Below are 55,614 nucleotides of genomic sequence, written 5' to 3'. Positions count from 1 at the left end.
GCCGCCGAACCGCTGCGCGCCGGACTGAACCCGGCCAACGCCGCGAAGGCCGCCCGTCACCTGCGCAGCCTGGTCGGTGCGGAAGGGCTGGCCCTGACCGACACCGAGGACCTGCTGGCCCTGGACGGCCTGGGCACGCACCACGGCCGACAACTCTTGGCGGCGGCGCAGCGGGTGATCGACGCAGAGCGTTCCACCGTGCTCGGCGAGGCCGAACTGTTCTGCGACCGGCTCGACTGCCTGGTACGCGGCGCGGTGGTGGCGCCCCTGGCCGGCGCCGAGGGGCGGGTGGTCGGCGCGCTGGTCGCGGTCACCGACGGGGTACCCGCGCCAGGTCTGGTGCAGGCCAGCCTGGAGACCGCACACTGGGCCGGCAGCCAGCTGGCCCTGGCCGAGCTGGACTCCTCCCGCGAACGGTTGGCCCGAGCGGAGGTCCGGGCGCTGCGGGCGCAGATCAGCCCGCACTTCATCTACAACGCGCTGACCGCGATCGGCTCCTTCGTCCGCACCGACCCGGAGCGGGCCCGGGAGCTGATCCTGGAATTCGCCGAGTTCACCCGATACTCCTTTCGGGCGCACGGTGAGTTCACCACGTTGGCCGAGGAGTTGCGCTCGATCGATCGCTACCTGACGATCGAACGGGCCCGGTTCGGTGACCGGCTTCAGGTGCGCCTCCAGATCGCCCCGGAGGTGCTGCCGGTGACCCTGCCGTTCCTGTGCCTGCAACCGCTGGTGGAGAACGCCGTCCGGCACGGATTGTCCCGCAAACCCGGCATGGGCATGGTCAGCATCGAGGCTCAGGACGCGGGCGCCGAATGCCACATCACCGTGGAGGACGACGGAGTGGGGATGGACCCGGGCACCCTGACCGCGGGAATCGCCGAGTTGGCCGGGAGCGGCGGCGACCCGGGAGACGACCCGGGCCAGCACGTCGGGCTGTCGAATGTCGACGAGCGACTCCGGTCGGTCTTCGGAGACGGCTTCGGCCTGGTCGTGGAGACGGACCTGGGAACGGGTACGAAGGTGAGTATGCGAGTGCCGAAGTTCCACCCCGGCGTACGGGCCAACGCGTGAGCGGCAACGGCGGGGTCGCCGGTTTCCTGCGGGTACTCGCGGTGGACGACGAACCCCCGGCGCTGGACGAGTTGGCGTACCACCTGCGGGCCGACCCCCGGGTGGCCCGGCTGCGCACGGCCGGGGACGCCACCGAGGCGCTGCGGGTGCTCCGCGACGACGAGGTGGACGTGATCTTCCTGGACATCCGGATGCCCGGCCTGGACGGCATGGAACTGGCCCGGGTGTTGCGCCAGTTCGCCCGGCCCCCGGCGATCGTCTTCGTCACCGCGTACGACGACGGCGCGGCGGACGCCTTCGACCTGGGTGCCACCGACTACGTCCGCAAGCCGGTACGCGCCGAACGGCTGGCCGAGGCGCTGCGCCGGGTGGTCGGCTCCCGGGTGGTGCCGTCGCATCCGGCCGCGTTGGCCCGTACCGAGGAGGATCCGACCATCCCGGTGGAGCTGGCCGGCAGCACCCGGATGCTGCCCCGCTCGGCGGTGCGCTGGGTGGAGGCGCAGGGCGACTACGCCCGGTTGCACACCGCCGAGGGCTCACACCTGGTCCGGGTGTCGCTCGCCACCCTCGCCGACCGCTGGGCCGACGGCGGCTTCGTCCGGATCCACCGCTCGTACCTGGTCCAACTACGCCTGATCGCCGAACTCCGCTTGGTCAACTCCGGCTACGTAGTGGTAATCGACGACACCGAACTCCCAGTAAGCCGCCGCCACACCCGAGAACTGAAGGACAAACTAGTCCGAGCCGCTAAACAAGCCTGGACCCGCTAACCCCACTCCCCACCCCCACCCCCAACCCCCCACCCCCACCCCACCTAGCCCTGACCCTCGCCCCGTTGATCATGAGGTTGACGGCGAAGTTGGTCTCCCTGACGCCGCTAACCTCATGATCAACGGGGTCAGGGTGGGTTGCGGGGCTGCCTGGGTGGGGGTTTTCCACGGGGTTTTCCACAGGGTTGGAGGGTTATCCACAGGTTGCCCACAGGGCTCTTGACAATCTCGGTGAGCGGACCAGACTCCCGTGAATGGCCGCCGAGGATCCCGTGCCGGCACCCCGCCGAACCGAGCCGGACCGGCAGGCACCTGAGCAGCGCCCGGCCGGCGGGGAGCAAGGGTCGGCTGAACAGCCGGCATCCTCGCCGCCGAGGCGTACGCGGGTGGTGTTGGCCGAGGTGTCCCGGCGGCGGCAGCGCAGCGGGGGTGCCCGTACCGAGTTGACCCAGCAGACCCGGGTCGGCGAGGCGCTGATCCACGGTCTGGTCCGCGCCCAGTTGGCCCTGGCGCTGCAACTGTCGGCGGTGGTCATGGTGGGGCTGGGCGGGTTGCCGCTGCTCTTCGCCGTCGCCCCCTCGGTCGGCGGGACGACCGTGCTGGGGATCAACCTGCCGTGGCTGCTGCTCGGGGTGCTCTCCTTCCCATTCCTGATGGCGGTCGGCTGGACCTATGTGCGGTTGGCCGAACGCAACGAGCAGGACTTCGCCGACCTGGTCCAGCGGCCGGAGCGCTGAGGTGGGCAACGGACTCGTCGTACCGGCGATCGTGGCGGTCACCCTGATCACCGTCGGGATCGGCTTCTACGGGCTGCGGTTGGCCCGCACCACCTCCGATTTCCTGGTCGCCTCCCGGGTGGTCAGCCCTACCTGGAACGCGGCGGCCATCGGCGGGGAGTACCTGTCGGCGGCCAGCTTCCTCGGGGTGGCCGGGCTGATCCTCAAGTACGGCGTGGACGTGCTCTGGTACCCGGTCGGCTTCGCGGCCGGCTATCTGGCCCTGCTGCTGTTCGTCGCCGCACCACTGCGCCGCTCCGGCGCCTTCACCCTGCCCGACTTCTGCGAACTGCGGCTGGGCTCCCGCCGGCTGCGCACCCTGGCCACCGTATTCGTGATCTTCATCGGCTGGCTCTATCTGGTGCCCCAGTTGCAGGGGGCCGGGCTGACGTTGGCCACCCTGGCCGGTTCCCCGTACCCGGTGGGGGCTCTGGTGGTCGCCCTGGTGGTCACCGCCAATGTCGCGCTCGGCGGGATGCGGGCGATCACCTTCGTGCAGGCGTTCCAGTACTGGCTGAAGCTGACCGCGCTGGCCGTACCCGCGATCTTCCTGGCGTTGCAGTGGCAGGCCGACGGGCGGCCGGCGGTGACCCCACCCGACGGGCCGACCTTCCGGACCGCGACCACCGTCGTGGTCGAGCACCGCGCGGTGCTCACCCTGCCGGACGGGCAGACCCGGGAGGTACGCCCCGGCGACGAGTTGACCTTCGCGGCGGGCGAGCCGGTACCGGAGGTCTCCGGGGTGGCCACCAGCGCGACCGACTGGTTGCTGCCCAGCACGGCCGGTTCGGACGACCGGGGACTGTTCGCCACGTACTCCCTGATCCTGGCCACCTTCCTGGGCACCATGGGGCTGCCGCACGTACTGGTGCGCTTCTACACCAACCCGGACGGCGCCGCAGCCCGCCGGACGACCCTCGTGGTGCTGGCCCTGGTCGGGGTCTTCTATCTGCTGCCCACCATCTACGGGGTGCTGGGTCGGATCTACACCCCACAACTGCTCGTCAGCGGTCAGACCGACGCGGTGGTGGTGCTGCTGCCCGAGGCGGCCCTCGGCGCCGGGACCACCGGTCGGCTGCTGGCCGCCCTGGTCGCCGCCGGGGCCTTCGCGGCCTTCCTGTCCACCTCCTCCGGGCTGCTGACCAGCGTCGCCGGAGTGATCTCCACGGATGTGCTCGGCCGGGGTTCGGTGCGTGGCTTCCGGCTGGCCACCCTGATCGCCGGCGGGGTGCCCCTGATCCTCGCCCTGAACGTCTCCGGGCTGGACGTCTCCCAGGTGGTCGGGCTGGCCTTCGCCGTCGCCGCCTCCAGTTTCTGCCCGCTGCTGGTGCTCGGCATCTGGTGGCGCGGGCTCACCGACGCGGGGGCCGCCGCCGGGATCCTGGTCGGCGGCGGGGCGGCGGTGTCGGCGGTGCTGATCACCGTGCTCGGGCCGCCGTTGAGCGGCTGGCCGGCCACCCTGACCGGGCAGCCGGCCGCCTGGACGGTGCCGCTGGCCTTCACGGTGATGGTCGCGGTCTCCCTGGCCACCCGTGGCCGTACCCCCACCGACGTCGGCCGCACCATGCTCCGCCTGCACGCCCCGGACAGCCTCCGGCTGTAAGGAGGGGCACCTTGTTAACGCCTCGTGTAGAGCAAGGTGCCCTTATTAACGCTCGCAGCGGATGACGCCTACGACTGTGGGATGAGTCAAGCTCAGCCTGGTGGCTCAGGGAGCGCTGGCCGCCACCGGATACGGTCTGTCACATGACTGGCGAGTACCCTGCGTTGGCGCTCCGTGGCCTGGCCAAACGATTCGACGGCAAGGTCGCCGTGGCCGGGGTGAATCTGGACGTACCGGCCGGTTCGTTCTACGGGCTACTCGGCCCCAACGGCGCGGGAAAAACCACCACCCTGTCGATGGCCGTCGGGCTGCTGCGGCCGGACCACGGCAGCGCCTGGGTGCTCGGGCGCGACGTGTGGGCCGATCCGGTCGAGGCGAAGCGGCTGTTCGGTGTGATGCCCGACGGCGTACGGCTGTTCGACCGGCTCAGCGGTGCCGAACTGCTGGCGTACCACGGGTTGCTGCGGGGGATGGACCCGGCGGTGGTCGACCAGCGCGCCGCAGAGCTGCTCGACGTGCTCGCCCTGGCCGACGCCGGCCGCACCCTGGTGGTGGACTACTCGGCCGGCATGAAGAAGAAGATCGGCCTGGCCTGCGCCCTGTTGCACGGGCCCCGGCTGCTGGTGCTGGACGAACCCTTCGAGGCGGTCGACCCGGTCTCCGCGGCGCTGATCCGCGACATCCTCCAGCGGTACGTCACCGGGGGCGGGACGGTGATCTTCTCCAGTCATGTCATGGAGGTCGTGGAGCGCCTCTGCTCGCACGTGGCGATCCTCGCCGAGGGCACCATCAAGCGGGTAGGGACCCTGGAGGAGGTACGCGGACAGCGCTCGCTGGAGGAGGTCTTCGTCGAGGTGGTCGGCGGGCGTACGGCGACCGGTGAGGAGCTGTCGTGGCTGTCCCGGTGACCGAACCGGCCAGCCGGGCACGCCCGATCAAGGCGCGGCACTTCGTCCGGCTCAAGCTGCGGGTGATGGCCAACAACTTCCGGGGCCAAGCCTGGCGGGCCGTGCTGTTCGTGATCGGTGCCCTGGTCGGGTTCTGGATCGCGGTCGGCGCCTTCTTCGGTCTGGCGACACCCGCGTTCGCCGGTGACGACCGGTACGCCCTGCTGGTCGCCGCCTTCGCCGGTGGCCTGACGGTGCTCGGCTGGCTGCTGCTGCCCCTGGTCTTCTTCGGTGTCGACGAGACCCTGGACCCGGCCCGGTTCGCGTTGTTGCCGCTGCCCAGACGGACCCTGGTCACCGGCTTGTTCACGGCGGCCCTGGTGAGCGTGCCCACCATCGCCGTACTGCTGGCCCTCAGTGCTCTGGTGGTCAACGCCGGGGTGTTCGGTGGCTGGTCCGCCGCCGTGGTGGCCGCCCTGGGAGTGATCCTGGGGATGCTGCTCTGTGTGGCCGCCGCCCGGGCGGTGACGAGTGCCTTCGCCACCATGCTGCGCTCCCGCCGGGTACGCGACCTGGCCGCGGTCCTGCTCGCGGTGGCCGCCGCCCTGCTCGGTCCGTTGCAGCTCGCCGGGCTGGCCGCGCTCCGGGACACCGACTGGGACCGACTTACCGGTGTGGCGACCGTGGTCGGCTGGACCCCCCTCGGCGCACCCTGGACGGTCGGCATCGATGTCGCCCAGGGCCGGGTCTGGGCGGCCCCGGTGAAGCTCCTGATCACCGCCGTGACCATCGCCGCGCTGCTGGTCTGGTGGTCGCGGTCGTTGGAGTCGGCGATGGTGGGGGCCGCGAGCAGCGGCCCGGCCAGAAGCAAGCCGGAGGTCAGCGGCGGCGCGGTGGCAGCACTGTTCCCACGGATCACCGGCTGGCTGCCCCGGGACCGCTTCGGCGCACTGGTCGCCCGGGAGGCCCGCTACTGGTGGCGCGATGCCCGGCGACGGGCCAACCTGATCACCATCGCGGTGGTCGGCCTCTTCGTGCCGTTGATGGTCAACGTGGGTGGGCAGGGCTTCACCATCGACAGTGAGCAGGGCTTCGACTTCACCACCGACACCTCACCGGTGCTGGTCAGCCTCTCCATGCTCTTCGTCGGGCTGCTGGCCGCGATGACCCTGGCCAACCAGTTCGGCTTCGACGGCAGCGCGTACGCGGCCAATGTGATCGCCGGCATCCCCGGCCGCCTGGAGTTGCGGGCCCGGATGGCCGCCTTCTCGCTCTACGTACTGCCCATGCTGGCGTTCGTGGCCGTGGTGATGGCGTTGGTCCTGGGCGAGCCGACCTGGATGGGGTTCATGGCCGGCACCCTGTTCGCCACCTTCGGCGCCGGGCTGGCGGTCAACTCGTTCGTCTCCGTGCTCGCCGCGTACTCGCTGCCGGAGACGAGTAACCCCTTCGCGATGAACAGCGGCGCCGGGGTGACCAAGAGTCTGCTGGCCCTGCTGGCCATGGTCGCCACCGCCGCGACCGGCGTACCCACCGTGATCGCCGCCGCCCTGCTCGGCGACGCCTGGCTCTGGCTGGGCCTGCCGCTGGGCATCCTCTACGGCGTCGGCGCGGCCCTGCTCGGCGCCTACCTGGCCGGCGACGCTCTCGACCGCCGCCTGCCCGAACTGCTGTCGGCGGTCACCCCACGCCGCTGACGGTCTACGGGCGGTGGCCACGGGAGCGCAGGGCGGCCCGCACCTCGGCGAGGAAGCCGTCGAAGTCCTCGCGGAGGCGCTTCGCCGTCAGGTGCACGACGATCCAGTCGCTGCCGACCAGCCGGTTTAGCCTTCGGCGATCCGCGTCGAACTGCCCCGGGTCGTCATGCCAGCGGCCGTCGTACTCGACCGCCACCCGATACTCCGGCCAGGCAAGATCTAGACGGGCGAGGAACCGCCCGTGGGCCGACACCACCCCATTGGGTACGCGGTCGCGGCAGCCCGACCAGCACGAGCCGTACCCGGGTACGGGACTCCTGCGGCGATTCGGCACCGGCATCCGCCAGATCGACCGCCCGCAGCATCGCCCGCCAGCCCCGACGGCCCACCCGAGCGAGCGCGTACCCCCGCAGGGTCGACACCTCGGTGAGCCCGCTGGCCAGCAGAGCGTCGATGACCACCACCGCCTCCACCAGGTCGAGCCAGCTGGCCACATCCCAGCAGGTGCGCTCGGGGGAGGTGACCGGGGTGCCCGCCCGGTCGACTATGTCCCCGTCGTCGACCGGCCCGCGATGCACCCGCAGCCCAGCGGCGGGACCAGCGGACCTGCCCCGTGGGACGAGGACCTCGACGGTGTCGTCGAAGGTGGTGTGGGCGCACCCGTGGAGCACCGCGGCGGATCGACCGGCGATCGCGGCACCCGTCGGGATGAGCCACCTGCCTGCGGCCGTGCACCGGGTGCGGTGGGTGACCGGCAACTGAGCGTCGGCGTACACGTCGCGGAAGAGGGGCCGCCAGGCGGCACTACGAAGATCGTTGCGGGTGAGCAGGCCACGCGAGATCGCGTGTGAACCACGGAAGACGCGCCCCCGCAACTGCGGCGACCGACGAGGAGATCGGGACATGACCAGACGGTGACAGCTCAACCACCCCCCGCGCTGCCCCTGTGGATAACCCCCAATGTTGCGCTGACGCCCCTGCGAGATCACCCCCACTCCAAGCCCGCCCCTGCCCGAACCTGCTCGTTCGTGCGCATTCATGCCCCATCGTGCCCGCTTGTGCTCGCACAGGACCGTAACCCCGCCGCAAGATCACGCTCGATCTAGGATCGAGTGGCTTTCTGCTAAGACGAGACCACTCGATCCCACATCGAGCGTGATCTTGCGAGTGACAGACGCCGCACTGGAGCAGCAGACCGCGCTGAGCGGCAGACGCCGCCCTGGACAGCGGGCCGCGCCGAGCGGGAGGCGCCGCGCTGAGCGGCGGGTCGCGCTGCCTGACTCGGCGGGGCGGGAGCAATGTCCTCGCGAGTCAGGAACTGGGGGTCAGCGGGGGGATGCTTCGCGGGCCAGGGTGAGGAATGAGCGCCAGGCGGTCGGGGTGAAGGTCAACGCCGGTCCGGGTCGGTCCTTGCTGTCACGCACCAGCACCATCCCCGGAAGGTTGTCCGCCACTTCCACGCAGTTGCCACCGGTGTCGCCCGAACGGGTTGCCGTGCGCCAGCGGGGTTCGGCAGCAGTCATGACGTCACCTTCAGCTTTCGGAGCAGGTCAAGCGAGGCGTTTGTGGACAGTGCTTCGCCGAGCAGGCTATCCCACTTCCGGCCGATCAGACGGATCACCTCCGGGTCGTTCATCACGTGTCCCCGGGCGGCATTCTCCAGGTAGATCGCCTCCTCACCGTCGGAGAGTTCTACCAGCACGAACCCACCGGTGAGTCCGACGTGCGAGCCGACGCTTAGGGGGACGACATGCAGCCGGACGTACGGCAGTTCGGTGACCTCCAGCAGGCGGCCGAGTTGGGCGTCGAGCACCTCGGGCCCACCGACCGGTCGGCGTACCGCGGTCTCGTCGACCAGGAACACACACTGGGGTGGATCAGCCCGGTGCAGCAGATGTTGGCGTTCCATTCGGACGGCCACCAACTCCTCGACCATGGCGGGCTGGTGCAGTCCACCGGCGGAGATCACGGCTCGGGCGTACTCCTCGGTTTGTAGCAGTCCGGGCACCAGGCAGGGTTCGAAGGCGCGCAACCGGGTCGCCTCCTGCTCGTAGCCGCGCCAGGCGGCGAACCAGGAAGGTCCGCGTTCCCGGTCGGCCTCCTTGAGCAGTTCGGCGAGGAGGCCGTCGGTGTGCAGGGCCTGGTCGGAGGCGACCGCGAACTCCATGGTCGGTCGACGGCGGCCGGTCTCGATGGCGGCGATCAGCGAGGGGCTCCACTTGATCAGGGCCGCGAGCCCCTCCTGGGAGACGCCGGCAGCGGCCCGCGCCGCCTTCAACGCCTTGATCCACATCTCGAAGTTCATGCTCACCCATTCGGTAAGTACGCGAATGCGCTGGGTAGTAACCGCTGGCATCCTCCCCTGAACCCGGCGGGGAGTCCAGGGTGGAAACACGCGGCCCGGCTGGTGGAGGCGACGATCCCGGCGGCCGGTCCTGCGTCGGGCCGCCTCGGTCACTCCCCCGACCGGGGCGGCCCTCGAAGCTAAGGAGGCACCAGTGCTGTTTCACCGACTCGCCGCCCCCGCCACCTCCCGGGCGGGTCGGCACGGCGGCCCCACCGCCTCCCGGGCGGGTCGGCGTGGGGTGCCGGAACGTCGGCGCGGCACGGTCGGGCGGTACGGCTGCTGCTCGGCGGCTACGCGGTGACCCGGCGGGTGTCGCATCTGCCGATGCGTCCGCTCTGGCGCTGTCAGGGGTGTGGGGCCCTCTGGCCCTGCCAGCCGGCCCGGCTGCGGCTGCTGATCGAGTATCGCGAGGACCGCACCTCGCTGCTGGTGTACCTCGGCTCCCTCATGGTGGAGGCCGCTGACCAGCTGGCCCAGCTTGGCGGTCAGGGCCGCCGACCCGAGCTGTACGAGCGGTTCGTGGGCTGGGCACGGGCTCGCGGAGCAGCCGAGCGGGTCACAATGTTTCACGTGAATCCAGAGCCGGGTGCCCAGATCCACCACTCCGACCCCTTCGCCGTGCCGGCCGGCCAGCGTTCGCCCGTACGCCAGTTGCGGGGTCGGCTGCCCGCGCCGGTGACCCTGTGGACGGCGCCCGGACCGGCCGGTCTGACGGTCTCCTCGACGCTGGTGGCCGACGGTGAGCCGGGCCGGTTGCTCGGCCTGATCGACGCGGAGTCGGACCTCTGGGCGGCGGTCGAGGAGGCCGGGCGGTTCGCGGTGGCGCCGCTTCGGCCGACCCACCGGCAGTTGGCCGACCGGTTCGCGGGCCTGTTCCCGTCCCCCGGCGGCCTGTTCGCCCTCGACTCCTGGACCGAGACGCCGTACGGGCCGGTGCCCGTCGGCGGCGGCTGGGCCGGGTGCCGGCTGGACGACGCCCGGGAGTACGGCTGGAGCCTGCTGGTCGAGGCGACCATCGAACGGGTGGAGCTGACCGAGGATGGCGGCGAGCCGCTGCTGCACCACCGAGGCCGCTATCGCGAGCTGAGCTGAGCTGCCCGCCGGGCCGATCGGCAGCGCCGAGCCGCTACCGGTCAGCGGAGTGACCCCGGTCACTGGGCGCAGCAGTGGAGCCGTTCGGCGCAGTCGTCGACCGGTACGCATATCGCCCCTTTTCGAGCGGGGAGTGCGCTTTCTAGCGTGCGCGAAACTCCTGACGCCTGTGAAGGTGGTGATCAAATGTCCACGGACACACCCGCTACCGCGCCGACCGACTCGGATCCGCAGCGATACCTCGCGGTCCAACGGTCGGACGAATTCGCCGGGTTACGCCGTGCCCTGCGGGGCTTCGTCTTCCCGATGACGATCGCGTTCTTCCTGTGGTACGCGCTCTACGTGATCCTCTCCGCGTACGCGCGAGACTTCATGGGCACGCGACTGTTCGGCAGCAACATCAACGTGGCGCTGGTCTTCGGCCTGCTCCAGTTCGTCTCCACCTTCCTCATCGCCTGGCTCTACTCCCGGTACGCCGACCGGAAGATCGACCCGGTGGCCGACAAGATCCGCGACGAAATCACCGGGGGTGACTCGTGACGACGACGATCCTCGCGGCCGAGGCGGGCAGCACGACCGCCCGCAACCTGACCATCGTGCTGTTCCTGGCCTTCGTGGCCGCCACCCTGGCCATCACGATCTGGGCCAGCCGGCAGACCAAGACCGCTACCGACTTCTACGCCGGCGGCCGGTCCTTCTCCGGTTTCCAGAACGGCATGGCGATCGGCGGCGACTACATGTCCGCCGCGTCCTTCCTGGGCATCGCCGGCATCATCGCCCTGTACGGGTACGACGGTTTCCTCTACTCCATCGGCTTCCTGGTGGCCTGGCTGGTGGCCCTGCTGCTGGTCGCGGAGCTGCTGCGCAACTCCGGCCGGTACACGATGGCCGATGTGCTGGCCTTCCGGATGCGGCAGCGTCCGGTGCGTACGGCCGCGGCGGTCTCCACCATCACGGTGTCGATCTTCTACCTGCTGGCCCAGATGGTCGGCGCGGGGGCCCTGGTGGCGCTGCTGCTCGGCATCCGGCCGGGCACCACCTTCCTGGGCATGGACGCGGACACCGCCAAGGTGGCGACCATCATCATGGTCGGCGCCCTCATGATCATTTACGTCACGGTGGGTGGCATGAAGGGCACCACCTACGTACAGATCGTCAAGGCGTTCCTGCTCATGGGTGGCGCGCTGTTGATGACCCTGCTGGTGCTGGCGAAGTACAAGTTCAACCTCTCCTCGCTGCTCGGTGACGCGGCGGCGAGTTCCGGGCAGGGCACCGCCTTCCTGGAACCCGGTCTGCGGTACGGGGTCGAGGTCGCCGGCAACGCCACCCAGACCTTCTACAACAAGGTGGACCTGCTCTCCCTAGGTATCGCCCTGGTGCTCGGCACCGCCGGTCTGCCGCACATCCTGATCCGCTTCTACACCGTCCCGACGGCCAAGGCGGCCCGCAAGAGCGTGCTCTGGGCGATCGGCATCATCGGCTCGTTCTACCTGCTCACCCTGGCGCTGGGCTTCGGCGCGGCGGCGCTGGTCGGCCAGGAGGCGATCCGGGAGCAGGACCGGGCCGGCAACACGGCCGCACCACAGTTGGCCGAGGCGCTCGGCATCGAGTTCTTCGGCGGTGATCTGGGTGGGGCCGCACTGCTGGCGATCATCGCGGCGGTCGCCTTCGCCACCATCCTGGCGGTGGTCGCGGGGTTGACCCTCGCCTCGTCGTCGAGCCTGGCGCACGACTTCTACGCCAACGTGATCAAGCGGGGCACCGCCTCGGAGCGGCAGGAGGTACGGGTCGCCCGGATCTCCGCCCTGGTGATCGGCGCGGTCTCCATCGCCCTGTCGATCTACGCGCAGAACCTCAACGTGGCCTTCCTGGTGGCGCTGGCCTTCGCGGTGGCCGCCTCCGGCAACCTGCCCGCGATCCTCTACAGCCTGTTCTGGAAGCGCTTCAACACCTCCGGGGCGGTCTGGGCGATCTACGGTGGTCTGCTGGCGGCCGTGGTGCTGGTGTTCTTCTCGCCGGTGGTCTCCGGTGCCCCCACGGCGATGTTCCCGGACCACGACTGGCAGTGGTTCCCGCTGTCCAACCCGGGCATCCTGTCGATCCCGTTCGGCTTCCTCTGCGGCTGGATCGGCACGGTGATCTCCAAGGAGAGCGACGAGGAGAAGTACGCCGAACTGGAGGTGCGCTCCCTGACCGGAGCCGGTGCACACTGACGCGCACCTGTTAAAAGGGGCCCCCTGTACCACGCGAGGCGTTAACAGGGGGCCCCTCCTTTAGGCTCTTGGTATGAAGGTTGAGCAGCGTTTCGGTCCCGGTCACCGGGTTTTGGTCACCGGCGGTGCCGGCTTCGTGCCCTCGCATCTGGTGGACGCGTTGGTCGCTCGGGGCTGCACGGTGGTCGCGGTGGACAACTTCGTCACCGGCTCCAAGGACAACGTGGCCCATCTGCTCGACACGCCGACCTTCACCCTGGTCGAGGCGGACGTCTCCGACGGGTTGCCGGATCAACCCGCTCTGGCGGAGCGGTTCGACGCGATCCTGCACATGGCCTCACCGGCCAGCCCTACCGACTTCGAGAAGCTGCCGGTGGAGATCCTGCGGGTGGGCTCGGTGGCCACCCTGCACCTGCTGGACCGGGCGGTGGCCGACGGCGCCCGGTTCCTGCTGGCCTCCACCTCCGAGGCGTACGGCGACCCCAAGGAGCACCCGCAGCGGGAGACCTACTGGGGCAACGTCAACCCGATCGGCATCCGCAGCGTGTACGACGAGGCCAAACGCTTCTCCGAGGCCGCCACCTCGGCGTACCGGCGCAGCCGTGGGCTGGACACCGCGATCGTACGGATCTTCAACACCTACGGTCCCCGGATGCGGCCGGACGACGGGCGGGCCATCCCGACCTTCATCTCGCAGGCGCTGCGGAATGAGCCGATCACGGTGCACGGCACCGGCAACCAGACCCGCTCCATCTGCTACGTGGCGGATCTGGTCCGGGGCATCCTGCTGTTGCTCGACTCGACCGAGAGCGGGCCGGTGAACTGCGGCACCGAGCACGAGATGAGCATGCGGGAGCTGGCCGAGACGATCGTGTCGCTCTGTGACAGCAGGTCCGAGGTGACCTACGTCACCCGCAGCTCGGACGATCCGGAGATGCGCAGACCCGATCTCACCCTCGCCCGGGAGCTGCTCGGCTACGAGCCGACCATCACCCCGGAGGTGGGTCTGCGCCGCACGATCGACCACTTCCGGCAGCAGTTGGGCTGATCGCGCCGACCCGACGCGAGGTTCGACGCAGGGCGACACTGGCTAGGGCTGCGTACCCTGAGTTACATGTCAGCGACCAGCCTCGCCGTTCTCCGGCTCCCGTACCTGCACCGCAGCGCCGGGCGCGCGGCGGTGCCCGGCCCTGGTCGAGGTGGGCGTACCGCCCGGGTGGCCGACACCACCAGGTGGCGCCCCGGCTACGACGAGGAGCCGGTGTTGTCGGGCGGTCCGGGAGGCCCAGGTGGGCCCGGTGGGCCCGGTGGGCCGAACGGACCGGGCGGACCGGGCGGACCGGGGGGTGGTCGGCCCCGCAGGCGCCGGCCGCACTGGCGGCGCATCGCCCTGGTGGCCGGCATCGCCGTGCTGGTGCTGGCCCTGATCGGTGGCACCGGGGCCTGGTTCTACGCCCGCAGCCTGGACAACAACATGGCCCGGACCGACCCCTTCTCGGAGCTCACCGCCGGTCGGCCGGCGAAGGCCGTGGACGGTGCGCTGAACATCCTGATGGTGGGCACGGACTCGCGGGATCCGGACGCCCCGATGGATCAGGCCGGTGAGTGGCGGGCCGACACCGTCATCGTCATGCACATCCCCTCCGACCATCAGAAGGCGTACCTGGTCTCCATCCCCCGGGACCTGTACGTGCCGATTCCGGAGAGCGCCGGGGCGGACTGCGGCACCGGCCAGCGCCGCAAGATCAATGCCGCCTTCGCCTTCGGCGGGTTGCCGCTGGCGGTACGCACGGTCGAGTGCTTCACCGACGTGCACATCGATCACGTCATGGCGATCGACTTCGGTGGCTTCAAGCAGGTCACCGACGCTCTGGGCGGAGTGGAGCTGGAGGTGGAGCAGACCATCACCTCGATCCACAAGCCGTACCGGAAGTTCACCAAGGGCACCAACCACATGAACGGCACCGAGGCCCTGGACTGGATCCGTCAGCGCAAGCAGTTCCCGGACGGCGACTTCGCCCGGATGCGCCACCAGCAGGAGTTCCTGCGCGCCCTGATGGACAAGGCCGCTAGCACGGGCACCTTGACCAACCCGAAGAAGCTCAACGCCTTCCTCCGGTCGGTGACCGACGCGGTGACGGTCGACAACGGCTTCTCCCTGACCGACATGGCCCTTCAGTTCCGTAACCTGCGGGGAGAGAACCTCACCTTCGTCACCAGCCCGCACCTGGGCAGCCAGAACATCAACGGTGAGTCCGTGGTGGTCTCCGACCGGGAGAAGGCCCTGACCATGTACCGTGCGATGTCCGCCGACACGATGGCCGACTGGATGCGGGCCAACAAGCCGTCGACCAGCGGCAACGGCTGACGGGATCGCTGAGCACTTCCTGAGAGCCAACCGCTGATCGTCCATTTGAATCTGGCCGTTCGGCTATTTCGCGAGGATGACGCGGCGGAGAACGGTAGCTGGCCGTCACAAGGACTCGCATCGGCGGGTATGCGTACGTAAAGTGTCTCCGCCCCCTTTGCTACACAAAAGCTGGAGCGTGCATGTCGGTTCACGGTTCCGCCTTGCTCGAACCACCTCATGCGGCTGCCACCCCACGGCCGCCGTCCGGGGGTAAGAAGAGCCGGTCAGGTAAGGCCGGGAAGAAGGGGCGTCCACGGCGCAAGGATCCCCTCTGGGCCCGACTGACCGTGGTGGCCGGAGCCGCGTTGATGATGACCAGCGGTGTCGCCATCGTCGGCAGCAAGGCGATGATCAGCCAGGCCACCGGCAACATCACCCAGCGCAACCTGGTCGGCGGCGCGGGGAAGACCCTGGCGGAGGGCGGGTCCGACCTCAAGGGCCCGATCGACATGCTCCTGCTCGGCGTGGACGCCCGGGAGCGCTGGGCCGCCGACGACGTGCGGGCGGACAGCATCATCGTGCTGCACATCCCGGCCAGCCATGACCAGGCGTACCTGATCTCCATTCCCCGGGACACCGAGGCGCGGATCCCCGCCTTTGCCAAGACCGGCTACCCGGGTGGGGTCGGCAAGATCAACGGGGCGTTCCAGGCCGGTGCCAGCAACGGCGGCGGCTGGGAGGGCGGCGCCCAGTTGATGGCCCAGACGATCAAGAACATGACCGGCGTCAGTTTCGACGGGGCGGCGATCATCAACTTCGGCGGCTTCAAGAACATCATCGACGCCCTGGGCTCGGTGCGGATCTGCCCCAAGCAGGACATCGAGTCGATCCACATGTCGTACGTCGACGGCAAGCCGATGTGGAACGCGGACGCCAAGAAGACCGGTAAGCCGCGTACTCCGGTGGTGCACAAGAAGGGCTGCCAGGAGATGGAGGGCTGGGCCGCGCTGGACTTCTCCCGGCAGCGCTACGGCCTGGCCAACAGCGACTACGACCGCCAGCAGAACCAGCAGCAGCTGATCAAGGCGATGGCCAAGAAGGCCAGCCAGAACGGCACCCTGACCAACCCGATCAAGCTGAACGAGCTGATCAAGGCGGCGGGCAAGGCCTTCATCCTCGACACCGGCGGCGTCTCCGTGGAGGACTTCGTCTTCACCATGCGGGGGGTCACCGGCAACGAGCTGATCATGCTGAAGACCAACGGCGGCACCTACAACGCCACGGGCAGCGGCAACGAGACCCTGGACGAGCAGACCCTGGCCATGTTCCGGGCGATCCGGCAGGACAAGCTGGCGGAGTTCGTGTTCTACAACCCCGAGGTGATCTCCAACCGGAAGTGACCGGTCGGCAGCGGATGTCCGGAAACCCCGGTCACCCTGCGTGATCCTCCCCTAGCCTGACATGAGAAGGGTTCATGTTGGGCTGAGGGGAGGGGCGTCACGGCCAGGCGGACGGGCGACGGCGGGACCCGGTCACCGGGGCAGGCGCCCCGGCACCCGCGGTGGGCCCGGGTACTGCTCGGTGTCGGGCTGGTGGCGGTGCTGGTGGCGGCGGTCGCCGTGGTCGGCCTGCGGGTGCTCACCGACCGGTACACCCGCGCCATCGCCCACGAGCAGTTGCTGGACCCCTCCGCCCGCACCGACCGCACCGACCTGGACGGGCCCCTGAACTACCTGCTGGTCGGATCGGACCGGCGGCCCGGGGACACCGGTCCGGAGCAACGCACGGACACCATCCTGATCGTGCACATCCCCGCCGGGCTGCGGGAGGGCTACCTCGTCTCCGTGCCGCGCGATCTGCTGGTCACCATCCCGCCCGGCACCGGCTGGCCGGGGGGCGAAGACAAGATCAACAGCGCTTACGAGTACGGCGGAGGCGGGACCTCCGGGGCCCGACTGCTCTCCACCACCCTGAACCGGCTCACCGGCATCCGCTTCGACGGTGCCGCCGTGGTCGACTTCGCCGGGCTGCGCCGCGTCATCGACCTGCTGGACGGGGTGGAGATGTGCGTACGCACCGAGGTGCGCTCGATCCACACCGACCGGGTCTTCTCGCCCGGCTGCCAGCGGATGGACGGCGCCCAGGCCCTCGACTACGTACGCCAGCGCTACGACCTGCCCGGTGGCGACTACGACCGGCAGACCCACCAGCAGCAACTCCTGGGGGCGATGCTGGAACGGGCCGGGCAGACCCGGATCCGCAGCAACCCCCTCCAGGTGCACCAGCTCATTCAGGCGGTCGGGGAGTCGTTGACGGTGGACACCAACGGGGTTCCGGTGGAGGATCTGCTGCTCGCGCTGCGCGGGCTGTCCACCGACGGGCTGCGCGGGGTGCAGGTGCCCTCGTACCCGCAGACCATCGACCAGGTCTCCTACGTCACGCTCGACAACGGGGGCGAAGGGCTGTTCGAGGCGGTACGCGGCACCCGGATGCCGCAGTGGGCCGGCGACCATCCGCGCTGGGTGACCACCCTCTGAGGACCGTTCGGCGGCGTCCGGTCCGCCGGGGATCTACCCTTGGTACCCGTGTTCGGATCCCAGATACCCACAGTGACCGCTGCCGAGATCACCGACGACACCTACCTGCTCGACGTACGCGAGGACGACGAGTGGGCCGCCGGCCACGCGCCGCAGGCGCATCACCTGCCGATGATGGAGTTGCCGGCCCGCATCGCCGAGGTGCCGACCGACCGCGAGGTGGCGGTCATCTGCCGCTCCGGCGGACGTTCCGCCCAGGTGGTGACCTACCTGATGCGCAACGGGTGGGACCACGTGCGCAACGTGGCCGGTGGAATGGGCGACTGGGCCGGCGCCGGGCGGCCGGTGGTGGCCAGCGATGGACAGCCGGGCCGGGTCCTGTAGGCGGAACCCCGATGGGCGCACCCCTCGTATTCGCGCACCGCGGCGCCTCCTACGACCTGCCGGAGCACACCCTCGCCGCCTACCTGCGGGCGCTGGAGGAGGGCGCCGACGGGCTGGAGTGCGATGTCCGGCTGACCCGTGACGGGCACCTGGTCTGCGTACACGACCGCCGGTTGGACCGGACCAGCAACGGCCGGGGACCGGTCAGCACCCGTACCCTCGCCGAGTTGGAGGCGTTGGACTTCGGCTCCTGGCACCCGGGCTGCGTACCGCCGGACGGCACGGAGATGCTCGACGCCTCGCACACCCGGCTGCTCACCCTGGAACGGCTGCTGGAGGCGGTCCTCTCCGCCGGTCGACCGGTACGGCTGCTGGTGGAGACCAAGCACCCATCCCGCCACGGCGGGGAGGTCGAACGTCGACTGGTCGACCTGCTGCGCCGGTACGGCCTGGCCGAACCGCGCCCGCACACCCCGGTACAGGTGACGGTGATGTCCTTCTCCCCGCTGGCCGTACGCCGGATCCGGGCGCTGGCCCCCGCCCTGCCGACCGTGCTGCTGCTGGAGGTGCTGCCGCGCTGGCTGCGGCTGGGTCGCCTGCCCTTCGGCGCCGGCATCGCCGGTCCGGGCATCGGGCTGGTGCGGGCCCGCCCGATGCTGGTGCCGGCCCTGCGGGCGGCCGGCAACCAGGTCTACGTCTGGACGGTCAACGAGCCGGACGATCTCGACCTGGTGCTGGCGGCCGGGGTGGACGGGGTGATCACCGATCGTCCGGCCCACACCCTGGCCCGACTGACCCGGTGAGCCACTCGGGGGTGCCCAGGAGGGCTGGGGGCGGTGCACACTCGGGGTCATGCCGGACTCCACCGACTACTCCGCCCTCATCGCCGGACACACCGCCATCATCGAAATGATCAACTCCGGTGACGCCGGCCTGCCGGTTCTGACCCGCCTGCTGCGGATGGCCGAGCCGACACTCGGGGCCGCAGGCATGGCGTTCGTGGAGTTCGCGCCGAACGGCGGGCGGGTGATCGCCGCCACCGGCGCCGCCGAGTGGACCCTGGGCTGGCCCCTGCCGGCCAACGACCCGGCCACCGCCTGCCTGCTGGCCGGGCCCCGGGTGCGGTGCGTACGCACCGACCATCTGACCAACGATCTGGCCCGGCAACTGGCCGACCGGGGCCTGCGGCGGATGGTGGTGTCCCGGGCGGAGCTCGGCGGGCACACCGTCGGCAGCCTGCACGCCCTCTACCAGGCCGGTCGCGAGGAGCCCAGCACGGAACAACGCGGGGTCATCGCCTATCTCGGCAGCTGCATCGCCCACCTGTACGGCGATCAGAACGGCCTGCCGGTGCACGGTGACGCCCCTGCGGTCACGGACGGCCCCGCCGTCGATGATCCCGACGACCAGGAGGACCCCGAGAAGGAACGTGACCTCTTCGTCGCGGTCACCAGTCACGAGCTGCGTACCCCGGTCACCGTCATCAAGGGGTACGCCGACACCCTCAGCGACCACTGGGATTCGCTGAGCGAGGCCGACCGGCGCCAGGCCGCCCGGGTCATCCGGCAGCGGGCCAACGAGCTGGCCCGACTGCTGGACCGGCTGCTCTCCTCCGCCGCGGAGGTGTGGCCGGGGGACGGCCCGCCGACGCCCTTCGACTTCGGCGAGACCCTCCGGGCGGCGATCGCCGACCTGCCCACCGACCTGCGCCGCCGCGCCAGCGTGGAGGTGCCGACCGAGCTGCCCCGGGCGGTCGGGCACCGGCAGAGCCTGGCCACCGTGCTCACCGAACTGGTCACCAACGCCGGAAAGTACTCACCCCCCGGCTCGCCGATCGAAATCAGCGCCTCGGCCGACGCCCGTACGGTCAATCTCCGGGTCAGCGACCGTGGCATCGGCGTACGCCCTGAGCACGTCGAACGCGCCTTCGACCGGTTCTGGCAGGGCGAATCCGGGGACCGGCGCCGCTATCCCGGCACCGGTCTGGGGCTCTATCTCGTCCGCCGGATCGTTGAACAACAGAATGGCTGGGTATTCCTTCAACCGAGAACAGGTGGGGGTACGGTCGCGGAAGTGCGACTGCCCCGCAGGTGAACGGCGGGATTCAGGGCTCGGAAGAGGGGCAGAGGTGTCGACGGCAGCGGTCGAACGAGCATGGTGTGTGGTGGTGCCCCACCACGCCACCGGGGCACGGATCGCCCGGCAACGACTCGCCACCGAGTTGGCCGAGGTGGTGACTCCGGCGGTCCTGGCCGACCTGGTGGCGGTCCTGGCCGAGTTGGTGGGCAACGCCGTCCGACATGCCGACCCCCTGCCCGGCGGGGTGGTCCGGGTGTCCTGGCGGCTGCGCGGCACGACCGAGGGGAACCAGGTCCGGCTTCAGGTCACCGACGGCGGGGCCGCCTGCGGTCCGCAGCTCCGCCCCGCCGACCTGGGCGCGGCCGACGGTCGTGGGCTGCACATCGTCTCCGGACTGTCCAGCCGGTGGGGGGTGGAACGGGACGGCCTGGGGCAGAGCGTCTGGGCCGACTTCGATCCCGCGCCGACGCGTACCCCTCTGGTCGCCGCCGGCTGAGGGGCCCGCCGGGGTGGCGGGGTGGGTCCGGCCCACGCCGGGCCGCTCGGGCCTCTAGGCTGTCTCGCCGTGAGCAAGCGTCGAAAGAACCAGCGGGCAGCCACTCCGAGCGTCAAGCGGGAGCGGGTACGCGACGTCTTCGTCCCCCGTCCCTTCGAGGGGCTGACCGACGAGCCGGAGTGGATCGCCCTGCGCGAGCTGGTGCCCGCGGCCTCCGCGCCGCTGCGCCTCACTCCGGAGGTGGCCGAGGAGTACGGCGATCGTCCGGTCACCCTGGCCACCGTGCTGCCGATGGCCGCACCGGCGATGAGCCGGCAGGACGGGCGGGTCTTCATCGGGCTCCAGCGGCACCAGCAGTCCGGTGACGTGTCCCGGGATCTGGCCGAGTCGCTGCTCTGCGCGCTGCGGACGGAACCGGGTGCCCCGGTCACCGTGCCGCCCCTGCCCGGTCCCGGGCCCCGCCTGCAGGACATCCTGGTCGACGGCCCGCTGGAGATCACCCTGCACGAGGGTTTCGAGTTCTGGCTGGTTCCGGAGGCCGTCGACGACCCGACCGTGCAGGCCTCGCTGGAGCGGGCCAACGCGGCGATCTACCCGACCGTACGCCTGGCCGCCGCGCCGGCCGCGTACTGGTGCCGGGTGCCGGAGAAGGCGCATGTGCGCTGGGTGCTGCCGGAGGACGAGGAGGCCGCCCTGGACGCTCTGGCGCGGCTGAGTGCGGCCGGCTCGCTGACCCTGGGTGAGTCGACCAAGTTCGCGGGCATGTTCCGGGCGCACGGGCGACTCGTACCGGTCTGGGACCTGCCCGACACTGCCCCGGCCGAGGAGTGGGAGGAGCCGGTCGCCGAGTTCGCCAAGCGGTACGCCGCGGCGCTCGCCGAGGCCGGGCCCCTGGACGCGGCGGCCCGCCGGTCCCGGCAGGGACTGCTCGGGCGTCAGCTCACCCTGCGCTGAGGTGTTGCGCGGGGCCCCTGCGGCCCCGCTCACCCCCGCAGCAGGGGGCACGACATGCAGCGGGGGCCACCCCGGCCGGAGCCCAGTTCGGAGCCGGCGATCGGAATCAACTCGATGCCGGCCCGTTCCAACTGCGCGTTCGTCTCGATGTTGCGTTCGTAGCCGACGCAGAGCCGGGGGGCCAGGGCCAGGGTGTTGTTGCCGTCGTCCCACTGTTCCCGCTCGGCGGTGACCGGGTCCAGACCGGTGTCGATCACCCGAAGTTGGTCCAGGTCCATCGCGTCGGCCGCCGCCCGCAGGAAGGGCGCCGGGCCGTCGACCCGCGGGGGGTCGCCGTCGGCGCCGGCGATCACGGTGTACGCCGACAGCGAGGCGGCGACGTTCGGGTACATCAGCACCGCGTCCACGTCGACCATCGTGCAGATGGTGTCCAGATGCATGGTCGCCCGTTCCTGAGCGATCGGGACGACGAGGATGGTGTGGGCCAGGTCGGCGGCGAAGACCTGTCGGGCCAGCCGTTCGGCACCCGCCGGGGTGGTCCGCTCGCCGACTCCGACGGCCAGCACCCCGGGGGCCAGCAGCAGGACGTCGCCGCCCTCCAGATGCTCCAGATCGGGCCGGTAGACGAACTCCGTGTTGGCGAACCGGGGATGGTGCCGGTAGATCGCGTCCGTCAGGGTGGTCTCCCGCCGCCGGGCCGGCATGGCCAGGCTGGTCACCCCTACCCGGTCGCGGATCCACAGCGAGGAGTCCCGGGTGAACAGCAGGTTGGGCAGCGGGTCGATGACGAAGTCGTGCCGGTCCATCAGGGTGTAGACCAGCCCGCCCGGACGGTCCCGGCCGATCTTCAACTCCTCGTGGGCCAGCCCGGCCACGAGGACCCCGGCCAGGGCGGCCGGATCGAGGTAGGACAGGTGGGCGGCGACCCGGGCCCGCAGGGTGTCACCGAGCCGGGGCGAGGCGAGCACCTGTTCGGTGAGTTCGTCCCGGGCGTCCGCCACCGCCAAGGTCTCGGTTAGCAGATCGGTGAGATAGAGCACCTCCACGCCGCGCAGGCGCAGGGCGTCGGCGAAGGCGTCGTGCTCCTCCTGGGCCCGCCCCACCCACGGGATCGCGTCGAACAACAGGGAGTCGTTGTTGCGCGGGGTCAGCCGGGCGAGTTCCGGCCCCGGACGGTGCAACAGCACCGTGCTCAGTCGACCGACCTCACTGTCCACGTAGTGGGTCACAATCGCAGCGTAGGACAGGGTTTGGCGGCATCCGGGAAAAAGGCTGTGAGTGAATACGGCATTCATCCGCAGTCATTCCGGCGCTCCGGCTTGCCGACCACCCGGACCGGCAACGTAGGGTAGTGAGAACGTAACTTCGAGGGACCTTTTGCCGGAGGTCGCGATGACTGTGTTTCCCGCTCGTCGAGCCGTACCCTCCCCCCGGGCACTGCCGCCCGTGGCGGTACCGCATCCCCGGACGGAACCGTCAGGGGTGACCGCGGCCCCCCGTCCGTCCCCCTTGGAGTGGGCCCGGCGTCGCCGGGCCGAGCGGGGAGCCCGACGGCTGGAAGCCGCCGGTGCCCGCGCGCTGGGCCAACTGGGCCACCTCGGGCCGGCCTGGCACGTCGTCGACTGGCCAAGGGTGGATCCCACCGATGTTCTGCTGGACGGCAGTGACGACAACCGGGCCGGGTTCCTCGCCATCGGGCCCAGCGGCCTCTTCGCGGTCACCATCGCCGACCACGGCCGGGCCCGGGTACTGGTCGCCGGTGACGTGGTGCAGATCAACGGCAAGCGTCCGCCGTACGTGACCGAGGCCCGCCGGGACGCCAGACGGGCCAGCAAGGCCCTCACCTCGGCGGTCGGGCATCCGATCCCGGTCACCCCGGTACTCACCTTCGTGGGTTCCGGGGTGATCAGTGTCTACGGCCTGCCGAAGGACTGCCTGATGGCCACCCACCGGGAACTCGACCGGCTGCTCGTCGCCGGTGGCAACCGGATCAGCCCGGCCACCGCGGAGAAGCTGTCCCGGGTAGCCCAGCATCCCAGCACCTGGACCACCGGTGGTCATCAACCGGTGGCGGACTACCGGTGGTATGAGGACGGCCGAACGGCCGCTGACAAGGCGGCCACCCACCGGTAACGTCTGCGGCGACGCCACGCGGCCGGGTCGTCCCGGTTCGGTACTCCACCAGGCCCGCGCCGTTGCCGCCCGGGGCACCGATCCCATCGACGATCCGATGCGCGACGCAACGGTCAGCGGCCACTGCGGCGACCGGCTAGCGTGGACGTACCGTCGGTGTACATAGGAGGCGCGGTGGCCCACGTCGAACTCTCGCTCTCGGAAGTGTTCGCGCCCACGACGGGGACACCGACAGAGCTGGAGTACGACAACATCGGTCGCTGGTCAGCCACGGTGTCCAGCGCCGATGAGCCGTGTCTGCTGATCGACGCCCAGACCCGGGTGGTGGCCGTCTCCGCCGCCGGCTGCGACCTGCTCTGCCTGGGCGCCCCGGAGGACCTGATCGGCCTGCCCCTGCTCGACGGTGGGTTGCGGCTGCTGGACTTCACCGCCAACCGGGGTGAGCTGACCGAGCCGGAGATCGACAAGATCCCACCGCTGCTGGCGCTCACCTCGGGTCGCCTGGCCCGAGGGTTGCTGCGCATCGAGTACGCCGCCGGTGGGTCCGACGCCACGGTCGACGCGGTCTCCACACCGGTACTGGCCGCCGGGGCCGTGGCCGGCTCGCTGACCTTCTTCTCCGAGGTCTGAGCCACCCCGCACCGACCGGCGGGCCGGCCGCTGCCCTTCCGCCCCGGCAGCGGCTGCTCCTACGATGGGCTCGGCCCCCGGCCACCCCAGCACACCCCGCCTGCCGCAAGGACCCCTCCTGTGCCGCCCAGCCCTCTCCGTCGCGCCGCCGTAGGCCGGCGCCCGTATCGGCTCACCGGGCGGTTCTGCGGTGCCCTGGCGCTGGCCGGTCTCCTGCTGGCCGGCTGCGGCGAGCCTCCGGAGTTGCGCGACGGCGGCACCTCCCGGCTGCCGACCGGCGCGCCGAGTCCGACCATGGGTGGGCCCAGCACCCCGCCACCCTCGGTCGCCGTACCACCGGTCGTGGGCACGGTCGCGCCCTCGACGGACACCGGTCGGGTGGCGGTGGCCTGTCGGGGGGAACCCTCCGCGCAGCAGGTCATCAACCTGGTCCGTGGCCGCCAGGGCCTGCTGCCCCGCAACGCGAAGGTCAAGGTCAGCAGTGGCCCGTCCTGTGCCGCGGACTGGCACTTCACCGCCCTGGAGGTGACCGGGTACGAGCCGTTGCACGTGGTCACCCGCCGGCAGGCGGGCAATCTGCGCCTGGTCACCGCCGGCACGGACGTGTGCGCGGTCGAGGTACGGGTCACCGCACCCCCCGGCATCCGTACCCTGGCCTGCGGTGACGACTCCGGGGTCACGGCCCCTCTGCCGACGACGCCCGCTGCGACGCCTTCGGTCTCTGCGTCCACCCCGGGTGCGTAGGCTGGAGACCATGCCGGGAACACCGCCGACACGCTTCGCCTTCCTCGGTCCCGAGGGCACCTTCGCGGAACAGGCCCTGCGCACTCTGCCCGCAGCCGAACGGGGCACCCGGACACCGGCCCGCAGCGTCGGTGAGGCGCTGGACGCGGTACGCGCCGGGGAGGTCGACGCCGCCCTGGTCCCCCTGGAGAACTCGATCGGCGGCGCCGTCGGGGTGACCCTCGACGAGTTCGCCGAGGGGGAACCGCTGGTGATCACCCGCGAGGTGATCCTGCCGGTGGAGTTCGTCCTGGGTGCGCGTCCGGGCACCCTGCTGTCGACGGTTCGCAGCGTCGCCGCTCATCCCCAGGCCTCCACCCAGTGCCGCGACTGGCTGCGGGCCTACCTGCCGGACGCGACCGTGATCGACGTACTCTCCAACGGAGCGGCGGCGGCCGGAGCGGCCACGGGCGAGTTCGACGCGGCGATCTGCGCTCCGATCGGCGCCACCCGGCACCGGCTGGCCGTACTCGCTGACAAGATCGCCGATCATCCGGACGCGGTGACCCGGTTCGCCCTGGTGGCCCGGCCCGGTCCACCTCCCCCGCCCACCGGCGACGATGTGACCTCGCTGGCGGTGTACATCGCACACGACCGGGTCGGTGCCCTGCTGTCCGTCCTGATGGAGCTGGCGGTCCGGGGGGTGAACCTCAGCCGGATCGAGTCCCGGCCCACCGGCAAGGCCCTCGGCGAGTACGTCTTCTTCCTCGACTGCACCGGTCACGTCGCCGACGTCCGGCTGGGTGAGGCACTTCAGGGCCTCCGCCGGGTCTGCTCGGACGTACGCTTCCTCGGCTCCTATCCGCGGCACCGGTGGAGCGGGAGCACGGGGGGGCACCCGGTCCCCGCCCCCGCCGGTCTCTCGGACGCCGACTACGCCGACGCCGCCGCCTGGCTCGCCCGACTCAGAGCCGGCGAACTGAGCTGACTGCCCGGCCCGCCAGGTCGGTCGCCGTCAGGTCGGTGGCCCTCGCGTGGGTGGCCGCCGCGCTGGTCCTCCAGAGTCGGCTCAGCGGAACAGGCCGCCGAGCACCCCACCCTGATCCTGCTGGCCGCTGCCCATGATCGGCGGCTCCTCGGACGGCTGGACGACGACGAAGCCCTGCCCCGCGAAGCTCATCGTGTACGCCTCGCCGGTGGTACGGCCCAGCAGGGTGCCGAGTCCGAGCTGGTCGGCCCGGTGGTAGCCGGTCTGCAACCCGGCCGACCAGCAGACCGCCGCCTGGGGATCCACAAAGGTGGGCGCGTCGACCGCCAGCACCACCGGGGTGCCCCGGGTGGTCACCGCGATCCGGCCCTGCCCGGTGAAGACGCAGTTGAACAGGCCGGTAGAGGCCATCCCGGCCCCGCCGACCATCTTGATGTCGTACTGGAGACCGGGGTCGAAGGCCAGGACGCTGGAACCGTTGATCGACAGGGCGTCGCCCGGTTCGAGGTCGATGATGTGTACGTCCTTGGCGAAGTCGGCCAGGAAGACGTCACCCCGGCCGGTGAGCTTCATCAGCGGGACGCCTTCTCCGGTGAGCTTCTGCTTGAGGAAGTTGCCCAGCCCGCCGGAGCCCAGCGCCTGGAACTGCACCTGCCCCTGGTACGCGACCATCGAGCCGACCCGGGCCAACATCTCACCATTGAGCTCGATCTTGAGCATCTTGGCGTTCTGGAGCCGCATGCCGGGTTGCGCGGACTCCCGCTCCAGGTTCGCCGCTGAGAACAGTTCGCTGCGCATCTCTTCCTCCGTACTCGCCGTGCCTGGTCGAGACGGTAGGGCAGCGACGCAACCGTCAGCCCCAGCCGAGGTCGTGCAGGCGCTCGTCGTCGATGCCGAAGTGATGGGCGATCTCGTGCACCACGGTCACCGCCACCTCCTCGACGACATCGTCCTCGGTCTCACAGATCCGCAGGATCGGGTTGCGGTAGATCAGGATGCGGTCCGGCAGCACCCCCGCGTAGTCCCACCCTCGGTCAGTCAACGCGTGTCCCTCATAGAGGCCGAGCAGATCCTCCCCCGGCGGGGGGTCGTCCTCCACGAGAATCACCACGTTGCTCATCAACGTCAGCAGTTCCTCGGGAACCTCATCGAGGGCCTCCCCCACGAGTTCCTCGAACCGCTCCCGATCCATCTCCACCGCCACCCGCCCATTCTCACCCACCCCCACCCCACCCCCACACCGCGATCTTGCACTTTCGGTCGCCGATACGCGGCTTTTACACCGTTATGCGTCGACCAAAAGTGCAAGATCGGCGGGGATTGGGGGGTGGGTTCGGGGTCAGGAGGTCAGGCGGGTGGTGAGGGTGATGGTGGCGGCGGGGGAGAGTAGGCGGGAGATGGGGCAGTTCTGCTTGGCGGTCTCCGCCAGCTCGGCGAAGCGCGCCTCGTCGATGCCGGGTACGACACCGACGGTCTCCAGCTCGATACGGGTCACCGTGAAGCCCGCCTCGGTCTTGTCCAGGTGCACCTTCGCGGTGGTCTCCACCGAGGTCGGCGTCGCGCCGGCGTCGGCCAGGGCCTTGGAGAAGGCCATCGAGAAGCAGCCGGCGTGCGCGGCCCCGATCAGCTCCTCGGGGTTGGTGCCCTCACCCTCCTCGAAGCGGGACTTGAAGGAGTAGTTGCCCTCCAGCCCACCCTTGCCGGTGCGGATGGTGCCGGACCCTTCGGGAAGGTTGCCCTGCCAGCGTGCGGAAGCGGTACGAATAGGCATGGAGCTGACGCTAGCCGAATCCGCGTCCGTCGGCCGACCGACCGGGCAGCTGCCTGCACCTTCCATGACGTAGCTGGCCTGCTGTGCCATGATGCGGGGCAGACCTCGCCCTGGGCACTCGGTCCGGCCACAAGGAGGCGCAGCGGTGACCCACGACCTCCCCGTCCCCCGGCAGGACGACCGCTCCGACGGCGCCAGCGTCCTCGAGTGGGGAACGCAGGACGAGGAGCCGACCGGCACCAACCGGTGGCGTGGTGCTCTGGGCGGCCTCGGCCGCGACCACCGGCTGCCCCTGCTGCTCGCCGGGCTCGGTGCCGCCGCCACCCTGGCCTCCCTGCTCGGCGAGTGGGCCAAGGTCACCTTTCCCAGCGGCGGGGGTGAGGGGGACGAGCCGGTCGAGTTGCTGAGCAGCGTCTCCGAGGTCGGCAATCTGGGGGTCGGCTACCTGGTCGGGATGCTCATCCTGGGGGTCACGGCCGCACTCACGCTGCGCGGAACGGTCGCCGTACGGGCCAATGCCCGGGTCGCCGGCCTGGCCCTGGCCCTGGGTCTGGTCGCCGTGCTGGTGGCCACGGCGGCCTCGCTGGACGACGACCGTCGGCGGGCGATGGGCTACACGGTCGAGGACGGCTTCCGCATCGAGTACGGGCGAGGGCTGATCATGGCCTTCCTGGCTGTCCTGCTGTTCGCCGCGGCCCTGGCCCGCGCCACCGCCGTACCGGACGGCACGGCCGGTGAGCCGGGTCGACGACAGCCGCGTCCCCGCCGCCCGGCCGACTTCGCCGAGGAGCCCGAGGGCCGGGGACCGATCGACATCACGGTCACCCCCACGGTGCCCTTCGCCCGCGAGGCCCGATCCGACTGATCGGCCACCGGAGCCACCCCTGCGGTACACCAGACCTCAAGAAGGCTCCCTTCCTCGCGTCACACCCGATTCGTCGGGAAGCCATGGTTGCGACCCGTTCCGCGAGGTAAGGTGGCTGCCCGCCGCTCGCCGGATCCTCGACCAACGACCGGAACGGCTGGCTGTGACGGCGGTGGGCGAAGGAGGAAAGATGACCCGTCCGGGCCTGCCCAAGCTGATCGCCACCGACCTAGACGGCACTCTCGTCCGCAGCGACGACACCGTGTCGGCGTACACCCATCAGGTTCTGGACCGGGTTCGTGCGGCCGGGATTCCGGTGGTGGGCGCCACCGGCCGGGGCCCCCGGCTGACCGAACTGACCCGCAACGACATCCGCGCGGCGGACTTCCTGGTGATGGCCGGCGGTGGCCGGGTGGTCGACCAGAGCGACCCGGCCGGGCCGGTGGTGCTGCGCGACGAGCGGCTCTCCAGCGAGGTCCTGGCCACCCTGCTGGCCGACCTGGAGGCCGTGGTCGGCCCGCTGACCGTGATGGTCGAGGCCTCCGACGAGCACGACGCGCCCCTGTGGGGGGACTACCACCCCGCCTGGCCCTACCAGGACCGGTTCGAGGTACGCAGCCGCGACGAGTGCCTGGCAGGCGATGTGATCAAGGCCTTCGCGCGTACCGCCGATCATCATGTCGACGAGTTGCTGGCGGTCGCCAGGGAGATCATCCCGCCGCACCTGGCCGCCCTCACCCAGGCCGGGCTGGGCTTCATCGAGATCAGCCCCTCCGGGGTGGACAAGGCCACCGGGCTCAGTGTGGTGGCGCAGAGCCTGGGGGTCGATCCGGCCGAGGTGCTGGTCTTCGGCGACATGCCCAATGACCTGCCGATGTTCGAGTGGGCCGGCTGGGGGCGGGTGGCGGTGGCCAACGCCCACCCGCAACTGCGGGCCATCGCCGACAACGTCACCCTGCGCAACGACGACGACGGGGTGGCCGTGTATCTGGACCGGCTACTGTCCGGGTGATGGAGGCAATTCCCCGCCTGGTCGCCAGCGACATCGACGGCACTCTGCTGCGCGACGACCGCACCCTCAGCCCGCACACCGCCGAGGTGCTGGCCCGGATCTCCGCCCGGGGCACCCCGGTCGTGCTGGTCACCGGCCGACCGATCCGCTGGCTGCGACTGGTGTACGAGCAGTTGGCCGAGCCGCTGCCGGCGGTCTGCGCCAACGGTGCGGTGGTCTACGACCCGGTCGGCGACGAGGTGCTGCGGGCCGACCCGCTGGCCCCTGAACTGCTCGCGGAGGTGGCCCGCCGACTACGGGCCGAGGTGCCCGGGGTGAGTCTCGCGGTGGAGATCGCCGATGGTCGGCAGATGCGCCACGACGCGCACTACCCGATGCGCTGGGACGCCGACGAGACCGCGATCCGGGCCGTACTGCATCCGGAGGAGCTGCATTCGCTGCCGGCGGTGAAGCTGCTGGCCCGGGCCGACGGGGAACGGGATCCGGACCGGTTCACCCAGGTGGTCGCCGAGGCGCTGGCCGGTCTGGCCGAGGCCACCCATTCCTCCCGGTCGGGGCTGGTGGAGATCTCGGCGGCCGGGGTGACCAAGGCGGCCGGGCTGGCCTGGTACTGCCACCGGCTCGGCGTCACCGCCGAGGAGGTGCTGGCCTTCGGTGACATGCCCAATGACGTACCCCTGCTGACCTGGGCCGGCCGGGCGGTGGCGGTGGCCAACGCGCACCCGGCCGTGCTGGCGATCGCCGACGAGGTCACCTCGGCGAACTCGGTCGACGGGGTGGCGGCGTACCTGGAGAAGGTCTTCGGGGTGGACTGACGGGGTGCGGCAGGGCGCCGCACCCCGGCGTCGTCAGAGGTACTGACCGGTGCTGTGGCCCTCGCCGCCCGGTCCCTGACCCAGGCCGGGCATCCCCGGCAGGGCCACCCCGCCCGGCCCGCTGGGCAGCGCCTGCCGCCCGGAGCGCATCTGCTCCAGTTGCACTCGGGCCGCCATCTGCTGGGCCACCAGGGCGGCCTGGATGCCGTGGAACAGCCCCTCCAACCAGCCGACCAGCTGAGCGTGGGCGATCCGCAGCTCACCCTCCGTCGGTGCCTGGTCCTCGGTGAACGGCAAGGAGAGCCGTTCCAGTTCCTCGCGCAGCTCGGGCGCCAGCCCTTCCTTCAGCTCGACGATCGAGCGCTCGTGGATCTCCCGCATCCGGTGCCGGCTGGCGTCGTCCAGCGGCGCGGACTTGACCTCCTCCAGCAGCTGCTTGATCATGCTGCCGATCCGCATCACCTTCGCCGGCTGCTCGACCAGGCGGGCGGGATCCTCACCTGGCCCGTCGTCGGTCTGCAGGGTGCCGACCGGTCGGCCATCGGGCCCGACCACCACCACGGTGCCCGAGTGCCCGGTGCCGTCGCGGCCAGGCTCGTCGTTCTGTCCAGCGGTATGCGCTTCGGTCATGGCATCCATCTTTACTCAGTCACCCCCGTCGGCGCCCGCCGCCCCGGCCGACGATGCGGCGTCCGACCCGGGGCCTCGGATGGCGGCGAGTCGCGCTACCGTCGGCCGATGTCGCTCGACCCCCGCGCCGTACTCACCCGACCCGCACCGGAGCCGGACCTCACGGTCTCCTACGGCGAGCACCCCGACCAGATCGCCGATCTGCGCCGCCCGCTCGGCGAGGGCCCGCCCCGGCCACTGGTGATCGTGGTGCACGGCGGTTTCTGGCGGGTGGAGTACGACCGGCGGCACACCGACGCACTGGCTGACGCGCTGGCCCGGCTCGGCTTCCCGGTGGCCCAGTTGGAGTACCGCCGGACCGGGCAGCCCGGTGGCGGCTGGCCCGGCACCCTGATAGACGCACGGGCCGGGGTGGCGGCTCTGCCGGAGTTGGCCGCCGAGGCCCTGCCCGGTCGGGTGGCACCGGTGCCGCCGATCCTGGTCGGGCACTCGGCCGGTGGTCATCTAGCCCTGCACACCGCCATCCGGTCACCGCAGACCGTCGGCGGGGTGCTCGCCCTGGCCCCGGTCGCGGATCTGGCCGAGGCCTACCGGCTGGACCTGGACTCGGGCGCGGTGGCCGCGCTGCTGGGCGGCGGGCCGGCCGATTTCCCCGAGCGGTACGAGGTCGCCGACCCCCGCATCACGACCCCACTGTCAATACGGACGGTAGTGATTCACGGCACTCTGGATGAGCAGGTACCGGTGGAGATGAGCAGGAAGTATGTCGCCGCAGCACAGGAACTAGGTGCGGATATGCACCTTGTAGAGCTTTCGGAATGCGAACACTTCGGGCTTATCGACCCCCTCTCGCTGGCCTGGCCGCAGGTAACCGCCGCGTTCCGTTCTCTTCACACCGATCATTAGCCATTGACCCAGCGTCGCTAAGCAGGTAGAACGCCGGAGGGGCGGAGACTCCCAGCAGGCCATCCGAAGGGAACCCGGTGTCGCAGATGAACCGTAGGCGGGCACTCCAACTGCTCGCCGCGCTCGGTGCGGGTGGACTAGCGGGCGGGTGCGCCTCGGACTCCGAGGAGCCGGCCGAACCGAAGAGTACGGTCAAGGTCGGGCTCATCGCGCCGCAGTCCGGCCCCGGCAAGGCCGTCGGTGACGAGTTGCGCAACGGCTTCGAGCTCTACCTGGACCTCAACGAGAGAGTCCTCGGCGGCCATCCGGTGAACCTGCTCGTGGCCGACGAGGGAGACAGCGTCAAGTCCGGTCAGGCCGCGGTGGACGGCCTGCTCAAGCAGGGTGTTCTGGCGTTGACCGGGGTCTCCTCCGCAGCGGTGATGTCCGGCATCCGGGACGTCATCGAGCAGGCCCGGGTGCCCCTGATCGGCTCCAACGCCTCACCCACCAGCCTCCAGAGCGTCGTCTACATCTGGCGTACCTCGTACGTGCTCGACGAGGCGGGCCGGGCCCTCGGTCGCCATCTGCGCGACGCCCTGGGCCCCGACGACCGGGTGGCGATGATCATGCCGGAGTCGGCCCTCGGCGGCGACGACGTGCTGCGCGGCTTCCGGCAGGAGTTCGGCGAATCCGACCCCCGCATCGCGGATCCGGTCGTCTTCACCTCCAACAACGCCAACCCCGGCAAGGGCGCCTTCGTCCGGGACATCGACCGCGCACTGAGCCGCAACCCCTCGGTGGTCTTCTGCTTCTTCGCCGGCCCGGCGGCGGCGGAGTTCGTCATGCAGCTACGCGACGCCGGCTTCCAGGGCGCCATCTACGCACCCGGCTTCCTCACCGAGGGCACCGTGCTGGAGAGCATCAAGCCGGCCGACGACGCCCTGGGCATCCGCACCGCCCTGAACTACTCCGCCGACCTGAACAACGCCGCCAACCGCCGGTTCGCCTCGGCGTACCGCAAGAAGCACAGCGCCTCGCCGACCACCTACGCGATGGCCTCGTACGACGCGGCCAAGGTGCTCGACCAGGCGATCCGCCTGGCCGGCTCGGACCCCACCCCGCAGGAGCTCAACCTGGCGCTGGGCCGGATCGGTCAGATCGACAGCCCGCGCGGGGCCTGGCAGTTCAACCAGCCGCGCACCCCCCAGCAGAAGTGGTACCTGCGGGAGGTGCAGCACGACGGGCAGGTGCTGTCCAATGTCCTGCTCAGCGAGCTGGCCACCCTGGGCTGAGGGTTCAGTGCCGTAGTTCGGCGATGCAGCACTTCACGCTGCCTCCGCCCTTCTTCAGCTCGGCCAACTCCACCGGCACCGGGGTGTAGCCGGCCGCCCTCAGCCGACCTGCCAGCCGGGTCGCCTCGCTGTTCAGCACCACGTTCGCGCCGTCACTGACCAGGTTGAGCCCGAAGGCGAGAACGTCCTCGTCCTCGGCCAGCACCGCGTCGGGAAACAGCTGGGCCAGCACCTTCTGGCTGGCCGCGGAGAAGGCTCCCGGGTAGTAGACGATGTTGCCGTCGTCGATCGAGGCCAGCGCCACGTCCAGGTGGTAGAAGCGCGGATCGATCAGCCGCAGCGAGACCACCGGCCTACCCAGCGCCTCCTGCGCCTCCGCGTGCGCGGGCAGTTCGGTACGGAACCCGTACCCGGCGAGGATCAGCCCGCCGTGCGCCTGTGGCAGGTACGCGAAGTCCCCCTCACCCTCGTTCGTCTCGTTCGGGGCGATGAACCGCCAGCCCTGCGCCTCGTAGAAGGCCCGGTGCGCCGCCGCCTCGGCCGTGCGCTGGTGGTGTTTGAACCGGGCGCCGTAGACCGTGCCGTCGACCATGAAGGCGCCGTTGGCGGCGTAGACCATGTCCGGCAGGCCGGGCTCGGGGGCGAGCAGGTGCACCTCGTGTCCCAGGCCGACCAGAGTCTCCCGCAGGCGATCCCACTGCTTGACGGCCAGCTCCGGGTCGACCGGGGTGGTCACGTCCATCCAGGGGTTGATCGCGTACTCGACCGCGAAATGCTCCGGCGAGCACATGAGGTACGTGCGCTTTCGGGGCACTCGCTGAGGGTTCATGGTCACCAAGAGTAGGTAGGCTGAGAGTTTCGGAACAGCCATGACCATTGCTTCTCAGGAGCAGAATCTTGCAGATAGACGGCGTGGACCAGCGAATCATTGCGTTGCTGGTCGCCGATGCCCGTGCCTCGTACGCGGACATCGGAACCCGAGTCTCACTCTCCGCTCCGGCCGTCAAGCGGCGGGTGGACCGGCTGCGGGCCGCCGGGGTCATCCGGGGATTCACCGCCGTCGTCGACCCGGCCTCGGTCGGCTGGACCACGGAGGCCTTCGTCGAGCTGTTCTGCGCCGGCCGCACCACCCCGGCCCAGATCGGTGCCGCCGTACGCCGCCACCCCGAGGTGGTCGGGGCGTACACGGTGTCCGGGGAGGCCGACGCCCTCGTACACCTGCGGGCCGCCGACATTCCCCACCTGGAGGAGGCGTTGGAGCGGCTGCGCGCGGAGAGCTTCGTGACCTCCAGCCGCAGCACCATCGTGCTCTCCAGGCTGGTCGAGTCCCCCGGGGTCGGGCCCTCCACCTGATCGCACCGGGCGGTGCAGACCGGCGCATCGGTGCGGAACCGGACGGCTACCGGCGGCGTCGAAGCAGTCATGACGCGGGCAGGCAAGGTGATCGTCGCCGGGAGCATCCTGATCACCCTCACCCTGCTCGCCGGAAGCACCTCGGCTCCGGCCCCCGGCCGACCGACCGCCCCGGTGATGGTGCCGGTGGCCGGGCTGGTCTCCTTCGACTCCTGTTCGGACGCCCTGACCGAACTGCGGGCCGCCGCCCGCGAGACGGTCGGCCCGTACGGCTTCGAGGGCGGCACCCTGTTGTCCACCCGGGCGGCCGCCGAGGGCAGGGCCCTGGCGAAGGGTGCGCTCGGCGGCAGCGCCCCGCCGGACCACTCGACGACCAACAACCATGAGGCCGGCGCGGACGAGCCGGACGTGGTGAAGACCGACGGGCGCCGCATCGTCACCGTCACCGGGGGCGGGCTGCGGGTGATCGACCCGGTCAGCCGCCGGATCACCGGCCGACTCGATCTGCCCGGTGGGAAGGCGGGCGCCTACTGGGGCTCGTACCGGCTGCTGCTGCTCGGTAACCGGGCCCTGGTGCTCGCCGAGGGGACGCCGTTCGTCGCGGTGGACCGGTCCCGGCCAGGGCCGTCGACCGAAGCGGCCCGCCTGTTCCTGGTCGACCTGACCGGTGCGCCCGCGCTGATCGGCACGTACCGGATCGAGGGCAGTCTGCTCGACGGTCGACTGACCGGCACCACCGCCCGGGTGGTGATCCGCTCGACGCCGCGCCTCGAGTTTCCGTACGTCCCTGAGGGCAGCGACCGGGCCCGGACCCGGCAGAACCGGGCGGTGATCGACAGCGCCGGGATCGAGTCCTGGTTGCCGGAGTACGAGTGGACGGCCGGGAACGAGCGGCACACCGGGCGGGTCGACTGCGATCGGCTGAGCCGACCGGAACGGATGACCGGCACCTCGGTACTCACCGTGCTCAGCTTCGACCTCGGCACCGACCGGCTGGGCGACGGTGACCCGGTCAGCGTCGCCGCCGACGCCAACACGGTCTACGGCACCCCGAACAGCCTCTACCTGGCCGGGCAGCAGCCGCCCCGGAAACCGGGGCTGCTGCGCTGGCGGCCCGGTCTCCGGGACCAGGTGACCGAGATCTTCCAGTTCGACACCGCCGGGTCGGGCCGCCCTCGCTATCTGGCCTCCGGTGCCGTACCCGGGTGGCTGATCAACCAGTACGCACTGTCCGAATGGGACGGACACCTGCGGGTGGCCACCACCCTCGGCGAGGTGTGGGGCGATGAAGGCGAATCCGAATCCACCGTACGGGTGCTGCGTCGGGATGGCGGGGCGCTGGTGTCGGTCGGAGCGGTCGGCGGGCTCGGGCGCGGCGAACGCATCTACTCCGTGCGGTACCTGGGGCCAGTGGCGTACGTGGTCACCTTCCGGCAGACCGACCCGCTCTACTCGCTGGACCTGAGCGACCCGGCCGCCCCGAGGATGACCGGGGAGCTGAAGATCACCGGCTACTCCGCGTACCTGCATCCCCTGCCGGACGGGCGGCTGCTCGGGGTGGGTCAGGAGGCCGACGGACAGGGCCGTACGGAGGGGGTGCAGGTGTCCCTCTTCGACGTGCGGGACCCGAGCCGGCCGACCCGCCTGGACCAGTGGCACCTGCCTCGCGGCTGGTCCACCGCCGAGTACGACCCGCACGCCTTCCTGCACTGGCCGGCCACCGGGCTGGTGGTGCTGCCGGTGGACGCCGGGGTACGCCTGTTGCGGGTCGACGCCGACAAGATCAGCGAGATCGGCCAGGTCACCCACCCGGTCACGACCACGGACCGAGCCCGGCTACGCCCGGCCGTACACCGCGCACTGATGATCGGGGACCTTCTCTGGACGGTCTCCGATGCGGGCCTGCGCGCCAGCGATCCGGTCACCGCGCGAAGCCTCGACTGGATCCCGACGACCTGACTCTCCCTCCCCCTCAAGGGGTGGGGCCCGGTTTCTCGGGAACTCCGGGCCTCACCCCTTGAGCCACCAGCTCACAGGTACATGCCGGTGCGGTGCTCGCCCCGTCCCGGCTTGTCCCCCTCACTGAAGAAGCGCTTGCCGCCGAACTCGCCGTGCAGCCGGTCGTCCAACTCGTCCGCCAGGCCGGTCATCACCTGCACGGCAAGCATCAGATGGGTGGGTTGGAAGTTGCGGCCGAAGACCGGGATAGAGGCCCAGACGGTGTCGTCGGCACAGTAGAGCCGGCCGATCGGCATCCGGTTGGTCAACTCGGAGAGCTTGACGTAGAGCCGCTCGGTCGGCTCCACCTCGGTGAGCACCGGGGAGAAGACGTCGACCAGCGGCGGATTGTCCCGCACCCGGACGAAGACCATCGCCGAACCGGCCCGGATGTTGATGTCGCCGTCGGAGTCGACCTGGACCCGGTCGGAGTCGGACCGGAGCATGGTGGAGACCACCGTCCGGACCCGCTCGGCCAACTCCAGCACCTCACTGTCCGCACCGGAATCCTCCGGGGCGGCCAGCGCCTGGGCCAGGTCGTCCTCGATCTCCTGCCCGGTGCCGACTTCACTGCGGGCGGTGCCCAACGGCTCGCCCGGCACCGGCTCACCCTCGGCGTCGACGATCACGTAGACCAGGAAGGCCGGGTGCGGCGCGCCGTAGATGTCGCGCAGCGTACGCGAGAGCAGGGCGGCCAGCCGGGTGCTCTCCGAGACCCCGCAGTGCAGGCCGAACTGGTCACCGGAGCCCTCCAGCACCCCGGGCGGAGACCAACCCAGGGCGACCATGTCTGCCACGGCCGCCCGGTCCAGCCGATAGCCCTGGGGCAGGGCCGCGTTGCCCACCGCCCGCGCGGTCAACCCGCCGTCCTCGCCGACATCGACACTGACGGAGTAGACGGCCTCCTCGATGCCGGAGGCCGTCGGGTCGAGGGTCAACTCCACGTGGGCACCGTGCGGCAGGCCGGCCAGCCGGTCGGCCAACGCGCGGGCGAACTCCCGCCACGCATGGGTCACCTTGGCCCGCAGGTCCGCAGTGCTCGGCTCGTCGAGCAGGATCGACTCGTGGTGTGCCGGCGTACCGGGCGGTGCTGAGGGGTGCTCTGCCGTCATGATCGCCTCCGTCCGTTCCGGCCACCCTATCGAGCCGGTCGGGAAGAGGCGTCAACCCGGACAGTGATCGGACACGCCTGGCGGTCAGCCGTGGTCACCTGACTCGGTCGGCCAGGTGTCGGCCAGCTCGGTCAGCCGGGTGGCTGCCACGGCCGGATCGGCCCCCCGGCCGACAGCCAGCCCGAGCAGGTACGCGGTGACCGGGGCCCCCGGCCGCACCACCTGGTGGGCGACATCCCGGGCCAGATCGAGCACGGACTGTACCGGCACCTCGGCCGGATCCACCCCCAGCTCCGCACAGGCCGCCGCGAGCCAGTCGTCCAGCACCTTCATCGCGACCACTCCTCCGCCCGCCGCAGGTCCCGCTCAGTGTCGCAGTCGAACCAGGGCGGCGGGCCGTCGCCGGTCCACCGCAGCTCGCGTACGGCGAGCCCGGTAGACAGGTCCCGCAGGGACGCTCCGGCCAACTCGCCCCGCCGTACCCGCACCCGGTCCAGGGCCGCGCGCAGCGCCGCCGGGCGCCACACCCCACACAGCGACTGCCGCCGCCCGGACTGGTCCAGGTAACAGACCCCGTCGACCGGTGGTCGGCTGGTCGAGGCGTCGTCGAGGTGGTGCAGCAGCTCACCGACGGCGGCCCGGGTCAACAGCGGCAGATCGGCCGCCAGCAGGGCTACGGCCGACACCTCGGGGTCGAGCAGGGCCAGCCCGGCCGCGAGGGCGGGCACCGGCCCGCCGCCCGGTGGCGACTCGCGAGTCAGTCGTACGCCCGCCGGGGCCGGTCCCGGCCCGACGAGGATCCGAGGCGCGGCGTCCGCGACCGCCGCCAGGACCCGCTCCCGCATCGGCACCCCGCCGACCGGCAGCGCCGGCTTGTCCAGTCCACCCATCCGCCGGGCCGCACCTCCGGCGAGCACCACCGCGGCGTACGCCTTCACCGGCCCACCGTAGCCCTAGCCCTGGTGCCCTCTCTGGCTGGTGGCCGGGGTGGAGGGTGGTCGGGCGGGGCTGAGGGTGGTCGGGCGGGGCTGAGGGCCGGGGCGGTCGGGCTGCCCGGGTCGGCGGGTGGCGGGGTGGGCGGGTGGCGGGGTGGGGGTCGGGGCAGGATGGTGGGGTGGGACGGGCTACTGACCGCCGCGTGGTGCTCCGCGTGGATCTCGACGCCGCAGCCGACCGGGGTGTGCTGACCCGTCGGCCGGACACCCTGGCCGCCGAGGAGCCGCTGGAGATCCGGGTAGGTGCGGCCGGGCCGGGACGCCGCCGCCCACTGTCGGTCACCATGCGTACTCCTGGCGCGGACCTGGACCTGGCACTGGGTTTCCTGTTCGCCGAGGGACTGATCCGGTCGGCGGAGGATGTGTCGACCGCGCAGTTGTGTGCCGGCACGGAGACCCCGAACACGTACAACGTGGTCGATGTGACGCTGGCACCCGGGGTGCCGGAGCCGACTGTCGAGGCCAACCGGCAGTTCCTGACCACCAGCGCCTGCGGGGTCTGCGGCAAGGAGAGCATCGAGGCGGTGCGTACCCGGTCGATGTTCGAGGTGGCCGACGACCCGCTGACCGTGCCGGCGGAACTGTTGGCCGAGTTGCCGCAGCGGCTGCGGGCCGGGCAGCGTGGCTTCGATCGGACCGGCGGGCTGCACGCCGCCGGTCTGTTCACCGCCGAGGGTGACCTGGTGGTGCTCCGCGAGGACGTGGGCCGACACAACGCGGTGGACAAGGTGATCGGCTGGGCGGTACGCGAGCGTCGGCTACCCCTGGTCGGGCACGTTCTGCTCGTCTCCGGACGGGCCAGTTTCGAGCTGACCCAGAAGGCGTGGATGGCCGGTGTGCCGCTGCTCGCGGCGGTCTCGGCGCCGAGCACCCTGGCGGTGGACCTGGCCACCGAGGCCGGACTGACCCTCGTCGGTTTCCTCCGTGGCCGCACCATGAACGTCTACACCAGCCCACACCGGATCAGCGCCTGAACTTCAGCGGTTAGCGAGCATTTCGAACAGGCCCAGCCGCATCGCGGCGTCCCGGGCGATCAAAAAGCCGGCGATGCCCAGGACCCAGCCGAGCATGCTCCCGGAGGATCTGAGGATCCAGGCGTTGAGCCGGACGAGCACCGGCTCGATCAGCCTCGGCCAGGCCAGCCGCACCCCCAGCAACACCATCGCCGGCAGCACCATGACCAGGCAGTACCCACCGAGCAGGGCGACCACCGCCGCCAGGTCCAGGCCGGAGGTGCCCAACAGGCCCAGGGCACCGAGGTACGGCAGCATGGTCGCCACCTCGGCCAACGCGGCGAACAGGGCCAGCCCGATCAGCCACCGCCCCGACGAGTCACCGGTGGTCACCCGATCCCGCCAGCGCAGCACTCGACCCGTTCCGCTGCCGCGCTTACCGTCGAACCGGAAGCTCACCACCAGCAGGCCGACCCCGAACACCAACTGCGCCCAGATGACCGGACGATTGTCCAGGGCGCCGCCCAGCACCCCTGCCAGGGTGCTGCCCCCGACATAGAGGGCCAGCCCCACCACGAAGTAGAACCCGGCGATGGTGCCCAGGTAGGTCAGGATCCGGCGACCGCTGACCGGGCCGGGGGCCAGCAGCAACCACACCGGAATGAACAGGGTGCCGATGCTGGTGCTGTCGATCAGGGCCAGCCCGGCCAGCGACAGCAGCAGTCCGACGCTCATCCGCGTCCGCAGGTCGATCGGAGCATCCATCGATTATCCAGGGCCGCAGCAGGTCTGGCTGCCCCTGTCCTGGTGGGTCATCGTGGGCGGCGGCGCGACCTGCGCCGAACTCGGCGCGGGGGAGTCGACGGATCGCCGGCCGGCCAACCATCCAGCCGGGAGGGTGGGACTCCGCGACGGAGCAGGTCGTCGATCAGCAGGGCCAGGGAGTAGTCCGGATGCTCGGTCAACACCCGCTCCAGCGCCACCGCCGCCAGGGCGCCCTGCCCGGCCCGCCAGGCGGCGAAGGCCAGCAGCGCACCGGGCGCCGCGATCAGGTGGGGCGCTACCCGGCGCAGCAGCTCCGTCCAGAACGCCACGTCCTCGTCCCGGCCGTCGGTGCGTTCCCAGGCGTGGTCGCGTACCGGAAGGTGGGTCAGCAGTAAGGCCAGCCAGGCGATCTCGTCGTCGGTGAGCTGCCCGCCCCGGTCGTGCCGGCGCCGGGCGGCACGGTACGCCGCCACCCCGGCCGTGCGGAGGGCCCGCGCGCCGAGCAGGTCCGCCGGGGGTGCGGTCGCCAGCAACTCGGACAGCCGCTGTTCGGCCCGCTCGGCGGCGCGGCGGGCGGCGGTCCCATCGGTGGGGGCCAGTTGGGCGACGAGGGCCGCCCGGTCCGGCAGGGCCACCTGCCCGGCGAAGACGGCCGCCGCCGGCACCGTGCTGCCCTCGGGGTCGTACGCGGTTCCCTCCGGCGGACAGCACTCCGGTTCCGTGCAGAGGTACGACCACCAGCGCCCCTCGGTGACCCGCAGCGCGTCGAGCACGGGCAACCCGACATTGGTCAACGCCTCCCGGATAGCGTCGAGGGCCGGGGTCACCCGCGCGGCCGGGCCGTACCCGATCACGGTCGCCGCGTCGGCGCCCTGCTGGGCGGTGACCGCAGCCAGGTGTCCGGCCGCGGCGAGGTGCCCGGCCGCCTCGCCGTGATCGGTGTCGCCGGGCAGGTCCCCACGGGCCACGAAGACGACCCGGGAGGCCGAGAAGGCCACCACCACGACGCTGTCGCTCGGATGGAAGCCGAGCAGGTACGGCACCGCGGCGATGAGGTCGGCGGGCGAGCGGACGGTCAGCCTAGGGATCTCCGTCGAATTCATGCAGTCAGCCTGCGAGCCGGAAGGTGGGTGCCGCTGCCCCTGTGGACGACACGCCGGTTATCCACAGCTACTCAGCGTATTTTGCCTGGTCACACCCGATCGCCACCCTTCCGCCAGCACCCTTGGCACAGCGCGGTGAGCGTGCAGCCTGTTAATAGGGGACCCCTGCTCTACCGGAGGCGTTAACAAGGGGCCCTTCCTTCCCCCCGGAGGGGATACCTTGCGGGCATGGATCTGGCGTATCTGCGGGCGCATCCCGAGCAGCTGCCGACCTTCCTGACCCATCAACGGATCCGGGAGACCCCGGTCAGCGGCGGAGACATCTGCGCCGCCTCCCGGCTGACTCTCGACGACGGTCACTCGGTCTTCGCCAAGACCTGGCCGGAGCAGGCGGATCGGCCGGTGCCGGAGGGGTTCTTCGCCACCGAGGCGGCCGGGCTGCGCTGGCTGGGGGAGACCGGGGCGGTGGCGGTTCCCCAGGTGCTGGTGGCCCTGCCCGAGCTGCTGGCCCTGGATTGGATCGAGCCGGGTGAGCCGAGCCCCGAGGCCGCCGAACGCTTCGGCCGGGAACTAGCCGGCCTGCACCGGGCCGGGGCACCCGCATTCGGGGCCTCCTGGCCCGGGTTCATCGGGGCCCTGCCGGCGGACAACACCCCACACGAGGGCCCCTGGGCGCAGTGGTTCGCCCAGGCGAGGCTGCTGCCCTACCTGCGGCGCTCGGTCGACAACGGGGCCCTGGACGACACCACGGTCGCGCTGGTCGAACAGGTCGTCGCCCGGATCGGCGAGTTCGGTGGGGAGGAGCCACCGGCCCGGGTCCACGGCGACCTGTGGCCGGGCAACCTGCTCTGGGGGGCCGACGACCGGGTCTGGTTGGTGGACCCGGCCGCCCATGGCGGGCACCGCGAGACCGACCTGGCCCAACTGGCGCTGTTCGGGGGTCCGCCGTACGCGGACCGGATCCTGGCCGCGTACCAGGAATGCTGGCCGCTGGCCGAGGGTTGGCGGCAGCGGGTTCCCCTGCACCAGTTGCACCTGATGCTCGTGCACACCGCACTGTTCGGCAGCGCGTACCGGGATTCGGTCCGCGACCTCGCCCGCGCCGCTCTGGGTGGGCTAGGCCGCGCTACCGTCGTGGGATGAGTGTCGTACCGCCCGGCGGCCTCCTCGTCGACCGGTACGGCCGAACCGCCCGGGACCTGAGAGTCTCCCTGACCGACAAGTGCAACCTGCGCTGCACGTACTGCATGCCCGCCGAGGGGCTGCCCTGGTTGGCCGGGCCGCAACTGCTCACCGACGACGAGGTGATCCGGCTGATCCGGGTCGCGGTGCAGCGACTCGGCATCGATGAGGTCCGGTTCACCGGCGGGGAGCCGCTGATCCGCCCGGGGTTGACCGCCATCGTGACCGCGGTGGCGGCCCTCGATCCCCGGCCCCGGATCTCGCTGACCACCAACGGCATCGGGTTGGCGCGGGTGGCACCGGCCCTGCGCGCCGCCGGACTGGACCGGGTGAACGTCTCGCTGGACACCCTGGATCACGCCCGCTTCCTCCGGCTGACCCGCCGGGACCGGTTGGACGAGGTGCTGGCCGGTCTGGCCGGGGCGGTGGCCGCCGAACTCACCCCAGTCAAGATCAACAGTGTGTTGATGCGCGGGGTCAACGACGACGAGGCACCGGCGTTGCTCCGCTTCGCCCTGGATCACGGGTACGAGCTGCGGTTCATCGAGCAGATGCCGCTGGACGCCCAGCACGGGTGGGACCGGGCCAGCATGGTCACCGCGGAGGAGATCCTGGCCACCCTGGGTACGGCGTACGAGCTGACCCCGGATCCGGCCGGACGGGGTGCGGCACCGGCCGAGACCTGGCTGGTGAACGGCGGCCCGGCCAAGGTCGGGGTGATCGGCACGGTGACCCGCCCCTTCTGCGGCGACTGTGACCGGACCCGGATCACCGCCGACGGTCAGGTCCGCAACTGCCTGTTCGCCACCGAGGAGACGGACCTGCGGGGTGCCCTGCGCGCCGGCGCGGACGACGACGAGCTGGTGCGGCGGTGGACGGCGGCTACCCGGGGCAAGCGGGCCGGTCACGGCATCGACGACCCGAGTTTCCTGCAACCCGCCAGGCCGATGTCGGCTATCGGAGGATGACCGTGGAAACCGTCACCGTGCGTTACTTCGCCGGTGCCCGAGCGGCGGCCGGGCGCAGCGAGGAGACCGTTTCCGCCGGCCGTACCCTCGACGGGGTGTTGAGCGAGCTGGCCCAGCGGCACGGTGAGCGGCTGGTCCCCGTGTTGACCGTGGCAAGCTTTCTAGTCGATGGCGTGACCTGTCATGATCGCGACAAACCGCTGCCGGCCGGAGTGACGATCGACGTCCTTCCTCCCTTCGCCGGCGGCTGAGGGGACAGCAGACGTGCTCGCGGTACTCGGTTTCGTGGCCACCCTTGCCCTGATCACCGGGCTGATCCACCTCTATCTCTGGAAGCGGCTGGTCAAGGACACCACCAGAGCGGGCCGTTGGCGGCGGATCGGCACGGTCACCACGGTGGTGCTGGCGCTGCTCGTACCGGCGACGATGATGGGCACCCGCGCCGGCCTGTACTGGCTGGCCTGGCCGGGCTACATCTGGCTGGCCCTGATGTTCTACCTGCTGGTGCTGCTCGTCGTGCTGGAAGTCCCGATGCTGGTGACCCGCCTGGTGCTGCGCCGCCGGGCCGCGGTGGCCGCACCGGAGCCGGTGCTGGTCGGTCCGGCCGGCACCACCGAGGAGCCGGCGCTGGTCGGCCCGAGCGCGGCGACCGAGGAGTCCGGGACCACGGCCACCCCGCCGGTGGCCGACCCGGCGAACAGGGCGAGCGAACCCCCGGCCGCCGGTGCGATCGGGCCGGACCACGATCCGGGGCGCCGGCTGCTGCTCGCCCGAGGCGCCGCGATCTTCGCCGGGCTCACCGCCGCCGGTCTGGTCGGCAGCGGGGTACGCACCGCGATGGGTCCCCCGCAGCTGGACCGGGTGCAGATTCCGCTGGCCAAGCTGCCGCGCAGCATGGACGGCCTGCGGATCGCCACCGTCTCCGACATTCACATCGGTCCGCTGCGCGGCCGGATCCACACCGAACGGATCGTCGCCGCGATCAACCGCCTGGACGCCGACATCGTCGCCGTGGTCGGTGACCTGGTCGACGGTACGGTGGCCGAGCTGGGTGAGGCCGCGGCACCCCTGCGGGACCTGCGGGCCCGACACGGCAGCTACTTCGTCACCGGCAACCACGAGTACTACTCCGGGGTCGAGGAGTGGGTGGCCGAGGTGGACCGGCTCGGGCTGCGGGTGCTCCAGAACCAGCGCCTGGAGATCGCCACCCGGGGTGGGGTGTTGGACCTGGCCGGGGTCAACGACGCCAGCGCGGCCGGCACCGGGGTGGCCGCCCCGGCGGACTACGCCGCCGCCCTGGCCGACCGCGATCCCTCCCGGCCGGTGGTGCTGCTGGCGCATCAGCCGGTGGCCGCCTTCGAGGCGGCGAAGTACGACGTCGACCTGCAACTGTCCGGCCACACCCACGGTGGTCAGATCGTTCCGTTCAACCTGCTGGTCCGGCTGGAGCAGCCGGTGGTGTCCGGGTTGGGTGAGGTGGACGGCACCAAGGTGTACGTCACCAACGGTGCCGGTTTCTGGGGTCCCCCGGTACGGGTCGGGGCGGAGCCACAGATCACCCTCGTTGAGCTGCGCTCGGCATAGCGCATCTCACCTTCGTGCGTGGCGCCGAGCGGGAGCACCGCCAGTCGTGGCAGGATGCGGCGTGCCCCCGTTCAGCGCCGTACCCCCCGGTGGCCTCCCGCCCTTCGTCGCGGACCTGCACATCCACTCGAAGTATTCGCGGGCGTGCAGCCGGGACCTGACCCTGCCGAACCTCGGCTGGTGGGCGCAGCGCAAGGGCATCGCGGTGCTCGGCACGGGCGATTTCACCCATCCTGCCTGGTACGACCACCTGCGCGAGACCCTGCAACCGGCCGAGCCCGGCCTGTACCGGCTGTCGGCGGAAGCGGAGCGGGACATCGCCCGCCGCCTGCCGCCCAGGCTGGCCAGCGAGGCGGAGGCCGACGCGGTCCGGTTCATGCTCAGCGTGGAGATCTCCACGATCTACAAGCGGGACGACCGGACCCGCAAGGTGCACCACCTGATCTATCTGCCGGATCTGGACGCGGTGGGCCGGTTCAACACGGCCCTGGGCCGCATCGGCAACCTGGGCTCGGACGGTAGGCCGATCCTCGGCCTGGACTCCCGGGACCTGCTGGAGATCACCCTGGGGGCCAGCCCCGACGGCTACCTGGTCCCCGCCCACATCTGGACCCCCTGGTTCTCCGCGCTGGGCTCGAAGTCCGGCTTCGACGCCATCGCGGACTGCTACGCCGACCTGGCCGAGCACATCTTCGCGGTGGAGACCGGGCTGTCCAGTGATCCGGAGATGAACTGGCGGGTCGGCAGCCTGGACGCCTACCGGCTGATCTCCAACTCCGACGCCCACTCCCCGCCCGCGCTGGCCCGGGAGGCCACCGTCTTCACCGCCCCACGGGACTACTTCGGCATCCGGGAGGCCCTGCGCACCGGCGAGGGGTTGGCCGGCACGATCGAGTTCTTCCCGGAGGAGGGCAAGTATCACGCCGACGGCCACCGGTTGTGCGGGGTGAACTGGGCGCCCGAACGCACCCGGGAGGCCGGAGGACGGTGCCCGGAATGCGGCAAGCCGTTGACCGTGGGGGTACTCAGCCGGGTCGAGGAGTTGGCCGACCGGCCCGAGGGGTACCGGCCGGAGCAGGCTCGTCAGGTGACCCACCTGATCCAGCTCGCCGAGATCCTCGGTGAGATCAACAAGGTAGGGCCGCGATCCAAGAAGGTCGAGGGCAAGCTGACCGAACTGGTCGCCGCCCTCGGCCCCGAGTTGGAGATCCTGACCCGTACCCCGGTGGAGGAGATCGGCCGGGTCGGCGGGGAACTGCTCGCCGAGGGCATCGGTCGGCTGCGTCGGGGTGAGGTACGACGGGTGCCCGGCTACGACGGCGAGTACGGGGTGATCACTCTGTTCGATCCGACTGAACTGGGCGGCGCCGGCTCCTCCGGCGGGCAGGAGACCCTGTTCGACGTGCCGATCCCGGCGCAGCGTCGACCGGCGGACGCGGACAAACCGGCCGCCAAGGTCAAGCGGGCGGCCACCAAGGCCGAACCGAAGCGCAAGCCGGCCCCACCGGCCCCGCCGATCGCCCCGCCGCCCTCCCCGCACGAGCCCTTCGAGCCGATGCTCTCCGGCATGGAGGAGGTCGGCACCGGCCTGCTCGACCGACTCGACGCGATGCAACGGGTGGCCGCCTCCGCTCCCGGTGGGCCGCTGCTGATCGTCGCCGGTCCGGGTACCGGCAAGACCCGCACCCTGACCCACCGGATCGCGTACCTCTGCGCCGAGCTGAACGTCTTCCCCGAGGAGTGCCTGGCGATCACCTTCACCCGGCGGGCGGCCGAGGAACTGCGCCACCGCCTCGACGGCCTGCTCGGCCCGGTCGCCGAGGACGTCACCGTGGGCACCTTCCACTCCCTGGGGCTGACCATCCTGCGGGAGAACGCCGACGCCGCCGGCCTGCCGAACGACTTCCGGATCGCCGACGACGCCGAGCGGGCGGCGGCCAGGACCGAGGCCGGTGAGGACCCGGCCCGGTACGCCGGACTGCTGCGCAAGCAGGGCATGGTCGACCTGGACGAGCTGCTGACCCTGCCGGTCGGGTTGCTGCGTGCGGACCGCAAGCTGGTCGAGCGGTACCGCAACCGCTGGCGGTGGATCTTCGTAGACGAGTACCAGGACGTCGACGCGGTGCAGTACGAGTTGTTGCGACTGCTCAGCCCCGCCGACGGCAACCTCTGTGCGATCGGCGACCCGGACCAGGCCATCTACTCCTTCCGGGGTGCCGATGTCGGGTACTTCCTGCGGTTCTCCCAGGACTTCACGGACGCCCGGCTGGTGCGGCTCAACCGCAACTACCGGTCCTCTGCGCCGATCCTGGCCGCCGCGGTGCAGGCCATCGCACCCTCCTCGCTGGTCCGGGGCCGCCGGTTGGATCCGGCCCGACTCGACCCCGAGGCCCCCCTGGTGGGTCGGTACGCCGCGGCCTCCGTCGCCGACGAGGCCGATTTCGTGGTACGCACAGTCGACGAACTGGTCGGCGGCCTCTCCCACCGGTCGCTGGACTCCGGTCGGATCGACGGCCGGTCGACCACCCTGTCCTTCTCCGACATCGCCGTGCTCTACCGGACCGACTCACAGGCCGCGCCGATCGTGGACGCTTTGTCCCGGGCGAACATCCCGGTGCAGAAGCGTTCCCACGACCGGCTGCGGGACCGGCCCGGGGTGCTGGCCATCGCCCGCGAACTGCGGCACGCCTCCGGTGTGGAGGGCGCCCTGCCCGCCCGGGTCCGCCTGGCCGGGCAGGTCCTGGCCGAACGCTTCGCCATCCCCACCCTGGACGGCTCCAACGGAGTCCGCCCGGAGGAGGTCCGTACCGCGGTGGACCTGCTCACCCCCCTGGCCCGGCGGTGCGGCGATGACCTGGAGATGTTCCTGTCCCAGCTCGCCACCGGCGCGGAGGTGGACGCGCTGGACCCCCGCGCCGAGGCGGTCACCCTGCTGACCCTGCACGCCGCGAAGGGCCTGGAATTCCCGGTGGTGTTCCTGGTCGGGGCCGAGGACGGGCTGCTGCCGCTGCGCTGGCCGGGCTCGACCCCGGACGAGGACGCGATCGCGGAGGAACGCCGGTTGTTCTTCGTCGGGGTGACCCGGGCGCAGGATCGGCTCTATGTCAGCCACACCGCTCGCCGCGTCCGGCACGGCTCGGAGCACGACTGTCGACCGTCGCCCTTCCTCGACGTGATCGACCCGGGCCTGTTCGAGCGGCTGGGCGACAGCGCCGGACCGCGCCGCCCCAAGGACCGTCAACTGCGCCTCATCTGACCCTGCTGCCGGATAGCTGACCCGACCGCCGTCCGGGCCGAGGTGCCCGGGTGTACGCGCTACCGTGACCGGGGTGACGGCTGAGCCATCAACGATGGTCTAGCCGGGGTACCCCGATCAGGAGGGCGGGCATGGCGAACTACGGACCACCGGGCGGCGGCCCGCAACCGTGGCACGAGCCGCGACCCGACGAACCGCACAGCCCCGGCCAGGGCCACAACTCCGGTCAGGGTTACGGCCCTGGGCAGAGTTACGGCCCTGGGCAGGGTTATCGGGCCGGGCAGGCTGACGACTCCGGTCAGAGGTATGGCGCCGGACAGATCTACGGGTCTGGGCGGGGTTACGACTCTGGTCAGGGTCATGGGCCTGGGCCAAGCTACGACTCTGGTTACGGGACCGGGCCGGGTTACGGGTCGGAATCGGTGCCGGGTGGATATCCGCAGCCGGGTGGTCGGGTCCACCAGGAGGACCCGGCGGTGGCCGCGTACGCCGGTCAGCCCGCGCCACCGCGTCGGCGCGGTCGTACCCCGATGATCGCCGCCCTGATCGTGGTGCTGGTGTTGGCCGTCGTCGGTGGGACGGGGTACTACCTGCTCGGGCAGGATGACGAGCCGAATCCGACCGTGGTGTCCGCGCCGACCCAGGATCCACCGGCGCCGACCGCCGCCCCGGATGACTCCGACCCCGACTCGACCGCCTCCCCGACCGCCAACTCGTCGACCGATCCCCGGTTCGTCCAGCAGGGACAGTGTGTACGCAACGAGGCTTCGGCCGGCTCGAAGCCGAAACTGTTGATCACTGACTGCGCGCCCTCGACCTATGAGGTGTTGCGGCGGGTAGACGGCACGACCAGCGGCGAGAAGGACGCCGAGGCGAAGTGTGCCCGGGTGGACGGCTACACCAACTGGTACTTCTACGACAGTGAGTTGGATTCGCTCGACTTCGTGCTCTGCCTCAAGCGACGCGACTGAACCCGCAGGCGCAGAACCCGCAGGCGGCTAGCCCCACCATCGGTAGATCTAGCGGTATCTAGCATTCTCGCTAGACAGCACTAGTTTCCGGTCGACTGTCGACACGCCGGTAGCCCCGTCTACTGATGTCTAGCTCCTCGGCTAGATGCCTCGATACTCTGCGATTCGTGGATCCGGTCCGCAATCCGTACGCTCCGGGCGCCGGTCAGCGCCCGCCCGAACTGGCCGGGCGGGGGCGGGAACTGGACGTCTTCGACATCGTGCTGGAGCGGATCGCCCGGGGCCGACCGGAACGCAGCCTGATGCTCACCGGCCTGCGAGGCGTCGGCAAGACCGTACTGCTCAACACCCTCCGCTCCCAGGCCATCAACCGGCTCTGGGGCAGTGGCAAGATCGAGGCCCGGCCGGATCAGTCACTGCGCCGACCGATCGCCGCCGCCCTGCACATGGCCGTCCGGGAACTCGCCCCCCGGCACCGGGCACCGGACCGCATCGACGCCTTCCTGGGGGTGCTCAAGGCCTTCGCCCAACGGGGTGTGCCGACCGGCCGGGGCGCCACCGCCCCCAAGCTGCGGGACCGGTGGCAGCCCGGCATCGACGTACCGGCGGCCAGCGGACGGGCCGACTCCGGCGACATCGAGATCGACCTGGTGGAGCTGCTGACCGATGCCGCCTCGGTCGCCAGCGACGTCGGCACCGGCGTGGCCATCTTCATCGACGAGATGCAGGATCTCGGGCCGGAGGAGGTCTCCGCCCTCTGCGCCGCCTGTCACGAGCTGTCCCAGCTCGGCGCACCGCTGATCGTGGTCGGCGCGGGCCTGCCGCACCTGCCGGCGGTGTTGAGCGCAGCCAAGTCGTACTCCGAGCGGTTGTTCCGCTACCAACGCATCGACCGGCTCGACCGGATCGCCGCCGACCAGGCACTCTGCGCCCCGGCCCAGCGGGAGGACGTGGAGTACGAGGCGAAGGCGCTGGACCTGCTCTACGAGAAGTCCGGGGGGTACCCGTACTTCGTCCAGGCGTACGGCAAGGCGACCTGGGATCACGCTCCCCGCTCACCGATCACCGCTGCGGACGTACGGGTGGCCGCCCCGGAGGCCGAGGCGGAGTTGGCGGTGGGCTTCTTCGGCTCCCGCTTCGAGCGGGCCACCCCGGCGGAACGGGAGTACATGCGGGCGATGGCCGCCCTCTCCCTGGTCGAGGGGGCGGCGCAGGGGGGTGGACGGGACGACATGGACGCGGCCGTACCGACCGCCGAGATCGCCCGGGCCCTCGGCCGCAAGCCCGCCAGCCTCTCCCCGGCCCGCGACGCCCTGATCAAGAAGGGCCTGATCTACTCCGGTGAACGCGGCACGGTCGCCTTCACCGTCCCCCACTTCGGCCGCTACCTCCGCACCCAACCGGCCTGAGGCCCGCAGCCACCACCCGAGCTGTGGCACTCCAGCAGGTCATCCCCCGGCGTGTCGTACAGCCCTACTGCCACAGCCCTCGGTGCCACCAAGTCCGTCACGCCGCGGGGGGCTGGGCGTTGCCGGTCAGACCTTGGACCAGGGGGGTGGGAAGACGACCTCACCCTGCGGGGGAGGGGGTTCGTCGCTGGTCGAGGGGGGCAGCACCAGGGCCTGCCAGGGCTCGCCCAACCCGGACCAGGGGCTGGTCAGGCCCATCCGGTCGGCCCGGCTGAATCCGAAGCGCCGGTAGTAGCCCGGGTCGCCGAGCACCACGACCAGCCGTTCCCCGAGTTCTGTGGCGGCTTCGAGGCCGGCCTGCACGACTGCCCCGCCGAGGCCGATCCGCTGACGGTGGGGGGCCACCGCCACCGGGCCGAGGGCCAGCGCCGGGGCTACCTGCCCCGGCGCGCTGACGGTTACCCGGGTGAACAAGGCGTAGCCGACGATCTCGCCGCCGTACTCGGCCACCATCGCCAGTTCCGGCAGCCAGGCATCGCTGCCGCGCAACTCGTCGACCAGTCGTACCTCCGGCGGGATGGCCACGTCGGGGCGGGCGAAGGCCGCGGCCAGCACCCGGCGGACCGCGCCGGTGTCGGCCGTGTCCTCGGGTCGTAGCCGCAGGGTCGTCACGCGGCGAGGTTACCGCCTGCGGCCCGTCCATCCGAGACGGTCGCTCGAATCGGCGCGCCGATTCGGCCATCACCCAATCGATCGATATCCGCCGTTGTGGGGCTTGACCTCGGGTCGCAGGGGGTATGACTGGTCCATGACGCCCGTACGGTCTCTCGCCCGCGCCATGCTCAGCGGCATCTTCGTGATCAGCGGTGCCCGCAGCGTCGCCAACCCGCAGCGACTGGTACCTGTGGCCAAGCCTGTCACCGATCGGGTGACTCCACTGCTGGAACGGGTCGCTCCCCGCCTCCCCACCGACACGATGACCCTGGTCCGGGCCACCGGTGCCGTTCAACTGGGTGCCGGGCTGATGCTCGCCACCGGGCGGTTCTCCCGGCCGGCGGCGCTGGTCCTGGCGGGCACCCTGATCCCGGTGACCCTGGCCGGGCATCCCTTCTGGCGACAGGAGGATCCCACGCAGCGCTACAACCACCAGACCCACTTCGCGAAGAACCTGGGCCTCTTCGGTGGGTTGCTGCTCGCCGCCGCCGACACCGAAGGCAAGCCGGGGCTGCGCTGGCGAGCCGGTCACCGGATCGGCCACTCTCGACGGTCCGTGCGTCGCGCCGTGCGAACCGCCCGTCGGGAGGCCCGCATCGCCGCCGTGTCCGCCGCGACCGCCCGCCGACTTCCCGGCTGAGCTGCGACTACGGCCCACACCCCTCGAATAAGGCCGCGAATCACCTGAACCGCCCGCTAGGCGTTAACGCGGTGGAAATATCAAAACATGGTGTGGGATCGGACACGGTCGCATAACGCGGGAGGCACTGACGTGAGGCGCCGTTCTAGGCTCCGTACCGGACCTGGACGGGTAGGACGATCTTGGTACGGGGGTGGCCACGCCATGCCGACTAATGTCGGTAGAAGGCTGGACCGCCTCGCCGCAGTCCGTCGCGTAACGCGTGGGATCGATCGAAGGACAGTCGTACGGAGCGGCATCGTGGCCGCCGCCGCCTATGCCGCATGGCTTGCCATCGGTGCATTCGGGCGTCCGTACAACTTCTTCGATATGAAGATCTACCACGGCGCGGTGGTCTGGTGGGCGAGCGGTCACGAGTTGTACGAGTTCGTCGCACCCGACACCACCCTGGGCTTCACCTACCCACCCTTCGCCGGCCTGGCCATGCTGCCGATGGCCCATCTGCCGGTGACCATGGCCGGAATGGTGAACGCGGTGGTGAGCATCGCCGCCCTGGCGGTGGTGCTGGCCGCGCTGCTGCGCCCGATCGTCGACCGGATGGGCTGGCCCCTGTGGTTCACCGTGGCCATCGCCACCCCGCTGGCGGTCGCCATCGAGCCGACCCGGGAGACCATCGGGTACGGGCAGGTCAACCTGCTGCTGTTCGCCCTGATCATGGCGGACCTGGTGGCCCTGCGCTGGCGCTCCCGGCGCGGCACCCATCAGGCCGACACGGACGGTCCACTGCTGCGGTTCATCTACAGCGGCGCCTGGGCCGGTGTGGGCATCGGCCTGGCCACCGCGATCAAGCTGACCCCGGCCCTGTTCATCTTCTATCTGATGATCACTAGGCAGTGGCGGGTGGCCTGGACCGCCATCGCCACGGCCGTCGGGGTGACCCTGGGCAGCTTCGGCATCGTCGGGGCGGAGTCCCGGGCCTACTTCGGCCGGGTGCTGTGGCAGACCGAGCGGGTTGGCGCGGCCGACATGACGCCCAACCAGTCCCTGTCCGGGCTGCTGGCCCGGCTCTACGACTCGATCGAGACCCCCGGGCTGCTCTGGCTGGCCTTCTCCGTACTGGTGCTGGCGCTCGGTCTGTCCCGGGCCGCGAACTCGCACTCCGACGGTGACGAACTGACCGCCTTCACCCTGGTCGGTCTGACCGCCAACGTGATCAGCCCGATCTCCTGGACCCATCATCTCGTCTGGGTGATTCCGGCGATCATCGTGCTGGCCGACGCGGCGATCCGCCGACACGACGCCAGCCGGGGACTGATCGCCCGCGCCACGGCCGGCCCCTACGGCGGCCCACCCGAGGTGTCCGCGCTACGCCCGCCGATCTGGTACCCGACCTGGACCGGATTGCGGCACGGCAGCGCCGCCGTCGGGCTCTACCTGCTCTTCCTGGTCTCACCGATCTGGCCGTACGAGCACCAGTTGCCGGAGGTCTCGCACTACGCCGACGGCCTGTTCGGTGCCCTGATGGAGAACTCCCTGATCCTGGCCCTGATCGTGCTGGTCGCCGCGCTGCCGTGGCGGCCGGGGGCCGAGCCGGCCTTCCTGACCGACCGGGCGGCCCGCAACGCCCTGCTGCACGGCCGCCGCTAGGGAATCAGGGGCAGTTCACCCACTCCTCGGTGCCGTCGGTGAAGACCTGCCGCTTCCAGATCGGCAGCCGGGCCTTCACCTCGTCCACCAGACGGGCGCAGGCGGCGAAAGCGGCGGCCCGGTGCGCGGTGCTGACAGCCGCCACCAGGGCCGCATCACCGATGGCCAGGGGCCCGATCCGGTGCGACACGGCCACCGCGTACACCTCGGGGTCCGCGGCGATCTCGGCGGCCACCTCCCGCAGCACCCGCTCGGCGCTCGGGTGGCCCTCGTACTCCAGGCTGGCCACGGCCCGCCCGTGGTCGTGGTCGCGGACCACCCCGGCGAACGAGACCACCGCGCCGGCCCGGTGGTCGGCCACCGCGGCCTCGTGCACGGCGAGATCCAAAGGCTGGTCGGTGACGGCCCCGATCAGGATCACCATGTCCGCTCCCCCGGCAGCAACGGCAACGGTACGACCGGCACCCGGTCACCGGCGGCCCCGGAGGTGCCCGGCGCGATCACCGCGAACCCGTCCGCCCCGGACAGGCCCCGCAGCATCGCCGACCCGACATGCCGTACCGGATGGGCGGTCCCGGCCACCCGGTCGAGCCGGATCAGGGCCAGGTGGGTGTAGTTGCCCCGGCCGGGCACCGCAGCGGCGAGGGTGGCGTGCGCAAGCACCGGCATCGGCCGACCGGCCAGACCGGCCAGCAGCGGCGCGACCAGGGAGACCAGGGCGATGACGGCGGACTGCGGATTGCCCGGCAGGCCGGCGATGAACCGGGCCCGCCCGTCCGGGCCGACCACCCGGGCCAGCAACATCGGAAAACCGGGCCGCACCGCTACGGTGTTGACGACGTAGTCCGCGCCCAGGGCCGCCAACGCGGGATGCAGGTGGTCGACCGGGCCGTGCATGGTGCCGCCGGTGGTGCAGACCAAATCGGCCTCGGCCAGGGCCTGACGCAGGGCCGCCTCGTGGGCGGGCAGGGTGTCCGCGACCGGACCGACCACATCGGTCGGGGGCACCTGGCAGCCGTACCGTCGCAGCCAGGACGGCACGGCCGGGCCGAGGGCGTCGCGGATCCGCCCCTCGGCGGGCGGGCCACCGGTCAGCAGCTCGTCACCGAAGACCAGCAACGCGGCCCGGGGCTGCGCGCGTACCCGCAGGGTGTCGTGCCCGCAGGAGGCGGCCAGGCCGATCACCGAGGGGTCCACCGGGGTCCCGGCCGACAGCAGCTCCTCACCGGCGGCGGCCTCCTCCCCGGGCAGCCGCCACTCCGGCGCCGGCCGTGGCACCCCCTCGACAAACCCCTCCGGCGTACGCCTGGACTCCTCCACCCGCAGCACCGCCGAGGCCCCGGTGGGCACCATGGCACCGGTCGCGATCTCGACCGTAGTCCCGTCCTCGGTCAACGGGGCCGGAGTCGTGCCGGCCAGCACCCGACCCACGATCCGCCACGGGCCGGGGCCACGGACCGCCCAGCCATCCACGCTGGAGGTGGGGAAGGCCGGCAGATCGGTACGGGGAGCCAACGGCTCGGCAAGGGTGTACCCGTCGGCCTCGGCCAGTGGCACATCTAGGGCGGGGAGGGCGGCGGCCAGGCCTACCTCGTACACCCGGGACCGGGCCTGCGCCCAGCCCATCGGGGGTGCGGTGGCGGCCGGGTCAGCGGCGGAGGTGGTTTCCGTGCTCACCGGCGAGAGCCTATCGGGTTGGCTGGTGGTCGCCACCGCGCAACTGTTCGACCGCGTGCCGGAGGATCGGCCCCAGCACGGCCAGGCCGTCGCGGGCCCCACCGGTCGAACCGGGCAGGTTGACCACGAGGGTACGACCCGCCACCCCGGCCACCGCCCGGGACAGCGCCGCCGTCGGCACCTTGTCCCGGCTGTGGGCGCGGATCGCCTCGGCGATGCCGGGAATCTCGTAGTCCAGCAGGGCGCGGGTCACCTCAGGGGTACGGTCGGTCGGGGTGATG

Annotated in this window: 59 protein-coding genes (2 of these 59 cut by a window edge); 40 read left to right on the top strand and 19 right to left on the bottom strand. The window is 71.1% G+C overall.

The annotated features are described in order from the left end of the window. The 6 genes from ACGFIK_RS11045 to ACGFIK_RS11020 all read left to right on the top strand — a co-directional run. On the top strand, positions 1 to 1,074 hold the 3' portion of the coding sequence (locus tag ACGFIK_RS11045; RefSeq protein ID WP_327023597.1) for a histidine kinase. 153 nt of this gene lie to the left of the window's left edge; 1,074 of the gene's 1,227 nt are visible here — the last part of the coding sequence; its start codon lies off the left edge, out of view; it ends in the stop codon at positions 1,072 to 1,074. Then, a complete protein-coding gene (locus ACGFIK_RS11040) occupies positions 1,071 to 1,844 on the top strand; it encodes a LytTR family DNA-binding domain-containing protein (protein WP_327023596.1) in 774 nt (257 codons plus the stop codon). Before ACGFIK_RS11045 ends, ACGFIK_RS11040 begins: the two co-directional genes overlap by 4 nt. A gap of 254 nt (positions 1,845 to 2,098) precedes the next feature. Further along, positions 2,099 to 2,581, top strand: a complete 483-nt coding sequence (locus ACGFIK_RS11035; protein WP_327023595.1) for a DUF485 domain-containing protein — start codon at positions 2,099 to 2,101, stop codon at positions 2,579 to 2,581. Between the two features lies 1 nt (position 2,582). Further along, the gene (locus tag ACGFIK_RS11030) at positions 2,583 to 4,223 is read left to right on the top strand and encodes a cation acetate symporter (RefSeq protein WP_327023594.1); all 1,641 of its coding nucleotides are present in this window, start codon (positions 2,583 to 2,585) and stop codon (positions 4,221 to 4,223) included. 143 nt (positions 4,224 to 4,366) lie between these two features. After that, a complete protein-coding gene (locus ACGFIK_RS11025) occupies positions 4,367 to 5,131 on the top strand; it encodes an ABC transporter ATP-binding protein (protein WP_327023593.1) in 765 nt (254 codons plus the stop codon). Continuing rightward, positions 5,116 to 6,807, top strand: a complete 1,692-nt coding sequence (locus ACGFIK_RS11020; RefSeq protein ID WP_327023592.1) for an ABC transporter permease — start codon at positions 5,116 to 5,118, stop codon at positions 6,805 to 6,807. The genes ACGFIK_RS11025 and ACGFIK_RS11020 overlap by 16 nt, the downstream gene beginning before the upstream one ends. A gap of 4 nt (positions 6,808 to 6,811) precedes the next feature. On the opposite strand, the gene ACGFIK_RS11015 is transcribed toward ACGFIK_RS11020, so the two are convergent. From ACGFIK_RS11015 to ACGFIK_RS11000, 4 genes are all read right to left on the bottom strand, one after another. After that, positions 6,812 to 7,003: a hypothetical protein gene (locus tag ACGFIK_RS11015; RefSeq protein ID WP_327023591.1), complete on the bottom strand. Its 192-nt coding sequence runs from the start codon at positions 7,001 to 7,003 to the stop codon at positions 6,812 to 6,814. Continuing rightward, complete coding sequence (locus ACGFIK_RS11010; protein ID WP_393338923.1) at positions 6,972 to 7,712, bottom strand: type IV toxin-antitoxin system AbiEi family antitoxin; 741 nt, start codon at positions 7,710 to 7,712, stop codon at positions 6,972 to 6,974. The genes ACGFIK_RS11015 and ACGFIK_RS11010 overlap by 32 nt, the downstream gene beginning before the upstream one ends. Positions 7,713 to 8,132: 420 nt before the next feature. Next, the gene (locus ACGFIK_RS11005) at positions 8,133 to 8,330 is read right to left on the bottom strand and encodes a DUF397 domain-containing protein (protein ID WP_327023588.1); all 198 of its coding nucleotides are present in this window, start codon (positions 8,328 to 8,330) and stop codon (positions 8,133 to 8,135) included. After that, complete coding sequence (locus ACGFIK_RS11000; RefSeq protein ID WP_327027357.1) at positions 8,327 to 9,112, bottom strand: helix-turn-helix transcriptional regulator; 786 nt, start codon at positions 9,110 to 9,112, stop codon at positions 8,327 to 8,329. Before ACGFIK_RS11000 ends, ACGFIK_RS11005 begins: the two co-directional genes overlap by 4 nt. Before the next feature lie 193 nt (positions 9,113 to 9,305). Between ACGFIK_RS11000 and ACGFIK_RS10995 the strand changes: the two genes are divergently transcribed. The 13 genes from ACGFIK_RS10995 (at position 9,306) to ACGFIK_RS10935 (ending at position 21,259) form a co-directional block, all read left to right on the top strand. Further along, entirely contained in the window at positions 9,306 to 9,455 is a 150-nt protein-coding gene (locus ACGFIK_RS10995) for a hypothetical protein (protein ID WP_327023587.1), read from the top strand. A 95-nt stretch (positions 9,456 to 9,550) separates the two neighbouring features. Next, positions 9,551 to 10,246: a flavin reductase family protein gene (locus ACGFIK_RS10990; RefSeq protein ID WP_327027355.1), complete on the top strand. Its 696-nt coding sequence runs from the start codon at positions 9,551 to 9,553 to the stop codon at positions 10,244 to 10,246. Positions 10,247 to 10,432: 186 nt separating this feature from the next. Next, positions 10,433 to 10,786: a DUF485 domain-containing protein gene (locus ACGFIK_RS10985; protein WP_327023586.1), complete on the top strand. Its 354-nt coding sequence runs from the start codon at positions 10,433 to 10,435 to the stop codon at positions 10,784 to 10,786. Further along, positions 10,783 to 12,459, top strand: a complete 1,677-nt coding sequence (locus ACGFIK_RS10980) for a cation acetate symporter (RefSeq protein WP_327023585.1) — start codon at positions 10,783 to 10,785, stop codon at positions 12,457 to 12,459. Before ACGFIK_RS10985 ends, ACGFIK_RS10980 begins: the two co-directional genes overlap by 4 nt. Before the next feature lie 73 nt (positions 12,460 to 12,532). Next, entirely contained in the window at positions 12,533 to 13,507 is a 975-nt protein-coding gene (locus ACGFIK_RS10975) for an NAD-dependent epimerase/dehydratase family protein (RefSeq protein ID WP_327023584.1), read from the top strand. Positions 13,508 to 13,573: 66 nt separating this feature from the next. Further along, entirely contained in the window at positions 13,574 to 14,827 is a 1,254-nt protein-coding gene (locus ACGFIK_RS10970) for an LCP family protein (protein WP_327023583.1), read from the top strand. Between the two features lie 182 nt (positions 14,828 to 15,009). Next, a complete protein-coding gene (locus ACGFIK_RS10965; protein WP_393338917.1) occupies positions 15,010 to 16,209 on the top strand; it encodes an LCP family protein in 1,200 nt (399 codons plus the stop codon). Positions 16,210 to 16,407: 198 nt separating this feature from the next. Next, the gene (locus tag ACGFIK_RS10960) at positions 16,408 to 17,346 is read left to right on the top strand and encodes an LCP family protein (protein ID WP_327027354.1); all 939 of its coding nucleotides are present in this window, start codon (positions 16,408 to 16,410) and stop codon (positions 17,344 to 17,346) included. Positions 17,347 to 17,394: 48 nt separating this feature from the next. Then, a complete protein-coding gene (locus ACGFIK_RS10955) occupies positions 17,395 to 17,730 on the top strand; it encodes a rhodanese-like domain-containing protein (RefSeq protein WP_327023581.1) in 336 nt (111 codons plus the stop codon). Between the two features lie 11 nt (positions 17,731 to 17,741). Further along, positions 17,742 to 18,533 (top strand): glycerophosphodiester phosphodiesterase family protein, encoded by a 792-nt coding sequence (locus tag ACGFIK_RS10950; RefSeq protein ID WP_327023580.1) that lies wholly within the window; start codon positions 17,742 to 17,744, stop codon positions 18,531 to 18,533. A gap of 49 nt (positions 18,534 to 18,582) precedes the next feature. Beyond that, entirely contained in the window at positions 18,583 to 19,824 is a 1,242-nt protein-coding gene (locus tag ACGFIK_RS10945) for a HAMP domain-containing sensor histidine kinase (RefSeq protein ID WP_327023579.1), read from the top strand. A 67-nt stretch (positions 19,825 to 19,891) separates the two neighbouring features. Next, positions 19,892 to 20,305 carry an ATP-binding protein gene (locus ACGFIK_RS10940; RefSeq protein WP_327027353.1) on the top strand — a complete coding sequence of 138 codons (414 nt, stop codon included), beginning with the start codon at positions 19,892 to 19,894 and terminating at the stop codon, positions 20,303 to 20,305. A 69-nt stretch (positions 20,306 to 20,374) separates the two neighbouring features. Next, complete coding sequence (locus ACGFIK_RS10935; RefSeq protein ID WP_327023578.1) at positions 20,375 to 21,259, top strand: DUF5926 family protein; 885 nt, start codon at positions 20,375 to 20,377, stop codon at positions 21,257 to 21,259. Between the two features lie 29 nt (positions 21,260 to 21,288). On the opposite strand, the gene ACGFIK_RS10930 is transcribed toward ACGFIK_RS10935, so the two are convergent. Next, a complete protein-coding gene (locus ACGFIK_RS10930; protein ID WP_327027352.1) occupies positions 21,289 to 22,491 on the bottom strand; it encodes an arginine deiminase in 1,203 nt (400 codons plus the stop codon). A gap of 160 nt (positions 22,492 to 22,651) precedes the next feature. Between ACGFIK_RS10930 and ACGFIK_RS10925 the strand changes: the two genes are divergently transcribed. The 4 genes from ACGFIK_RS10925 (at position 22,652) to pheA (ending at position 25,733) form a co-directional block, all read left to right on the top strand. Continuing rightward, positions 22,652 to 23,392 (top strand): hypothetical protein, encoded by a 741-nt coding sequence (locus ACGFIK_RS10925; RefSeq protein ID WP_327023577.1) that lies wholly within the window; start codon positions 22,652 to 22,654, stop codon positions 23,390 to 23,392. 174 nt (positions 23,393 to 23,566) lie between these two features. Continuing rightward, on the top strand, positions 23,567 to 24,022 hold the full coding sequence (locus ACGFIK_RS10920; protein WP_327023576.1) for a hypothetical protein: 456 nt from the start codon (positions 23,567 to 23,569) through the stop codon (positions 24,020 to 24,022). A gap of 195 nt (positions 24,023 to 24,217) precedes the next feature. Continuing rightward, positions 24,218 to 24,766 (top strand): hypothetical protein, encoded by a 549-nt coding sequence (locus tag ACGFIK_RS10915; RefSeq protein ID WP_327027351.1) that lies wholly within the window; start codon positions 24,218 to 24,220, stop codon positions 24,764 to 24,766. Between the two features lie 10 nt (positions 24,767 to 24,776). Continuing rightward, positions 24,777 to 25,733: a prephenate dehydratase gene (gene pheA, locus ACGFIK_RS10910; protein ID WP_327023575.1), complete on the top strand. Its 957-nt coding sequence runs from the start codon at positions 24,777 to 24,779 to the stop codon at positions 25,731 to 25,733. A gap of 81 nt (positions 25,734 to 25,814) precedes the next feature. Here the strand turns inward: pheA and ACGFIK_RS10905 are convergent, their stop codons facing one another. The 3 genes from ACGFIK_RS10905 to ACGFIK_RS10895 all read right to left on the bottom strand — a co-directional run bounded on the left by ACGFIK_RS10905 (position 25,815) and on the right by ACGFIK_RS10895 (position 27,504). Next, positions 25,815 to 26,531, bottom strand: coding sequence for an AIM24 family protein (locus ACGFIK_RS10905; RefSeq protein WP_327023574.1), 717 nt, complete (start codon positions 26,529 to 26,531; stop codon positions 25,815 to 25,817). 55 nt (positions 26,532 to 26,586) lie between these two features. After that, positions 26,587 to 26,931 (bottom strand): metallopeptidase family protein, encoded by a 345-nt coding sequence (locus ACGFIK_RS10900; protein WP_327027350.1) that lies wholly within the window; start codon positions 26,929 to 26,931, stop codon positions 26,587 to 26,589. Positions 26,932 to 27,072: 141 nt separating this feature from the next. Beyond that, on the bottom strand, positions 27,073 to 27,504 hold the full coding sequence (locus ACGFIK_RS10895) for an OsmC family protein (protein WP_327023573.1): 432 nt from the start codon (positions 27,502 to 27,504) through the stop codon (positions 27,073 to 27,075). 145 nt (positions 27,505 to 27,649) lie between these two features. On the opposite strand from ACGFIK_RS10895, the gene ACGFIK_RS10890 reads away from it, so the two are divergent. The 3 genes from ACGFIK_RS10890 to ACGFIK_RS10880 all read left to right on the top strand — a co-directional run bounded on the left by ACGFIK_RS10890 (position 27,650) and on the right by ACGFIK_RS10880 (position 30,196). Then, positions 27,650 to 28,369: a hypothetical protein gene (locus ACGFIK_RS10890; protein ID WP_327023572.1), complete on the top strand. Its 720-nt coding sequence runs from the start codon at positions 27,650 to 27,652 to the stop codon at positions 28,367 to 28,369. 190 nt (positions 28,370 to 28,559) lie between these two features. Continuing rightward, a complete protein-coding gene (locus ACGFIK_RS10885) occupies positions 28,560 to 29,381 on the top strand; it encodes an HAD family hydrolase (protein ID WP_327023571.1) in 822 nt (273 codons plus the stop codon). Then, entirely contained in the window at positions 29,381 to 30,196 is an 816-nt protein-coding gene (locus ACGFIK_RS10880) for an HAD family hydrolase (protein ID WP_327023570.1), read from the top strand. The genes ACGFIK_RS10885 and ACGFIK_RS10880 overlap by 1 nt, the downstream gene beginning before the upstream one ends. A 33-nt stretch (positions 30,197 to 30,229) precedes the next feature. On the opposite strand, the gene ACGFIK_RS10875 is transcribed toward ACGFIK_RS10880, so the two are convergent. Continuing rightward, complete coding sequence (locus ACGFIK_RS10875; protein WP_327023569.1) at positions 30,230 to 30,835, bottom strand: bacterial proteasome activator family protein; 606 nt, start codon at positions 30,833 to 30,835, stop codon at positions 30,230 to 30,232. A gap of 99 nt (positions 30,836 to 30,934) precedes the next feature. Here ACGFIK_RS10875 and ACGFIK_RS10870 point away from each other — a divergent pair, with 99 nt between their 5' ends. Next, complete coding sequence (locus ACGFIK_RS10870) at positions 30,935 to 31,732, top strand: alpha/beta fold hydrolase (protein ID WP_327023568.1); 798 nt, start codon at positions 30,935 to 30,937, stop codon at positions 31,730 to 31,732. Between the two features lie 77 nt (positions 31,733 to 31,809). Then, entirely contained in the window at positions 31,810 to 33,006 is a 1,197-nt protein-coding gene (locus ACGFIK_RS10865; protein ID WP_327023567.1) for an ABC transporter substrate-binding protein, read from the top strand. Positions 33,007 to 33,010: 4 nt separating this feature from the next. Here ACGFIK_RS10865 and ddaH read toward each other — a convergent pair whose 3' ends face one another. Continuing rightward, on the bottom strand, positions 33,011 to 33,844 hold the full coding sequence (gene ddaH, locus ACGFIK_RS10860; protein ID WP_327023566.1) for a dimethylargininase: 834 nt from the start codon (positions 33,842 to 33,844) through the stop codon (positions 33,011 to 33,013). Between the two features lie 59 nt (positions 33,845 to 33,903). Between ddaH and ACGFIK_RS10855 the strand changes: the two genes are divergently transcribed. Together ACGFIK_RS10855 and ACGFIK_RS10850 are read left to right on the top strand one after the other, a co-directional pair. Beyond that, complete coding sequence (locus ACGFIK_RS10855) at positions 33,904 to 34,359, top strand: Lrp/AsnC family transcriptional regulator (protein WP_327023565.1); 456 nt, start codon at positions 33,904 to 33,906, stop codon at positions 34,357 to 34,359. A 69-nt stretch (positions 34,360 to 34,428) separates the two neighbouring features. Continuing rightward, on the top strand, positions 34,429 to 36,318 hold the full coding sequence (locus ACGFIK_RS10850) for a beta-propeller domain-containing protein (protein WP_327023564.1): 1,890 nt from the start codon (positions 34,429 to 34,431) through the stop codon (positions 36,316 to 36,318). Positions 36,319 to 36,389: 71 nt separating this feature from the next. Here the strand turns inward: ACGFIK_RS10850 and ACGFIK_RS10845 are convergent, their stop codons facing one another. The 3 genes from ACGFIK_RS10845 to ACGFIK_RS10835 form a co-directional block, all read right to left on the bottom strand. Beyond that, positions 36,390 to 37,469, bottom strand: coding sequence for a hypothetical protein (locus ACGFIK_RS10845; protein ID WP_327023563.1), 1,080 nt, complete (start codon positions 37,467 to 37,469; stop codon positions 36,390 to 36,392). A gap of 84 nt (positions 37,470 to 37,553) precedes the next feature. Next, positions 37,554 to 37,802 (bottom strand): DUF6457 domain-containing protein, encoded by a 249-nt coding sequence (locus ACGFIK_RS10840; protein ID WP_327023562.1) that lies wholly within the window; start codon positions 37,800 to 37,802, stop codon positions 37,554 to 37,556. Next, on the bottom strand, positions 37,799 to 38,407 hold the full coding sequence (locus ACGFIK_RS10835; RefSeq protein WP_327023561.1) for an NTP transferase domain-containing protein: 609 nt from the start codon (positions 38,405 to 38,407) through the stop codon (positions 37,799 to 37,801). The genes ACGFIK_RS10840 and ACGFIK_RS10835 overlap by 4 nt, the downstream gene beginning before the upstream one ends. A 176-nt stretch (positions 38,408 to 38,583) precedes the next feature. On the opposite strand from ACGFIK_RS10835, the gene fdhD reads away from it, so the two are divergent. Further along, the gene (gene fdhD, locus ACGFIK_RS10830; protein WP_327023560.1) at positions 38,584 to 39,438 is read left to right on the top strand and encodes a formate dehydrogenase accessory sulfurtransferase FdhD; all 855 of its coding nucleotides are present in this window, start codon (positions 38,584 to 38,586) and stop codon (positions 39,436 to 39,438) included. A 3-nt stretch (positions 39,439 to 39,441) separates the two neighbouring features. Here the strand turns inward: fdhD and ACGFIK_RS10825 are convergent, their stop codons facing one another. Then, a complete protein-coding gene (locus ACGFIK_RS10825) occupies positions 39,442 to 40,152 on the bottom strand; it encodes a GAP family protein (protein WP_327027349.1) in 711 nt (236 codons plus the stop codon). 77 nt (positions 40,153 to 40,229) lie between these two features. Next, on the bottom strand, positions 40,230 to 41,285 hold the full coding sequence (locus tag ACGFIK_RS10820) for a DUF4192 domain-containing protein (RefSeq protein ID WP_327023559.1): 1,056 nt from the start codon (positions 41,283 to 41,285) through the stop codon (positions 40,230 to 40,232). Positions 41,286 to 41,513: 228 nt separating this feature from the next. On the opposite strand from ACGFIK_RS10820, the gene ACGFIK_RS10815 reads away from it, so the two are divergent. The 7 genes from ACGFIK_RS10815 (at position 41,514) to ACGFIK_RS10785 (ending at position 50,655) form a co-directional block, all read left to right on the top strand. Then, positions 41,514 to 42,428 carry a fructosamine kinase family protein gene (locus tag ACGFIK_RS10815; RefSeq protein WP_327023558.1) on the top strand — a complete coding sequence of 305 codons (915 nt, stop codon included), beginning with the start codon at positions 41,514 to 41,516 and terminating at the stop codon, positions 42,426 to 42,428. Continuing rightward, positions 42,425 to 43,435, top strand: a complete 1,011-nt coding sequence (gene moaA, locus ACGFIK_RS10810) for a GTP 3',8-cyclase MoaA (protein WP_327023557.1) — start codon at positions 42,425 to 42,427, stop codon at positions 43,433 to 43,435. Before ACGFIK_RS10815 ends, moaA begins: the two co-directional genes overlap by 4 nt. Next, entirely contained in the window at positions 43,432 to 43,686 is a 255-nt protein-coding gene (locus ACGFIK_RS10805) for a MoaD/ThiS family protein (protein ID WP_327023556.1), read from the top strand. The genes moaA and ACGFIK_RS10805 overlap by 4 nt, the downstream gene beginning before the upstream one ends. Positions 43,687 to 43,699: 13 nt before the next feature. Further along, positions 43,700 to 45,019, top strand: a complete 1,320-nt coding sequence (locus ACGFIK_RS10800; RefSeq protein WP_327023555.1) for a metallophosphoesterase — start codon at positions 43,700 to 43,702, stop codon at positions 45,017 to 45,019. A 61-nt stretch (positions 45,020 to 45,080) separates the two neighbouring features. After that, entirely contained in the window at positions 45,081 to 48,275 is a 3,195-nt protein-coding gene (locus ACGFIK_RS10795; protein ID WP_393338900.1) for a UvrD-helicase domain-containing protein, read from the top strand. Between the two features lie 422 nt (positions 48,276 to 48,697). After that, positions 48,698 to 49,246, top strand: a complete 549-nt coding sequence (locus ACGFIK_RS10790; protein WP_327023553.1) for a hypothetical protein — start codon at positions 48,698 to 48,700, stop codon at positions 49,244 to 49,246. A 167-nt stretch (positions 49,247 to 49,413) separates the two neighbouring features. Then, a complete protein-coding gene (locus ACGFIK_RS10785) occupies positions 49,414 to 50,655 on the top strand; it encodes an ATP-binding protein (protein ID WP_327023552.1) in 1,242 nt (413 codons plus the stop codon). A 126-nt stretch (positions 50,656 to 50,781) separates the two neighbouring features. Here the strand turns inward: ACGFIK_RS10785 and ACGFIK_RS10780 are convergent, their stop codons facing one another. Next, positions 50,782 to 51,327, bottom strand: coding sequence for an N-acetyltransferase (locus ACGFIK_RS10780; protein ID WP_327023550.1), 546 nt, complete (start codon positions 51,325 to 51,327; stop codon positions 50,782 to 50,784). 136 nt (positions 51,328 to 51,463) lie between these two features. On the opposite strand from ACGFIK_RS10780, the gene ACGFIK_RS10775 reads away from it, so the two are divergent. Continuing rightward, positions 51,464 to 52,009 (top strand): DoxX family protein, encoded by a 546-nt coding sequence (locus ACGFIK_RS10775; protein WP_327023549.1) that lies wholly within the window; start codon positions 51,464 to 51,466, stop codon positions 52,007 to 52,009. A 204-nt stretch (positions 52,010 to 52,213) separates the two neighbouring features. Then, the gene (locus ACGFIK_RS10770) at positions 52,214 to 53,656 is read left to right on the top strand and encodes a glycosyltransferase 87 family protein (RefSeq protein WP_327023548.1); all 1,443 of its coding nucleotides are present in this window, start codon (positions 52,214 to 52,216) and stop codon (positions 53,654 to 53,656) included. Positions 53,657 to 53,660: 4 nt separating this feature from the next. Here ACGFIK_RS10770 and ACGFIK_RS10765 read toward each other — a convergent pair whose 3' ends face one another. From ACGFIK_RS10765 to ACGFIK_RS10755, 3 genes are all read right to left on the bottom strand, one after another. Next, positions 53,661 to 54,080 (bottom strand): molybdenum cofactor biosynthesis protein MoaE, encoded by a 420-nt coding sequence (locus tag ACGFIK_RS10765; protein WP_327023547.1) that lies wholly within the window; start codon positions 54,078 to 54,080, stop codon positions 53,661 to 53,663. After that, positions 54,074 to 55,282: a molybdopterin molybdotransferase MoeA gene (locus ACGFIK_RS10760; protein WP_327027347.1), complete on the bottom strand. Its 1,209-nt coding sequence runs from the start codon at positions 55,280 to 55,282 to the stop codon at positions 54,074 to 54,076. Before ACGFIK_RS10760 ends, ACGFIK_RS10765 begins: the two co-directional genes overlap by 7 nt. A 61-nt stretch (positions 55,283 to 55,343) precedes the next feature. Next, positions 55,344 to 55,614 carry the 3' portion of a MogA/MoaB family molybdenum cofactor biosynthesis protein gene (locus ACGFIK_RS10755; RefSeq protein ID WP_327023546.1) on the bottom strand. It continues 212 nt past the right edge of the window, so 271 of the gene's 483 nt are visible here — the last part of the coding sequence; its start codon lies beyond the right edge, outside the window — the gene reads right to left on this strand; it ends in the stop codon at positions 55,344 to 55,346.

Source organism: Micromonospora sp. NPDC048871, from assembly GCF_043198155.1.
Taxonomy (GTDB): domain Bacteria; phylum Actinomycetota; class Actinomycetes; order Mycobacteriales; family Micromonosporaceae; genus Micromonospora.
The sequence above is the reverse complement of the archived record's forward strand: the minus strand, read 5'-3'. Positions and strand labels throughout refer to the sequence as shown.

Bases quoted from the DNA above. Each gene is read 5' to 3' on its own strand.
- ACGFIK_RS11035 (WP_327023595.1), top strand. From the start codon at position 2,099: ATGGCCGCCGAGGATCCCGTGCCGGCACCCCGCCGAACCGAGCCGGAC.
- ACGFIK_RS11025 (WP_327023593.1), top strand. From the start codon at position 4,367: ATGACTGGCGAGTACCCTGCGTTGGCGCTCCGTGGCCTGGCCAAACGA.
- ACGFIK_RS11010 (WP_393338923.1), bottom strand. From the start codon at position 7,712: ATGTCCCGATCTCCTCGTCGGTCGCCGCAGTTGCGGGGGCGCGTCTTC.
- ACGFIK_RS11005 (WP_327023588.1), bottom strand. From the start codon at position 8,330: ATGACTGCTGCCGAACCCCGCTGGCGCACGGCAACCCGTTCGGGCGAC.
- ACGFIK_RS11000 (WP_327027357.1), bottom strand. From the start codon at position 9,112: ATGAACTTCGAGATGTGGATCAAGGCGTTGAAGGCGGCGCGGGCCGCT.
- ACGFIK_RS10985 (WP_327023586.1), top strand. From the start codon at position 10,433: ATGTCCACGGACACACCCGCTACCGCGCCGACCGACTCGGATCCGCAG.
- ACGFIK_RS10975 (WP_327023584.1), top strand. From the start codon at position 12,533: ATGAAGGTTGAGCAGCGTTTCGGTCCCGGTCACCGGGTTTTGGTCACC.
- ACGFIK_RS10970 (WP_327023583.1), top strand. From the start codon at position 13,574: ATGTCAGCGACCAGCCTCGCCGTTCTCCGGCTCCCGTACCTGCACCGC.
- ACGFIK_RS10965 (WP_393338917.1), top strand. From the start codon at position 15,010: ATGTCGGTTCACGGTTCCGCCTTGCTCGAACCACCTCATGCGGCTGCC.
- ACGFIK_RS10950 (WP_327023580.1), top strand. From the start codon at position 17,742: ATGGGCGCACCCCTCGTATTCGCGCACCGCGGCGCCTCCTACGACCTG.
- ACGFIK_RS10945 (WP_327023579.1), top strand. From the start codon at position 18,583: ATGCCGGACTCCACCGACTACTCCGCCCTCATCGCCGGACACACCGCC.
- ACGFIK_RS10925 (WP_327023577.1), top strand. From the start codon at position 22,652: ATGACTGTGTTTCCCGCTCGTCGAGCCGTACCCTCCCCCCGGGCACTG.
- pheA (WP_327023575.1), top strand. From the start codon at position 24,777: ATGCCGGGAACACCGCCGACACGCTTCGCCTTCCTCGGTCCCGAGGGC.
- ACGFIK_RS10905 (WP_327023574.1), bottom strand. From the start codon at position 26,531: ATGCGCAGCGAACTGTTCTCAGCGGCGAACCTGGAGCGGGAGTCCGCG.
- ACGFIK_RS10895 (WP_327023573.1), bottom strand. From the start codon at position 27,504: ATGCCTATTCGTACCGCTTCCGCACGCTGGCAGGGCAACCTTCCCGAA.
- ACGFIK_RS10885 (WP_327023571.1), top strand. From the start codon at position 28,560: ATGACCCGTCCGGGCCTGCCCAAGCTGATCGCCACCGACCTAGACGGC.
- ACGFIK_RS10880 (WP_327023570.1), top strand. From the start codon at position 29,381: ATGGAGGCAATTCCCCGCCTGGTCGCCAGCGACATCGACGGCACTCTG.
- ACGFIK_RS10875 (WP_327023569.1), bottom strand. From the start codon at position 30,835: ATGGATGCCATGACCGAAGCGCATACCGCTGGACAGAACGACGAGCCT.
- ACGFIK_RS10870 (WP_327023568.1), top strand. From the start codon at position 30,935: ATGTCGCTCGACCCCCGCGCCGTACTCACCCGACCCGCACCGGAGCCG.
- ACGFIK_RS10850 (WP_327023564.1), top strand. From the start codon at position 34,429: ATGACGCGGGCAGGCAAGGTGATCGTCGCCGGGAGCATCCTGATCACC.
- ACGFIK_RS10845 (WP_327023563.1), bottom strand. From the start codon at position 37,469: ATGACGGCAGAGCACCCCTCAGCACCGCCCGGTACGCCGGCACACCAC.
- ACGFIK_RS10840 (WP_327023562.1), bottom strand. From the start codon at position 37,802: ATGAAGGTGCTGGACGACTGGCTCGCGGCGGCCTGTGCGGAGCTGGGG.
- ACGFIK_RS10825 (WP_327027349.1), bottom strand. From the start codon at position 40,152: ATGAGCGTCGGACTGCTGCTGTCGCTGGCCGGGCTGGCCCTGATCGAC.
- ACGFIK_RS10820 (WP_327023559.1), bottom strand. From the start codon at position 41,285: ATGAATTCGACGGAGATCCCTAGGCTGACCGTCCGCTCGCCCGCCGAC.
- ACGFIK_RS10815 (WP_327023558.1), top strand. From the start codon at position 41,514: ATGGATCTGGCGTATCTGCGGGCGCATCCCGAGCAGCTGCCGACCTTC.
- moaA (WP_327023557.1), top strand. From the start codon at position 42,425: ATGAGTGTCGTACCGCCCGGCGGCCTCCTCGTCGACCGGTACGGCCGA.
- ACGFIK_RS10805 (WP_327023556.1), top strand. From the start codon at position 43,432: ATGACCGTGGAAACCGTCACCGTGCGTTACTTCGCCGGTGCCCGAGCG.
- ACGFIK_RS10775 (WP_327023549.1), top strand. From the start codon at position 51,464: ATGACGCCCGTACGGTCTCTCGCCCGCGCCATGCTCAGCGGCATCTTC.
- ACGFIK_RS10770 (WP_327023548.1), top strand. From the start codon at position 52,214: ATGCCGACTAATGTCGGTAGAAGGCTGGACCGCCTCGCCGCAGTCCGT.
- ACGFIK_RS10765 (WP_327023547.1), bottom strand. From the start codon at position 54,080: ATGGTGATCCTGATCGGGGCCGTCACCGACCAGCCTTTGGATCTCGCC.
- ACGFIK_RS10760 (WP_327027347.1), bottom strand. From the start codon at position 55,282: ATGGGCTGGGCGCAGGCCCGGTCCCGGGTGTACGAGGTAGGCCTGGCC.